Genomic DNA, 56,027 nt, shown 5'->3' on the forward strand with positions numbered 1-56,027 from the left:
AGATGGAGTGCTGGGCCATGCAGGCCTACGGCGCGGCCTACACGTTGCAGGAGCTGCTGACCATCAAGTCCGACGATGTGGTCGGTCGTGTGAAGGTCTACGAGGCGATCGTCAAGGGCGAGAACATCCCCGAACCGGGCATCCCGGAATCGTTCAAGGTTCTGCTCAAGGAACTGCAGTCACTGTGCCTCAACGTCGAAGTGCTGTCCTCCGACGGCGCGGCGATCGAGATGCGCGACGGTGACGACGAGGACCTCGAGCGTGCCGCGGCGAACCTCGGCATCAACCTGTCCCGCAACGAGGCTGCGACGGTCGACGACCTCGCGCAGTAGCCGATCGGTCCCGGCGCCCGCATTGGGCGCCGGGGCATAGTTTCCCGCTCCGCGGAAGTGGTCCGCCACGGCGGACGAACTAGCGAACTTTGCTCGATACTGAACCCGAACAGGGGAAAGGAAGTTACGTGCTAGACGTCAACTTCTTCGATGAACTCCGGATCGGCCTGGCGACCGCCGAAGACATTCGCAACTGGTCCTACGGTGAGGTCAAGAAGCCGGAGACCATCAACTACCGCACGCTCAAGCCGGAGAAGGACGGCTTGTTCTGCGAGAAGATCTTCGGTCCCACCCGGGACTGGGAGTGCTACTGCGGCAAGTACAAGCGTGTCCGCTTCAAGGGCATCATCTGTGAGCGCTGTGGCGTCGAGGTGACCCGCGCCAAGGTGCGTCGTGAGCGGATGGGCCACATCGAACTGGCCGCGCCGGTCACCCACATCTGGTACTTCAAGGGTGTGCCGAGCCGTCTCGGTTACCTGCTGGACCTGGCGCCGAAGGATCTCGAGAAGATCATCTACTTCGCCGCCTACGTCATCACCGCCGTCGACGAGGATCTGCGCCACAACGAGCTGTCCACGCTCGAGGCGGAGATGGAGGTCGAGAAGAAGACGATCGCCGACCAGCGCGACGCCGACCTGGAGGCCCGCGCCCAGAAGCTCGAGGCCGACCTGGCCGAGCTCGAGGCCGAGGGTGCCAAGTCCGATGTCCGCCGCAAGGTCAAGGACGGCGGCGAGCGCGAGATGCGCCAGCTGCGCGACCGTGCCCAGCGGGAGCTGGACCGGCTCGACGAGATCTGGACCACCTTCACCAAGCTGGCTCCCAAGCAGCTGATCGTGGACGAGGTGCTCTACCGCGAGCTGCAGGACCGCTACGGCGAGTACTTCACCGGCGCGATGGGTGCCGAAGCCATCCAGAAGCTGATGGAGACCTTCGACATCGAGGCCGAGGCCGAGAACCTGCGCGAAACCATTCGCACCGGTAAGGGCCAGAAGAAGCTGCGCGCGCTCAAGCGGCTGAAGGTCGTCGCGGCCTTCCAGACCAACGGCAACTCGCCGATGGGCATGGTGCTCGACGCCGTTCCGGTGATTCCGCCGGAGCTGCGCCCGATGGTTCAGCTCGACGGTGGCCGCTTCGCCACCTCCGACCTGAACGACCTGTACCGCCGCGTGATCAACCGCAACAACCGCCTCAAGCGACTGATCGACCTCGGCGCCCCCGAGATCATCGTCAACAACGAGAAGCGGATGCTGCAGGAGTCCGTGGACGCGCTGTTCGACAACGGCCGTCGCGGTCGCCCGGTGACCGGGCCCGGTAACCGCCCGCTGAAGTCCCTGAGCGATCTGCTCAAGGGTAAGCAGGGTCGTTTCCGTCAGAACCTGCTCGGTAAGCGCGTCGACTACTCGGGCCGTTCGGTCATCGTCGTCGGTCCGCAGCTGAAGCTGCACCAGTGTGGTCTGCCCAAGCTGATGGCGCTGGAGCTGTTCAAGCCGTTCGTGATGAAGCGTCTGGTCGACCTGAACCACGCGCAGAACATCAAGTCCGCCAAGCGGATGGTCGAGCGGCAGCGCGCCCAGGTGTGGGACGTCCTCGAAGAGGTCATCGCCGAGCACCCGGTCATGCTGAACCGTGCGCCCACGCTGCACCGCCTCGGTATCCAGGCCTTCGAGCCGCTGCTGGTCGAAGGTAAGGCCATCCAGCTGCACCCGCTGGTCTGTGAGGCCTTCAACGCCGACTTCGACGGTGACCAGATGGCCGTGCACCTGCCGCTGTCCGCGGAGGCGCAGGCCGAGGCCCGCATCCTGATGCTGTCGTCGAACAACATCCTGTCCCCGGCGTCCGGCCGCCCGCTGGCCATGCCGCGTCTGGACATGGTGACCGGTCTGTACTACCTGACCCGCCTGGAAGAGGGCGCCAAGGGCGAGTACCGGCCTGCCACCGCGGATGCTCCCGAGCAGGGCGTCTACGCGTCGCCGGCCGAGGCCCAGATGGCCGTCGACCGCGGCGAGCTGACGGTTCGCTCGCTGATCAAGGTGCGTCTGACCGAGCAGCGCCCGCCGAAGGATGTCGAGGCGGAGCTGTTCCCCGAGGGCTGGCAGCGCGGCGACGCGTGGCTGTGTGAAACCACCCTGGGCCGGGTCATCTTCAACGAGCTGCTGCCCGCGGACTACGCGTTCATCAACGAGCAGATGCCGAAGAAGCGGCAGGCGACGATCATCAACGATCTCGCCGAGCGCTACCCGATGATCGTGGTCGCGCAGACCGTCGACAAGCTCAAGGACGCCGGCTTCTACTGGGCCACGCGTTCGGGTGTCACCGTCTCCATGTCGGACGTTCTCGTTCCGCCGGAGAAGGCCGAGATCATGGAGCGCTACGAGGCGCAGTCCGACCAGATCGAGAAGAAGTACCAGCGTGGTGCTCTCGACCACCAGGAGCGCAACAACGCCCTGGTCAAGATCTGGCAGGAAGCGACCGAAGAGGTCGGTAAGGCGCTGCGTGCGCACTACCCGGCCGACAACCCGATCATCACGATCGTCGATTCGGGCGCCACGGGTAACTTCACCCAGACTCGTACCCTCGCGGGCATGAAGGGTCTGGTGACCAACCCGAAGGGTGAGTTCATTCCGCGACCGATCAAGTCCTCGTTCCGTGAGGGCCTGACCGTTCTGGAGTACTTCATCAACACCCACGGTGCGCGAAAGGGTCTGGCCGACACCGCGCTTCGTACCGCCGACTCGGGTTACCTGACCCGTCGTCTGGTGGACGTGTCGCAGGACGTCATCGTGCGCGAGACCGACTGTGGCACCGAGCGCGGCATCCTCGTCGCGATCGCCGAGAAGCAGCCCGACGGTCTGCTCATCCGCGATCCGCACGTGGAGACCAGCACCTATGCCCGGACGCTGGCCGCCGACGCGGTCGACGCCGACGGCAACGTCATCGTGGAGAAGGGTCACGACCTCGGCGACCCGGCCATCGAGGCGCTGCTCGAGGCCGGCATCACCGACGTCAAGGTCCGCTCGGTGCTCACCTGCACCACCGGCACCGGCGTGTGTGCGACCTGCTACGGCCGCTCGATGGCGACCGGCAAGCTGGTCGACATCGGTGAGGCCGTCGGTATCGTCGCCGCCCAGTCCATCGGTGAGCCCGGTACCCAGCTGACCATGCGTACCTTCCACCAGGGTGGTGTCGCGGGCGACGACATCACCGGCGGTCTGCCCCGCGTGCAGGAGCTGTTCGAGGCTCGTGTGCCCAAGGGCAAGGCGCCGATCGCGGAGGTCTCGGGCCGGATCCGGCTCGAGGACGACGACCGCTTCTACAAGATCACCATCATTCCGGACGACGGTTCGGACGAGGTGGTCTACGACAAGCTGTCGAAGCGTCAGCGTCTGCGGGTGTTCAAGCACGACGACGGTTCCGAGCGTCTGCTCGCCGACGGCGACCACGTCGAGGTCGGCCAGCAGTTGCTGGAGGGCTCGGCCGATCCGCACGAGGTGCTGCGCGTGATGGGTCCGCGTCAGGTGCAGATTCACCTGGTGCACGAGGTCCAGGAGGTGTACCGGTCGCAGGGTGTGTCCATCCACGACAAGCACATCGAGGTCATCGTTCGCCAGATGCTGCGCCGCGTCACCATCATCGACTCGGGTGCGACGGAGTTCCTGCCCGGTTCACTGGTGGAGCGCTCGGAGTTCGAGGGATCCAACCGCCGCGTCGTCGCCGAGGGTGGCGAGCCCGCGTCGGGTCGCCCGGTGCTGATGGGTATCACCAAGGCGTCGCTGGCCACCGATTCGTGGCTGTCGGCGGCCTCCTTCCAGGAGACGACTCGTGTCTTGACGGACGCGGCGATCAACTGCCGCTCCGACAAGCTGATCGGCCTGAAGGAGAACGTGATCATCGGTAAGTTGATCCCGGCCGGTACCGGTATCAACCGCTACCGCAACATCCAGGTGCAGCCGACCGAAGAGGCCCGTGCCGCGGCGTACGCGGTGCCGTCCTACGACGACACCTACTACAGCCCGGAGGGCTTCGGCACCACGACCGGTGCCGCGGTCCCGCTGGACGACTACGGTTTCAGCGACTACCGGTAATCCCGCGTAGTAAGGCACTTCGCCCCGCCTCGGTCATCCGAGGCGGGGCGTTGTCGTATCGGGCCGGGTCGGCCGGTGAGCTAGGACTCGTCGGGCGAGGGCCGGTTGGGCGCGTGGTCGGGGGAATCGAGCAATCGCGTGCGAAGGTGCTCGAGAACCAGGTCGAGCGCCTGCCGGGTCGGATGGCCGGGCGTGTCGACGAGGTGTTCGGTCAGTACCGAATGCGGCGGTGTCGGCGCGTCCGGATTCGCATCCTCGGGGTCCAGCTCCACTGCCACGAAGGCCGGGCCCAATTGTCTGCGCAGCGAGGCGAATCGTTCCTCCGGGACCAGTCGATCGCCGCGGAATCGCAGGCCGAGGACGCCGAGGCCCTGCGCGCATCGTTGTTGAATGCGCGCGAGATCCGCAGTGCCGATACCGATTTCGGCACGTCGGCGGCGCGTCACCGGCACCGGCGTGGCCGGTTGCGACAGCACCGGCGCGAGCAGATGGTCGTCGGCGGCCATGGCGAGGGCGAATCCTCCGGTCAAGCACATGCCGACGGCCCCGATGCCCGGCCCGCCGCAGCGCCGGTGTTCGGCGGCGCCCAGGGCGCGCAGCCAGTTCGTGATGGGTGAGGCCCCCGGGCCGGCCAGCATGCTGAACTCTCGTCCGATGCAGAGCCGGGCCATGGCGCCGACACCGTAGGCCGCGCTGCTCAGCAGGCCGTGAGCGGCCGGATTCGGATCGCGCCCGGCCGTGCCGAACATATCCGGTAGCACTGCGGTCAGGCCGAGATCGCGTACCCGGCGGGCGAATTCGGCGACCTTCGGCGTGATGCCGGGAACCTCGGTCATCACGATCACCGCCGGGCCCGATCCCGATCGCAGAATCGGGTGGCTGATGCCCGTGTGACTGAACGATTCGCGCGTGAAGTCGATCAGGGGATCGTCGGCCATGATGTCTCCGTGGCTCGGGCCTGCGCGTCGAAGGTGCGGCGCGCGGCGATGAACAGGGTGGTGCAGACGTCGGTGAGCGCGGCGGGGGATTGCGTGCTGCCGCCCATCAGCCAGTCGACCAGGAGATGGTTGACGCCGCCGACGAGGGCGACCGCGGCCGAATGTTGTTCGAGCGACAGCGGTTCGGCGCGGGTGGCGGCCCAGGCGGCGGTGACGATCTCGGCGAATTCGCGCAGCACCTCGTGGCGGCGTTCCTCCATGGCGGGGGATACGCCGACGGCCTCGATCAGGGCCACCCTGGCAAGTCGCCGATCCTCGGTCAGATATCCGATGAACGTCCGCAATCCGGCGCGGGTCTGGGCGTCGATGTCGTCTCCCGCGGAGGTCATCGCGGCCACGGTCGCGGCGCGCACCCGCGTCACGACTTCGGAATACAGGGCGGCCAGGCAACTTTCGCGGTCGGTGAAGGATTCGTAGAAGTAGCGTTCGGTGAGCCGTGCGGCGCGGCAGATCTGTTTGACGGAACTGCCCGCATAACCGCTGGTGCCGAAAACCTCCAGTGCGGCGTCCAGGATCGCCGCGCGCCGCTGCTCCCGGCGCTCGTCCGGCATCAGTCCCTGATACTTCCGTCCTGGCATGCCCCTGTCCTCACGTCCCGGCCTATGGCACACTAGAGCATCGTTGCTGACACGCAGGCATGTCAGAATGGAGAACCATCCATGACCTCATCGATCGCCGGTCGTGTCGTCGCGGTGACCGGCGGGGCGCGGGGCATAGGCCGGGAGATCGCGCGTGTGCTCGCCGAGGCCGGCGCCCGGGTCGCCGTCGGCGACCGCGACGAACCGGCGGCCGTCGCCACCGCGGCCGAATTGTCCGCAACCGTGCGCGGATTCGCCCTCGACGTGACCGATACGGAGTCCTTCCGCACCTTCCTCGCTGCCGTGGAATCGCTGTGGGGACCGATCGACGTACTGGTCAACAATGCCGGCGTGATGTGGGTGGGCCCGTTCGACGACGAGCCCGAGGCCGCGACCGCGCGCATGCTGGAGGTCAATCTGCACGGCGTCATTCGCGGCGTGCGGCTGGTCGCACCGGGCATGCGGGCGCGCGGACAGGGCCACATCGTCACCATCGCCTCGGCCGCCGCGCGGTTGTCCCCGCCCGGCGAATCGACCTACGCCGCGACCAAACACGGGGTGCTCGGCTACCTGACCGGTGTGCGTGAGGAACTGCGCGGCAGCGGCGTGCGGATCTCGGTGATCATGCCGGGAGTGGTTGCGACCGACCTGGCCGCGGGTACCGACACCGGCGCCGCGAAACTGCTGGAGCCCGCCGATGTGGCGCGAGCGGTGCTGCGGACGATCGAACACCCTCGGTTCGAGGTCACCGTGCCGCGGTACATCGGTCCGCTCGTCCGGCTCGCCGAACTGCTTCCCCAACGCCTGCGAGACCTGACCTTGCGTCGCATGGTCCCGGATCAGGTCGCCGCGACCCGCGGTTCCACCGCCCGCGCCGCCTACGAACGTGGCCTCGCCGATCCGGCCGATCCCACCGGCGGGGACGGCTCGTGACCACGACCCGAGGTCGGCCGGCGATCATCGCGGCCGGCCCGTCGCTGCATGCCGCGCTGAACGCGACGTAGCGACCACAGACCGCGTCGGCGCAGCATTGAGCCGCCCGCGCCGACGCATCCGGCCTGCCGGTTCCGGTCGACCGGAACCGGCAGGCGCTCGGGGGGAAGCGATCGGCGTTGTCCCGGACTATCCGCCGACGTAGGCGGCGAGGTGTTCGCCGGTGAGGGTCGAGGAGTCGGCGACCAGATCGGCCGGTGTTCCCTCGAAGACGACGCGCCCGCCGTCGTGGCCGGCGCCGGGACCGAGGTCGATGATCCAGTCGGCATGTGCCATCACGGCCTGGTGGTGTTCGATGACGATCACCGATTTGCCCGAGTCCACGAGGCGGTCGAGCAGGCCGAGCAGATTCTCCACGTCGGCGAGGTGCAGGCCCGTCGTCGGCTCGTCGAGAACGTAGACCCCGCCCTTCTCGCCCATGTGGGTGGCGAGTTTGATGCGCTGGCGTTCACCGCCCGAGAGCGTGGTGAGGGGCTGGCCCAGTTTCAGATAGCCGAGTCCGACATCACCGAGGCGCTGCAGAATCTTGTGCGCCGCCGGGATTTTCGCCTCACCCGCGCCGAAGAACTCCTCGGCTTCGGCGACCGACATCTCCAGCACCTCGCTGATGTTGCGCCCGCCGAGGTGGTAGTCCAGGACGGCCGCCTGGAAGCGTTTCCCGTCGCATTCCTCGCAGGTGGTCGCGACGCCGGCCATCATCGCCAGATCGGTGTAGATCACGCCCGCGCCGTTGCAGGTGGGGCACGCGCCTTCGGAATTCGCGCTGAACAGTGCCGGCTTGACGCCGTTGGCCTTGGCGAAGGCCTTGCGGATCGGCTCGAGCAGTCCGGTGTAGGTGGCCGGATTGCTGCGCCGCGAACCGCGAATCGCGCCCTGGTCGACCACCACGACATCCTCGCGGTCGGCGACCGATCCGTGGATGAGCGAACTCTTACCGGATCCGGCCACGCCGGTGACCACGCACAGCACGCCGAGCGGGATGTCGACGTCCACATTCTTCAGGTTGTGGGTGGAGGCGCCGCGAATCTCCAACGCGCCGGACGACTTCCGCGGTGCGTCCTTGAGTTTGGCCCGGTCGTCGAGGTGGCGGCCGGTGATCGTGTCGCTGGCGCGCAGGCCCTCGAGGTCGCCCTCGAAACAGACTGTGCCGCCCTGGCTTCCGGCCCCCGGGCCCAGATCGACGATATGGTCGGCGATCGCGATCGCCTCCGGTTTGTGCTCCACCACCAGCACCGTGTTGCCCTTGTCGCGCAACTGCAGCAGCAGGTTGTTCATCCGCTCGATGTCGTGGGGGTGCAGGCCGATGGTGGGCTCGTCGAACACGTAGGTGACATCGGTCAGGGACGATCCGAGGTGGCGAATCATCTTGGTGCGCTGCGCTTCACCGCCGGAGAGCGTGCCCGCCGGCCGGTCCAGCGACAGGTAGCCGAGGCCGATCTCGGTGAACGAGTCGAGCAGGTGCTGCAAGCCCTTCAGCAGCGGCGCGACCGACGGCTCGTCGAGTTCGCGCACCCATGCGGCGAGATCGCTGATCTGCATCCGGCAGACGTCGGCGATGCTCTTGTCACCGATCTTCGAGGACCGGGCCTCGACGCTGAGCCGGGTGCCCTCACATTCCGGGCAGATCGTGAAGGTCACCGCACGCTCGACGAACGCGCGGATATGCGGCTGTAGCGAGTCGACATCCTTGGACAGCATCGACTTCTGGATCTTGGGGACCAAGCCCTCGTACGTGAGGTTGATGCCCTCGACCTTGATCTTGGTCGGCTCCTTGTAAAGCAGATCATGTAGTTCGCGCTTGTTGTACCTGCGGATCGGCTTGTCCGGGTCGAACAGTCCGCAACCGCGGTAGATGCGGCCGAACCAGCCGTCCATGCTGTAGCCGGGGATGGTGAGCGCGCCCTCGTTGAGCGACAGGCTCTCGTCGTAGAGCGCGGTCAGGTCGAAGTCGGTGACCGAGCCCATGCCCTCACAGCGCGGGCACATACCGCCGAGTCGGTGGAAGGTCGCCTTCTCGGCCTTGGTCTTACCGCCCCGCTCGACCGTGATCGCACCGCTGGCGGTCACCGAGGGCACATTGAACGAATACGCGTTCGGCGAGCCGATCTGCGGCTGGGCGAGGCGGCTGAACAGGATGCGCAACATCGCGTTGGCGTCGGTGGCGGTGCCGACCGTGGAGCGGGGGTTCGCGCCCATCCGCTCCTGGTCGACCGAGATCGCGGTGGTGAGGCCGTCCAGGAAATCGACCTCCGGCCGCGACAGCGTCGGCATGAAGCCCTGGACGAAGGCGCTGTAGGTCTCGTTGATCATCCGCTGCGATTCCGCGGCGATGGTGCCGAAGACCAGCGAACTCTTCCCCGATCCCGAGACGCCGGTGAAGACGGTCAGGCGCCGCTTGGGGATTTCGACGCTGATGTCCTTCAGGTTGTTGACCCGTGCACCGTGTACACGGATCAGGTCGTGGGTGTCGGCAACGTGCCGGCCCGGCGTCGCGGCCTTGCTCATGGTTTCTCCAATGTCGGGTGGGCGGCCCGGTCCGCCGACCGGCTCGGTTGTCGGGGGTCGGCTCAGGAGGCCTGCTGGATCCGCAGCAGATTGCCCGAGGGGTCGCGGAACGCGCAGTCGCGCAGTCCGTAGGGCTGATCGGTCGGCTCCTGCACGACCTCGGCACCGTTCGCCTGCAGGCGCTCGAACACCTCGTCGACGTTCTCGGCGGCCAGATTGAGGCTGGCGAAAGTGCCCTTGGCCATCATCTCGGAGATGGTGCGCTGCTCTTCCTCGGTCACGCCGGGGGTCGCGTTCGGCGGGTAGAGCACGATCGAGATGTCCGGCTGTCCGGCGGGGCCCACCGTGATCCAGTGCATGCCCTTGAAGCCGACGTCGTTGCGCACCTCGAAGCCGAGGGTGTCGCGGTAGAAGGCCAGCGCCGCCTCCGGATCGTCTTGCGGGAGGAAGGTGTCGTGAATGGTGATGTTCATGTCGCTCACGCTAATTCCTACTCCGTAACCTGCGCTTCTCGATTCCTGATCGGTCTGGTGACCTGTTTCGCGACACACGACGGCATGCCCAGGGTGGCGTCGGCGGCCTCCCGCCGGTAGACGCTCGGCGGTACTCCGACCAGTTCGGTGAAGCGGGTACTGAAGGTGCCCAGTGATTGGCAGCCGACCTCGAAGCACACCTCCGTGACGCTGAGATCGCCGCGCCGCAGCAGCGCCATCGCGCGTTCGATGCGCCGCGTCATGAGGTATCCGTACGGTGATTCCCCGTAGGCGAGGCGGAACTGCCGGCTCAGATGGCCCGCGGACATGTGCACATCGCGGGCGAGGGCCTCCACGTCCAGGGGTTTCGCATATTCCCGGTCGATGCGGTCGCGGACCTTGCGCAACCGCGCGAGATCGCGCAGGCGCGGGTCGGGGGCAGATGTGCTGCTCACAACGCGATGGTGCCACGTGGCACCGACATTGCCCAGCAACCCTCACCACGAGCGGGACGAGGGGATGCGGACGGCGAGGTCAGCGCTCTCGGACGGGTGGGCATGTCTTCCCCGCGAGATGGCATTTGTCCTCGAATCCGGCGGGCAGCCAATTTCCGGACAGCAGCAGCGGATGATTCGGGAAGTGCAGCTGGGCGGCGACGACGAATATCAGTACAGCCCAAGGTGTTCGGACCTGCCACTGGTGGAAGGTGTTGTTGCGGTCGACGTAGCGCGCGACCACGTGGTCGGCGGCGGTCAGGTCGATCGTCTCGAGCGAGGCCCAGCGGATCCGGAAGGAGTAGTCGGGATTGGTGAGGTGGATGCGGCGGTCGGAGATCATCACCGAACCGGGACGTTCGGCGATCCAGCGCGGCTGGGACGCGGCCTCCGCGCGCTGGCGCCGGGCCTGGTTCACCAGCGCATTCCCCAGTTGCGCGGCCGCGACGAAGGAGGCGCTGCCCGCGACGTAGATGTTGTTACGGGTCCAGCTGCCGTTGCCGGGCGAGCGCCAGAACGACCAGGTCGCCGGGCCCTCGGCTATACACACCTCGCCCGGATCGATCCGGATCCGGGTCGACTTGACGGGCATGCGCGCCAACTCCTCGCGGCGCAGCAGATCGAGCACCCCGCACGTGTACAGCAGGTGGTCGTCGAACCACGTCCATCCGGCCCGGTCGGCGAGGGCTCGGTCGATATCGGCCAACGGGTCGAACACTGCGATCTCACCACCTTCATCGACATCTGCGGCGCTGGATATCCACGGTATCGGAGGAGGCCGCGCCCGGCGAGGGCCGCCGAATCCGCCCGGTGAGGACGCCGGATTCGTCCGGTAAGCTGCTGACGCCTCGGTGGGCTCGACCAGAAGGGGGACCGTGGCCGCACTCGCGATCGGCGAGACGTTCGCCGATTACCTCATCGAGGGCGTGCTCGGCCGTGGCGGAATGGGAACGGTCTATCTCGCCCGCCATCCCCGGCTGCCCCGCCGGGTGGCACTGAAACTGCTCGACCGCGAGGTCTCCGCCGATCACGAGCGGCGCCGCCGGTTCGATCAGGAAGCCGATATCGTTGCCCGGCTGGAACATCCGGGCATCGTGCGGGTCTACGACCGCGGCGCCGACGACGGGCACCTGTGGATCTCGATGCAGTATGTGCACGGCACCGATGCGGCGCGGCTGGACCGGCGCGCCCTCACCACCGAACGGGTACTGCGCATCGTCACCGAAACCGCTGCGGCACTGGACTATGCGCACAGCAAGGCGGTCTTGCACCGCGACATCAAACCGGCGAACCTTCTCCTCGAAGCACCCGAGGCCGGCCGCGCCGAACGGACCGTCATCACCGATTTCGGCATCGCGCGATTGCAGGACGCCGACACCGAACTCACGGTCACCGGCACCCTCACCGCCACACTCGCCTATGCCTCTCCCGAGCAGCTCTCCGGCGAACCGCTGGACCATCGCTGCGACCAGTACTCCCTGGCCTGCACCATGTTCACGCTGTTGTGCGGGCGACCGCCCTATGCCGGAACCAATCCGGGCCAGGTGGTCGCCGGGCACGTCACCAAACCGATTCCCCGGCCGACCGCGCTGCGATCGGATCTGCCGCCCGCCCTCGATCCGGTGCTGGCGCGGGCGATGGCGAAGCAGCCGCACGAGCGATACGGCAGCTGTACGGAATTTGTGACCGAGGTGCGGGAAGCGCTGTCCGGCAACAGATTCGGCGCGGTCAGCGACGTGTATCGTGCTCCCGCTTCGGATCACGCGGCCGGTGCGGATTCGTGGGAGTCCGCCTCGGAGCCGCAGGAACACTCGGCGGCGCGGTTGGCGCAGGGATACCCGACATCGGCGACCGCACCGACGCAGTCCCGGGCACGGCCGGCGTTCGACGCACCGGGACCCGGGCATCGGCCGGCGCAGGGGCTGCCCCCGCATTCCGACGGCGCCGGTTCCGGGCAGTCTCCGGTAGTGCCCGCCCGGGCAGCGCGGCCGAAAGTGTGGATCCGGCGGGGTGCGGCTGCGGCGGGTGTCGTCATCGTGCTGGCCGGCGCCGGGGTGGCGGTCGACAGATGGTCGGGCGGGCATTCGACGGCCGACGGCGGCTGGGGGCCGAAGTACCAGCCCATCGCGGACAATTTTGCGCAGGTGGTATCCGCGCGCCCCGGAGAGACCGGATGGCTGGGTACGCGGTGCGCGGTGGATCCGACCACGGGCGACCGGGCGGCGATAGCCTGTGAGAATCCGGACCGCGACCTGCGGGTGGAACTCGTCGACCTCGAAAAGGCCGACGCCGCAGTGGAATTCGCTGCGGATGTGAGTAAGCACAGTGGCGATCTGCTGGCGAGGCATCCGGGCTTCACCGATCCGCTGGATGTCGTCCTGCCCACGCCGGATACGACCGGGCCGCAGGACCTCTACACGCTGTTCCCGCAGGATGTGCACCGGTCCCGATTCGTCGTCGGCCTGCGCTGGACCAAGCACGCGGCGCTGGAGGTCTACGATCGCTGGTGGCGGCAGCTGCCGTTGGGTATCGCCCCGCCGGATGCGGCACCCCCGGCGGATGCGAAAGCCGAAGCGCCGGACAGTGTTCCGTGGTGCTACGCGGCCAGGACCGCGACCGACGTCAACGACGATACGCCCGGCGGCACCGGATCCGGTCCGGACGCCGTGCTGGGCTACGAGTACGCGCAGTACGCCACCCGAAGCGGTTCGGCGGCAAGGCAATACGTCGTGCCCGAAGCGACGGCGGTGCCCGCTGCCGAAACCCTGCAGGCTCGGATCGCCCAGGTGCCGGTCGGCACCCAGCACTGCGTGCACGTGACCGGTGGCGATGTCCCGGACCGCTTTCAGGTGCAGGTTTTCGAACGCCGTCCCGACCGAGGGTTCCTCTACCACGCCTACACCGCCATCACGACCGACCGCGACGGCCGCGTGCTGATCCGGGAGATCCGGACCTGATCCGGCACCGGTCGGAAGAGGTACTACGACCATATATCGCTGGTCCTGGGGCACTTCACAGATCGCCGGACGCTGTCCTAGCGTTGTCGGATGGCTGCACCCGAGCCGTCCGGTGACGAGCATCGCCGCAGCAGGGGCCTGTTCGCGCGGGCACGTGTCGCCGATGCGCTGAGCTACGGCGGGCTGGTTGCCGTGCGGATGTGGTGGCGAGAACCCGCCGACTATCGCTGGCTGCTGAGCACGCTGCGCAACCAGGCGGCACTCGGCTTGCTGAAATTCTCGATCGGCACATCCGGATTGGGCCTGAGTTTCGTCGCCCTCATGCTCCTGCTGTCGTCCGAAGGCCCGCAGAACGCGGCCGGCCGGGCGGTGATCGGCCTGTTCGCCGTTCTGGCGTTGGTGGTGGGCGTGCGCTGGTACCTGCTGCCGTGGCCGAGAGCCTGGGCATCATTGGCGTTGATCGCGCTCGCAGACCTCGGCATCACGATCAACGGTCTGCTGGTCTCCAGCCGTGTGGCGATGATCAACAACACCGCCCTCATCCTGACCGGCGGCTATCTGGCGCTGTTCCACAGCGCCAAGGCGCTCGCCGTGCATGCGGGTTGGTCGCTGTTCTCGGTGCTGCTGGTCACGGTACGAATGGGCACCCCCTCCAGCTCGGATCGCGACATCCCGCTCGCGATCGCCACCACGCTGATCATGGTGCTTGCCGTGGTCCTCGTACTGCCTACGCTGCAGTTCTTCTATTGGGTGCTCCGCACGAATGCGTTGTCGGATCCACTGACCACCCTGTTGAACCGGCGTGGACTCGACTACCACCTACCCGGATTGTTCGCCGCCGGTTCGCCGATCTGCGCGATGATCATCGACCTGGATCGATTCAAGGACGTCAACGACACCTTCGGTCATCAGGAGGGCGACAGGGTGCTGGCCAGAATCGCGGCGCGGTTGCGCGATACCACCGATCCCGCTGCCACCATCGCGCGCACCGGTGGGGAGGAGTTCACGATCGTCGGACGTCTGGACGCCGGAGCCGCTCGGGCACTGGCCGAGCGGCTCCGGCGCGCGATCGAGAGTTCGGGCGACGGCGCCCTGGTCACCGCCAGCATCGGCGTGGCGGTCCTCGGCGAGAGCGAAGTAACCGATGACCGTCTCTCGCCCGAGTTGCTACTCCGTTTCGCGGACACCGCCATGTATCGGGCGAAAGAACGAGGTGGCAACGGCATCGTCGTCCGGGAACTACGCGAACCTCTCACTTGATCGGGAAACCGGGCCACGGGTGCCGCGTCCCGGAAATGGGCTCGTCGCAGTGACATCGATGCGGCAGCATGGGTGATCATGCGCTACTCACTGGCCGACGTCCTGCCGTCGGTGGCCGCCGCCCTGGGGATGGATGTGCACAATCCGCTGGGGCTGAGGCCGAACCGCGACGTCGTGGTGCTGCTGATCGACGGGCTGGGCGCCGAACTGCTCGCCCGGCATCGAGATATCGCACCGACCCTGTCCGCGCACGTCACCACCACGCTCGACGCCGGTTTCCCGGCCACCACCGCGGTCAGCATCACCAGCCTGGCCCTCGGCGCGCCCTGCGCGACGCACGGAATCATCGGCTACAGCTTCGCCGTACCGCACGCCGGGACGTCGCGAGTGTTCAACGCGCTGCGCTGGCGGCTCGACTCCGCGACCGGACCCGACGCCCTCGCCGAGTTACCACCGGAAGACGTGCAGCGCAGAACGAGCCGGATCCAGGACCTCGCCGCCCACGGTGTCGACGTGCACTACGTGATCCCCGGCTATCAGCGCGATTCGGGACTGACCCGGGCGGCCTTCCGCGCCGCGGGCACCGTGCATCCGGCCACCGATCTCGATCAGGTGCGGGCCGGAATCCGCGCCGTCGCACGCCATTGCGGCACCGGCCGGCGCTTCGCGTACGCCTACTTCGCCGACCTGGACGTCGCCGGCCACCTGCACGGCCCGGAGTCTCGGGAGTGGCTGCGGATACTGGCCGATATCGACAGCGCGGTGGCGGATCTGCTGACCGACCTCCCAGCCGAATGCACCCTCCTGATCACCGGCGATCACGGGATGATCCACGCCGATACCGTCGTCGACCTCGACGCCCGCCCGCATCTGCATCGCGGCGTGCGGACGATCGCCGGCGAGGCCCGGGTGCGCCACATCTACCTCGAGAATGCGTCGGCACGGTCCGATGTGCTCGCCGCCTGGACCGAGGAATTGTCCACGGCCGCAACGGTTGTCACTCGCGAACAGGCCGTGGACGAGCACTGGTTCGGCCCGACGCCACCCGACCCGGTCGTCACCGCGCGGATCGGAGACGTCATCGCGGTGGCGGAGCATCACGCCGTGCTGGTCTGCCCGGCCCGCGAACCGCTGGAATCGACGATGCTCGGCCATCACGGTGCCCGGACCGCCGACGAACAGTTCGTCCCGCTCATCGCGTCGCGATGACCCGTCTCCGTGCGCGAGTGTCCGATCACGCCCCGGACGTGCCGGGTGCCGAGTCCCGCCGCCGGGTCGATCGGTGCTCGATCGCCGCGGCGACCTCTTCGATCGCCCTTCGAATGAGCCGTCCGTAACCATCGTCCGCGAGTGCGCCGGTATGCCGTCGCGCCACCGCGATGTGCTCCGCGGCGGCCGCGAACGACCCGAGCAGCCGGTAGTTGTCGGCGAGGTTCAGATGCAGTGAGGGATAGAAGCCGGCGATGTGCAGACTCGCGTGATGGCTCTGCACGCGCGCCTCGGTGAGGGTGTCGGCCGCGTCCAGCGCTCGCACATCCCACACCAGTGCCTGGGCCGGATCGGTGTGGAGGTCGGCCAGGTAGTGGGCGAGGGTGCATCGGTGCAGCGGATCGCCCGCCGGTCCGATGTCCTGCCACAGCGCGACGAGTTGCGTTCGAGCGGAGTCGGTTTCGCCGTTGCGGCCGCGTTCCACGGCCGCGCCGATGGCCGCCATGGTGGGGTCGTGGGCAACGGTGTCGGTCATGATTCCTCGATGTGGCCAGGGGCGACGGGCATCGCCACGGTGGTGAGGTCGCCGTCGTCCGCGGATCGGATGACGACGGGCTGCTTCGGACCGGCGATGTCGATCATCACGTCGGGCCCGATGGCCGCGCCGATCGCCGGATAGAGGGTGGTGATGTCGAAGGTGAGCTCGACGTCCGGCCCGGTGACCGCGGCCGAAACCGCTTCGCTCGTACCGGAACCGACACTCGCGAGTGCCACGGCCCCGGCGCGGACGCACAGCCGGATATGCCGCGCGCGCAGCGATTCCATCGCCCGGACGAGGGTGTCCCTCGGCGTCACGATGCGCGTGCGGGCGGTCTCGATGGACCCCAGCAGCATCCGATGGTCGGGAAACGGCCCCGGCAGGATGCGGCACGTCCCGGCCGGCGACTTGCCCGCCCGGAACCGGACGGAATGCGGTCCGGCATCCAGCCGGACCTGGTGATGGCGGCGGATCCGCGGCACGGCCAGCCGCAGATCGTCACCGTCGACGGTGGCGGCCCACTCGGTCGAACTCGGCCGCTCCGGCACCAGGGTGCGGGTGGCGAGCCGGTAGCGGTCGGTGGCCGTGAGTGTCAGCGCCTCGGCCGACACCTCGACGTGGACGCCGCTCAGGACGGGATGCTCCGGTTCGTGCACGGTCGCGGCGAGTATCTGCTCGACGGCCGTCGCGAAGACCGGACCGCTGACGGTCGCGACCGCCCACCCGCGCCCGGTGCCCAGGGCCGCCTTGATCTCGGCCGCCCGTCCCCGAGCCTGCCGCACGTGCTGTTCCAGTCCGGCGACGTGCTCGTCGATGAGCTGTCCCGCGTTCTCGCCCTCGGCCGCCAGCACGGCCGCGATCGTGTCCAGCGGCATGCCGATCTCGCGCAGACCGCGAATCGCCACCGCCCGTTCCAGTTGGTCGTCGGCGTAATACCGATATCCCGACATCGGATCCACGATCGCGGGCGGCAGCAACCCGGAATCGGCGTAGAACCGCAGTGCGCTCGCCGTGAGCCCGCTGGCCCGCGCGAACGCTCCGATCGTCACCATTCCGGATTCCGTCACCGCCCCATCATGAAGCTTCAGCCGACCTGAAGGTCAAGGGCGGTGACGGCCGAGGGCGGTGCCCGGTCTCAGCGGCGCAAGGTCCGCGAATGCGCCGAGACCAGTGCGTGCGGGCAGTGCGGCCGGGCGCGGGGCGGTGGTGCGAACCCGTCGAACCGCGCCGGCGGTGCCGGTGCGCGCAGCGTCACCGTCGACGTCCACGGCCGCGCCGGCATCTCCATCCGGCACGCGACGTTCCAGCCGAACGGAATCGCATGGGCGCGTTCGCCGTGTTCCTCCAGGCGATCGGTGAATTCCGCGAGGACGTCCAGGGTGTCGGCGAGATGGGTCAGTACATCGGCCTGATCGGAGCCGAGGGTGAAACGGCTGCCGCTCGCCACGCAGAACGGGCTGCCGGCGAGTACGACGAAGGATGCGTCGCTGTCGGCGCACAGCCGCCGGACCGTGCGCACGGCGTCACCGCTGATGGGGCAGTCGCCGGGTTCGACGACGATCCGCACCAGCAGGCAATCGAAGAATCGCCGCGGTACGCCCACGGCGGCGGTGGGCAGTTCCACCGCACAGGGACCGGCATCGACGGGCGTGTATTCGAAACTGCGCCAACGACTTCCGGAAATTCTCATCGCCGCGCCCGCCTCACGGTGCGGCCGGCGCGTTCCGCTCGACGCCGCAGAGGGTGTAGCAGAACACGAACGGTTCGGTGCCGTCGTTGAACCAGGCGTGCGGTGCGCCGTGCTGCACGACGCAATCGCCCGGTCGCAGTGCCACATCCACATCGTCGCCGATCCGCAGCCGGCCCTCGCCGCTGAGCACCACCACGAAGTCGACGCTCTCGGTGGCGTGCACGCCGGGACGAGCCGGGTCGAAGGCCGCCATCATGCCCGGCAACTTCTGCTCCGCCTCGGCCGCCACCACCGCCATCTCCGCCTCGGACAACTCGGCATCGGGCTCGTAACTCAGGCCCGGCGGGACGGAGATGAAGCCGAAGCGCACTCCGCCGGGTCCGGGAAAGTAGCTGGTGTCGACGTCGGACGGCATGCGGTCGACCGGAAGTGCGGGCAGTCCGTCGACCTCCCACATCCGATGAAGTTGCGCGCCCGGCAGCAGCGCCAGCGTCAGCGGCTCGACGTTCTCGTCGGAAAGTACTCGACCCTGTCCGGAACCGTCGTCCCCGACCACGATCCTGCGCATGGAAACCTCCTGATCCTCATCCATTCCGCGCCGATCCGGACCCGTATTCCGCCGTTGTACAGCCCGTTTCCGGATATCAGCTCTCCGGCACGGTAGCGAGCGCCGGGGCATGCCCACATGTCCTGGAACGCACGGACATTGTTCAGGTGCGCAGAATCGGAAAACCGGCGATGATATCCGCGATGACCACTGCCGAATCGGAGACGACGAGTGCGATCGAGCCGCACGAGCGGGTCGATTACTGGGCTCATCTGATCAGCTCGTACCAGTGCACCCTGGGCTACCGGTTTCCGACTTCCGCGGATTTTCGCGGACGCACCTCGCTGCGGCGTACCGAGTCGTATCAACTGGTCGGCTGGGAATCCGATGCCGTCACCTACTTCCGGAGTCCGCGGCTCATCCGCGCCGACCCCGACTCCGACTATCGGTTGCTCGTGCCGATCACCGGCACCCTGACCTTCCGCCACGGTGACGACACCGGTGCGTTGCCGCCCGGCAGTGCGTGCCTGGTCTCCACCGACGAACCCTTCGAGATGTCGATGTGCGAGGGCTCGCACGGGCTCATCGTCACCATTGCGCGCGAGGACATCCGGCACCGTCTCAACCGCCGGGAGCCGCCACCGCGGCCGTTGAACCTCAGCACCGGAATCGGCGGGGTCGCGGGAGCGGTCGCCGGCACCCTGTACACCGAGCGTGCCGCGCTCACCGACCACCAATTCGACACCGTCGCAGAGCAATTGGTGGATCTGCTGTGCATGCAGATTCTCGGGGAGGCGCCGAGTGCGCCAGCCCAGCTGGCGCAGGTGGAGGCGAGCGCCCGGCGGTACATCCGCACGCATGCGGGCGATCCGGAGCTCACCGGCGCGCGCGTCGCGGCGGCCCTCGGCTGGTCGCTGCGCCAGCTGCAACTGGCCTTCAGTCAGGCCGGTACCACGCCGAGTGAGGTCATTCGGGAGCAGCGCCTGCAGATCGCCCGCGATCGCCTGCGCAATCCCGCCTATCGGCAGCGCAGCGTCGCCGATATCGGCGCGGATCTGGGATTCGGTTCGGCCAGTAGTTTCACCAAGGCGTTCCGCCGCCGCTTCGACACCACCCCCGGACAGCTGCGCGGCTGAACGTCCCGGCCGTCGGCCGGAATGCGAACGGCCCGCCTCCGTGCATGGGGTCGGGGGCGGGCCGGCGGTTGCGGAGCGCGGCTCAGTTGAAGATGCCGCCGCCTTGGGTGGCGGACCCGGCCGACCCCGTCACGAACAGGTTCATGATGTTGGTGAAGACGCTGCTCGAGTTCACTGTGCCGGCGGAGTTGGAGTCGATCAGGGCGATAAAGGCGTTCATGAACTGCTTCCTCGTGCATCATGGGTCCGCGGACCCGGTTGGGTGTCCTGCCGTGCTCAGCGCAGTGGAATGAAGCTTAACCAAAATCCGGCAAATCTGAACCATCTTCTTTTCGGATTTTTCGGACACCCCGCCGGACCGGTGGGGCGGTGTGCTGTGGACAGCTTTCCTCGTACAGAGTAAAAAAGTGGAACACGTTTCAATTCTGTGCGCGACGGGAGACGCAATGGACCACGCTGCCATGGGCGAGCTGGTGATGGCCGGATTTCAGAAGCTGGGATTCATCCAGTTCGCGGGGGTGGAAGGGGTGGAATATCTGCCCGGCCGCAACGTGGTGAGCATGGCGCCGAAGCCGGAACACCTCAATCACAACGGCGACGTGCATGCCGCCATTCTGTTCGGCCTGGCCGAAACGGCCGCGATGGGCGCCTCCATCTCCGGCATCGTGGACCTGATGGGCGAGACGTTCATCGTCGCGCGCGACGGCCGGATCGAATATCTGGCCCGGGCCAAAGGCGCGGCGGGCCCGTTCCGTGCCACCTCGGAATTGACCGCGGCGGAACTGGAACAGGCCCGCGCCGATATCGCCGCGCAGCAGCCGGTGGAACTGGCGATGCCGGTCGACATCACCGACAGCACCGGAAAGTCGGTCGCCGCGGCCACGTTCACCGCGGTGATCCGGCCGCGGCGCAAATAAGCGGGCGGCGAACGGGTTTCAGCGCTCGCTGTCCAACATGGCCATCTGCGGGGCGGCGTAGCGGTCACCGGCGACCGCCTCGGCGGGCGCCGCCGCCTCGATCGCGGCGAGCTCCGACTCGGAGAGCCGAATCTCCAGTGCGGCAACGGCTTCGGTCCAGCGATCCATCCGGCGCGCGCCGATCAGCGGAACGATGTCGGCGCCCCGGGTCAGCACCCAGGCGATCGCCAGTTGTGCCACGCTCACGCCGTGCCGGTCGCCGATCTCCGCCAGTGCCGAGACCAGCCGGAGATTGGCGGTGAGATTCTCACCCTGGAATCGCGGGCTGTGCGCGCGGAAATCGTCGGGGGCGAAGGTCTGGTTCGCGCGCAGGGAGTCGCTCAGCAATCCGCGCGAGAGCACCCCGTAGGCGGTGATCCCGATGCCGAGTTCCCGTGCCGTCGGCAGGATCTCGCGTTCGATGCCCCGGGTGATGAGCGCGTACTCGATCTGCAGATCGACGATCGGCGCCACCGCCGCCGCACGCCGCAGGGTCTGCGCGCCGACCTCGGACAATCCGATGTGGCGCACATAGCCGGCCTGCACCATCTCCGCGATCGCCCCCACGGTGTCCTCGATCGGCACCGCCGGATCCAGCCGGGCGGGACGGTAGATGTCGACGTAGTCGACTCCCAGCCGCTGCAGCGAATAGTGCAGGAAGTTGCGCATCGCCTCCGGTCGCGTGTCGACGCCGCCGAAGCTGCCGTCCGGACCGCGCAGCGCACCGAATTTCACGCTCAGCTGGTAGTCCTCGCGGGGGCGCTGAGCGAGGGCACGGTGGATCAGCATTTCGTTGTGGCCGGCGCCGTAGAAGTCGCCGGTGTCGACGAGGGTGGCGCCGGAGTCGAGGGCGGCGTGGATGGTGGCGATCGATTCGGTCTCGTCGGATGCCCCGTAGGCGCCCGACATCCCCATCGCGCCCAGACCGATGCGTCCGACCTTCGGACCCGTCTTGCCCAGTTGTGTCTGCTCGATAGTCATGATCGAATCCTGCGCCTCGATGCGTCGCCACGGCAGAGATCGTTTATCGGGGGATCGGCGATCCCTGGCTGCGGCCGCTCGCGCGGGGCACAGTGGAGTAATGAATCGCGAGGAACTGGCCGATTTCCTGCGGCGGCGGCGCGAGCAACTCCAGCCCGCCGATGTGGGCCTGCTGCCCGGCACCCGCCGTCGGACTCCCGGCCTGCGTCGCGACGAGGTCGCCCTGCTCGCCGGGATGTCCACCGATTACTACACCCGCCTCGAACAGTCGCGGGGTCCGCGACCCTCCGTGCAGGTTCTCGGCGCGCTCGCCCGCGCGCTGCGGCTCAGCGACGACGAGCGCGACCATCTCTACCACCTGTGCGGGCATGCGGCGCCGCATCGCGGCGGCGACCGGCACGTCGGGCCCGGGCTGCTCTACCTCCTGGACAAGCTGGAGGACACGCCCGCCTGCGTGGTGTCGGACCTCGGCGAGATCCTCGCGCAGAACCGCATGCACATCAACATGATGGGGGACCACACCCGCTTCACCGGCATGGACCGCTACCTGCTGTGGCGCTGGTTCACCGATCCGATCGGCCGGGAGACGTTTCCCGACGCCGACTGGGACCGGTTGACGCGCCGGCACGTCGCCGATCTGCGCGCCACCGCGGCGCGGCGGGCGGGCGACGCCGACGTCACCGAACTGGTGACGAAGCTGCGGTCGGTCAGTCCCGAATTCGAACGGCTGTGGTCGGCGCACGAGGTCGCGGTCCGGATCAGCGATGCCAAGCGGATCCGGCACCCGCAGGTCGGGCTGCTCGACCTGGTCTGCGAAACGCTGGTCACGCCGAATGCGGCCCAGCATCTGCTGGTCTACTATCCGCGTCCCGGAACCGACGCCAAGGAGCGCCTGGAACTGTTGCGCGTCATCGGAACCCAGTCCATGACCGACGACACCGCTACGGGCAGTACGGTTTTCGACCGGAGCTGATCAGCGGGGCGGGAACGTGCGGCGGGTGCGCGGGCGCAGTCGCAGATTGGGCAGCGGTGGTGCCGGAATACGTTGCTGCGGAGTATGTCCCGCGACATCGCCGAAGCGCTCGGTGTCGTGCTTCTCCCACGCGGTGCGGGCGGCGTCGATCTCGTCGTGACTGCGGCCGACGAAATTCCACCACATCACCAGATCCTCGCCGAAGGGCTCGCCACCGATCAGCACCACCCGCGCGCCGGATTCGCTGCGCAACCGCAGTTCGGCGCGGTCGCTGCCCAGATACAGCAGCGGACCGGGTTCGGCGAGGACCTCGTCGATGCGCACCTCGCCCGACATCACCAGCACCGCATGTTCGAATTCCGGTGCCAGCGGCAGCTGCGCGTCCGCACCCGGGCCGACGGTGATGTCCGCGCCGACGATCGGGGAGTAGGTGATCGCCGGTGAGCGCACCTCCCCGAGCGAGCCGATGAGCACGGTCGCACGCAGTCCCGGCCGGGCCAGCACCGGCAGCTCGCGATGCTGCTCGAAATGCGGTGCGATATCGCGGTGCGCATCCGGCAGCGCGATCCAGAACTGCAGTCCCTGCCCGGCGGGCGCACCGGGCACCGTGTACTCCGAATGCGCGATACCGCGCCCGGAGGTCATCAGATTCAGCTGGCCGGGCTCGATCTCCACATCGGATCCGACGCTGTCGCGATGACGGATCCGGCCGTCGAAGGGCCAGGTCACCGTCTGCAATCCGATATGCGGATGGGGATCGATATCCGGCGGCAGCCGATGCGAGGTCTCGGTCGAACCGAAGTGGTCGAGGAAACACCAGGCGCCGACCGTCGGCAGATCACGCTGCGGCAGTACCCGCATCACCGTGACGCCGCGCACGCCGCCCAGTGGCACCTCCCGCGCCGGATGGAAGTCCGCCCGCGGGCCGGGCACCGGCGACGATTCGCACAGCGCCTCGGCGGGATTCGCCTCGAGATCGCTCATCGGCCACCTCCGGTCCGGGGTCACCGCTGATGCCGGGCGCGGTTACCGCTGAATGCCTTTGCCCACTACGTGAGCATCGTAGTCGGGGTGCTTGTCGAGCCAGCTCTTGATGAACGAACAGCGGGGCACGATCGCGCGGCCGCGGTCGATCGCGTCCGTGATCGCATGCTGTGCCAGCGTGCCGGCCAGGCCCTTCCCGCTGAACTCCGAATCCACCTCGGTGTGGATGAAGGTGGTGTCCTCGCCGTTGTCGCGATATTCGGCGAATCCGGCGAGTTTGTCGCCGTACCACACCTCGTAGCGGTGCTGCGCGTCGTTGCGGACGACTGCTGCGGTCGCGGCCTGATCGATCATCGGGTTACTCCTTCCGTTCCCGCACCGGATGCCTGCTCATGATCGACACGCGATTGAACGCGCCGATGGTCGTCGCGGCCCAGACGATCACCGAAACCTGTTCGTCCGACAGCTGTTTCCGCGCATGGGCGTACACACGTTGCAGGGTGTCCTCATCGGGCAACGTGGTGGTCGTCTCGGCGAGTGCGAGGGCGGCGCATTCGGACGGGGTGAACAACTCGGTACGCCGCCAGGCCGGCAACACGTCGAGCTGCTGTCGGGTCACGCCGGCCTTCAGCGCTGCCTGGGAGTGCAAGTCCAGGCAGTACGCGCAGCCGTTGATCTGCGAGACGCGCACGTTGACCAGCTCGACCAGAGAACGGTCGAGACCGGCGGCCGCGGCCGCGGTGCGGACGGCCAGTGCGACGTTGTTGAGCGCACGGAAGGGCTCGGGACTCTGTTTGTCGATCCAGATGCGGGCATCGGCGGCGGGGGTTTGCATAGCGGAGGCATCCTAACCGTGCGCTGCGTCACCATGCGCGGGATGTATGCGACGTCACGCGGGTTCAGATTTGTTGCATGGCAGCGACTCTGCCCTCGTAGAGGCCGATCTTGCGGTCGAGCACGGCGAGTGTGCTGTGCAGGTCCTCGATCTGGGCGAGCACGCCCTCGCGGGTTTTCCGGAACATCTCCAGCCGCTCCGGGGTGGTCTCGTCACCGGCCCGCACCAGTTCGGCGTAGTGGACCATATCGGCGACCGACATCCCGGTGGTGCGCAGACAGCCGATCAGATGCAGCCAGCTCAGATCGCGATCGCTGAACCGGCGCTTACCGCTGGAATCGCGGCCGATGTAGTCCATCAGGCCGATTCGCTCGTACCAGCGCAGCGTGTCGCGGGTGAGGCCGGACTTCTCCGCGGCATCGCCGATCGAATATTTGGGGCGCTCGTAGTCCTCGGTGTGCTCGAGGGGATTCGCCGTGGTTGCCGTCATCGCCACTCGCCTTCCTGATCCGCTTCCCGACCCGCGGGCCTGCGATTCGACAGTATCGACCTGGAGTGCACTCCATGCAAGCCCGAGCGCATCGCCCGGCCGCGGCTCAGCCTCGCTGCGGCAGTTCCTGCACGGCCCACTTGTTGCCGTCCGGATCGGCGAAATAGGTGAACAGGCCCCAGCCCTCGTCCTTGACGGGCGTGGCCTCCACACCCGCGGCCACCAGCTGCCGGTAGGCCTCCTCGGCGCTGGCCACCACCATCTGCATACCGACCACGCTGCCCGGCGCGGCGTCGGTGATGCCCCGGCCGATGCAGATCGAACAGCCCGAACCCGGCGGAGTCAGCTGCACGAACCGGATGTCCTCGGTCGGGCTGGCGTCGTGATCGGCGTTGAATCCGATGCTCGTGTAGAAGGCTTTCGCCCGGTCGACGTCGGTGACCGGGATGGCGACGAGTTCGATTTTCCAATCCATGTGAGGAGCATCTCATCGACCACCGACAATCCGGGTTGCCGGACAATTCGGGCGCATCTTGCGCCGACCACCTACCCTGAGTACATGGCCAAGGAAATCGATCGGGTCCGGGCGCGGTCGGCGCTGGAGACGGTCAAGGAAAGCCCGTTCATCGCTCTCGTCGCGGCGGTCCCGGTGATCGTCGTCCTGGGCGTCGTCTGGGCGCTGACGAACTGGTTCGTCGCGTTGCTGGTGCTCGTGCTGCTCGGCGCGGTCGTCGTCGTGCGCGGCAAATTCCTACGCTGACAAGCCTTTCGCGAACAGCGCGTCAGCGCGGCACGTGGAACCGGACCAATTCACCGGTGCCGGGGTCCGCGCGCGACCACGGCCGGTCGAATTCCAGCACCGCCAGTGCGGAGGTCGGGAATTTGCGGCTGAGCTCTTCGGCCGGCAGCGACGCGCGATTGGCCGCCAGCTCCCACGCCGTCCACGGCATCCCCGGCGAGTGGCCGATCAGCAGCAGCGTCTCTATCGCGTCGTCGGTCAGCTGGATCAATTCGATCAGGGTGTGCGGCGTGGCCTCGTAGATCGAATGCTCGTAGACGACCGGCGCGTCGACGCCGGTCGCGGCCAGCGTTTCGCGGGTCCGGACCGCGTCCGAACACGACACCGCGTCGATCGCCGGCTGGGTCTCGCGCAGCCAGGTTCCGGCCAGCGCCGCCTCACGCCGCCCCCGCGGCGCCAGCGGCCGGTCGTGGTCGTCGACACCCGGCGGATATGCGGATTTACCGTGTCGCATCAGGATCAGCGTCCGCGCCATGAGCAATACCGTAGCGCCGTAGAAAGTAAACGGTGTTATCTAAATCGCTACCTGATGAGAGATGTACCTCACTCTCGAGGCACACTGAAGGTAGTGTCACAGCGGGGGCCGACCGGCAACCGGTGCGATGCACGCCCTGTCCAAACCCGGGTGGGGACGTCCCATGATGTTTCGAGGATCTGCGAGATATGGCCTACGTGATCACGCAGCGTTGTTGCAACGACGCCAGCTGCGTTCCCGAGTGCCCGGTCGATTGCATTCGTCCCACTCCGGAGCAACCCGAGTTCGCGACGACCGAGCAGCTGTACATCGACCCCGACACCTGTATCGACTGTGGTGCGTGTGTGGATGCCTGCCCGGTGGAGGCCATCTTCTCCGAGGACGATCTGACGGCGTCGCTGGCTCGTTTCCGCGATATCAACGCCGCCTACTTCCAGCGGCATCCGCTGGAGTCGAATTTCGACCCGCTGGTGACTCCGGCGCGCCCGCCCAAGGAGCTGGGCACGCTGCGGGTGGCGATCGTCGGCGCCGGGCCCGCGGCCTGCTACGCCGCCGACGAGTTGCTGCGCCGCGCCGATGTCGAGGTGGAGATGTTCGACCGGCTGCCCACCCCGTGGGGTCTGGTGCGCGCCGGGGTGGCCCCGGATCATCCGGGCACCAAGTCGGTGTCTGCCATGTTCGAGAGCGCGTTCCGTCGTGACACTCTGCAGTACCGCCTGAATGTCGAGGTGGGTAAACACATTTCGCACGAGGAGCTGCAGGCTCATCACCATGCGGTGATCTACGCCGTGGGCGCCTCGGCCGACCGCCGCCTGGACGTGCCCGGCGAGGATCTGCCCGGCAGCCACTCGGCGACCGAGTTCGTGGCCTGGTACAACGGCCACCCCGACTACGCCGAGCGCAGTTTCGACCTGTCCGGTGAGCGGGTGGTGATCGTGGGTAACGGCAACGTCGCCCTCGACGTCGCCCGCGTGCTGACGCTGCCGCCGGATGAGCTGGCCAAGACCGATATCGCCGACCACGCCCTGGACGCACTGCGCGACAGCACTATCCGTGAGGTCGTGGTGCTGGGCCGGCGTGGCCCGCTCCAAGCCGCCTACACCTCGGCGGAATTCCTGGCGCTCGGGCATCTGAAGGGCGTCGATGTGATCATCGACCCGGCCGAGCTGGAGCTGGATCCGGCGAGCCAGGCGCTGCTGGATGACCCGGATATCGAGCCGTCGCTGCGGTTGAAGTACGAACTGGCCCAGGAGTACGCGGCCACCGCGCCCAACCCGGACAACAAGCGCATCGTGTTCCGCTATCTGGCCTCACCGACCGAGATCCGCGGCGAGGGTCATGTCGAGGAGCTCGAGTTCGTGCACAACGAACTGGTTTCCGAGGACGGCCGCGTGGTGGCGCGGGCCTCGGATCGCCGCGAGACGCTGCCGGCGTCGATGGTGTTGCGGTCCATCGGCTATCGCGGTGTTCGGATCGCGGATCTGCCGTTCGACGAGCGCGCCGGGATCGTGCCCAACGAGCACGGCCGCGTGGTCGCCGACGGGGCGCATGTCACCGGCGTCTATGTGTCGGGCTGGATCAAGCGTGGTCCGCGGGGCGTGATCGGTTCCAACAGGGTCGATGCCACCGAAACCGTGGAACAGCTGCTCGAGGACTTCACCTCCGGCAAACTGGCTGCCCCGCAAGGAGATCGGGCCGCACTCGAGGCCCTGCTCGCCCAGCGTCAGCCCGACGCCGTCGGCCGCGAAGGCTGGAAGGCCATCGACGCGGCCGAGAAGAACGCCGGCAAAACCGGCGGCCGGCCGCGGGTCAAATTCACCACCATCGAGGATCTGCTCAAAGCCGCACGCGGCTGAACGCCGGCCCTTCCGGACCCTCCCCGTATGAGGGTCCGGAAGTCGGCGGGGGTCGTTCGCGAACTCTCCGCTATCCGCACTCAGGTCGGTAGCGCGCCGATCCGCACGGTGGTGGTGATGGTGCCGCCGACCATGAACCACAGCCGCAGCACCGGCTGGCCGTTGCGGTCGCCGGGCTCGTAGCGGCTGCGCACGCTGATGTGCTGACGGGCCAGCACCGGCGCGACATATTCGATCACCGCGCGATGTGGCCCGGCCACCAATTTCGGATAGTCCACCAGGAAGTGTTCCACCGCCTGCCAGTACATGGCGTTGTTGACGTGGTTGAACTGGTCGATATCGGTCGCGCGCACCGGGAACGTCAGATCGGTGTCCGATTCCGGCGGCACCGCATCGGTCAGCCACGGCCGCCAGCGCAGCCGATGTTCGTCGGTGGTGCGGGCCAGATGTGCCAATCCCTGGTCGCTGATCCGGGTCGGCATATTCGTCGACTCGTTGATATTGATCCAGAAGCCTTCGGTCTCGATCAGGCCGCCGCTGTCGCTGGTGATCCGCACCCGCATATTCGTCCACCGGGTCGACATCGCCGAACACCAGCGCCGCAACTGCACCCGGTCCGGCCAGACGATCGGACGCACCACGTCGATCACGGTGCGGCGCACGATCCACGCCGGGTCGGTGCGGTGGAAGAACGTGGTGTGCAACTCTTCCCACGCGATGTCTTGCAAATATCGAGCCACGGCGTCGAGCCGCAGCCGGCTGTAGGGATCTACATCGCCAGCCCGGATGGGCCACGCCGAGGCGAAGCCCATGCCCTCCTGGGGAAGCGGGGCGAGTGGCTGATCGAGTGACACTGGTGCTCCTCGCGCTGCACGGTGTGCCGCGTACTTCATGCGGTGCTTCTTGTGACATGACTTTACGGGGCGCAGGTCACACTGTTACGCCGAGATGGCTCTACTCACACGTAGCAAATGTCCAGTTGTGTCGCGGCGTGCGGTGTTCGCGACCGCCGATCAGTAGCCGACGTAGCCGCCACCACCGGAGACCGCGGAAACACCCGGCACATTGTCGAGCGAACCGTAGCGGTCGAGCGAGTAGCGCGTGGCGGCCACGATGTTGTCGACCGGGTTCCAGATGTCGGTGTGGCCCGGGGCCGCATGGGCGTTGAAGGTGCTGTCGATGCACTGCATCAGCCCCTTCGACGGATGACCGGCCGCCGCGTTGCTGTCCCAGTTGTTGATCGCGTTCGGATCGCCGCCGGATTCGTGCTCGATGATGAGCGCGATGGCGTTCTCGTCGATCGATTCCGGGGGATAGCCCATCTCGATCAGGACCTGTTTGGCCTGGGCGATCCACTGCTGCACATCACCGGACGGATGGGCGGTCGGCGGCGGGCCGCTGGACGGGCCGTTGGAGCTGCCGCCGCCGTAGCTGCCGCCGCTGTAGGAACTGGTGCCGCCGCCGTGGTGGGAGTTGCCCATCAGGCTGGAGGACGCCGGGCTGCCCGAATGGCTCGAGACCGGTGTGGCGGTCGGGGTGGCGGGTGGCGCCGCCGCGGCGGGTGCGGTGGGAGCAGGTGGCGCCGGAGGTGCGGCGCCCGCGCCGGTGACCGGGTCGCCGAGTCCGGCGTACGCGGCATCGACCGGGGCCTTGGCGCCGTTGAGGGCCGTGATCGCCGAATCCGCGACCGTCTGCGCGTTTTTCAGGGCGTTGACGATCGCCCACTCGTGCGCGGCGGCATCCGTCTTGATCTCGGTGGTCTTCGCCGTGTACTCGATGTCGTTGAGCTTGTCGCGGTGCTGATCGAGCCAGTCGAGCCGCTTCTGCGGATTCACCGTGCCGTCGGGATTCACTTCGAACGCCGGCATCACGCTGGGGGCGGGTACGAAGGTCGCCTGATCGCGCATCTGCAGCACCGCGAGCTTGGCGTTCTTCAGATTCTCGACCTGTTGGTTCAGCGCCGTCTGCAATCCCAGAACCGCCTGGCTCACCGTGGAAGCCCGGCTTTTCTCCACCTGCATCCGGCCGTCGGCGGCCTGTGCCGCGCCGCCGCCCCATTTCTGGTCCTGACCGAGTTTCTGCGTGCTGTTCACGGCGGCGACGACGGCCTGATCGAGGTCCCCGGAGAGTTTGCCGACGGCGGTCGCGGCGGTGCCCAGCTTGTCCGGGTCCCATTTCTCGACGTCGGGGATGGTCAATGCCGCGCCGCTCATGCGCGGATACCGATCTTGTTCAGATCGTCGCGCAGCTGCTGGTCGGTATCGATGATGACCTTGCCGGCCTGTTCGACGGTGTCGGCGATATGCGTTACGCGCGAGCCGATTCGCTTCAACGCGTTCTCGACCGAATCCTTCGCGCCGTTGCAGGCCGCGTCCCAGCCGGTGCCCGGAAGCGCCCCGGCGGCGCCGGCCAGGCCGGAGTCGAGTTTGCCGATGGCGTCGGACTCGTCGCGCAGGGTTTTCGCGAAACTTTGCAGGGCCGCGGGATCGATCTTCATCGCGTTCGCGGGTGGATCGTTGGGACCGGCCATGAGAAATCCCCCTCTTCGCTCAGTTCAGCGGGCCCAAGCGTAGCAAATCGGGGACCTGTGGACAGGGGTGTGCGAAGACCGGTTAACTTGTGGGAAAGCAGCCGCGGACAGAGAGGTCGTTTCATGCGCGCAGCCCAGGTGAGCAAGCTCGAGGGGCCCGAATCCATCGAGGTCGTGGACATCCCCGAACCGGCGGAATTCCCCGGTGGAGTGGTGATCGACGTCCATGCCGCGGGGGTGGCGTTCCCGGACGTGCTGATGACCCGGGGGCTCTATCAGATGAAACCCGAACTGCCGTTCGTGGTCGGCGGCGAGGTGGCCGGGGTCGTGCGCTCGGCGCCCGAGGATGCGCGGGTCCGGGCGGGTGACCGGGTGGTGGCGCTGACCATGCTGGGCAATGCCGTCGCCGAAACCGCGGTGACCGCCAAGGAGATGGTGTTCCGGCTGCCGGACAACATTTCCCTCGAGGCGGGTGCGGGAATCCTGTTCAACGATCTGACCGTGCACTTCTGCCTGCGCAACCGGGGCCGGTTGGCCGAGGGGGAGACCGTGCTCGTGCACGGCGCCGCCGGCGGCATCGGCACTTCCACCCTGCGCATGGCGAAGGCGCTGGGTGCGGGCCGGGTGATCGCCGTGGTGAGTACCGAGGAGAAGGCCGAGGTCGCGCGGGCCAACGGCGCCTCCGATGTGGTACTCACCGACGGCTGGCTGGCCGCGGTGAAGGAACTGACCGGTGGGCGGGGCGTCGACATCGTGCTCGATCCGGTCGGCGGCGACCGGTTCACCGACAGCATTCGCTCGCTGGCGCCGGCCGGGCGGTTGCTCGTGGTCGGCTTCACCGCGGGCGAGATCCCCACCGTGAAGGTGAATCGCTTGCTGCTCAAGAACGTCGAGGTGATCGGCGCGGCCTGGGGTGAATGGGTGATGACCCATCCGGGCTATCTGCAGGAGCAGTGGGACGAGATCGCGCCGCTGCTGGAATCGGGCGAGATCGCGGCGCCGCAGCCCGTGCTGTACCCGCTGACGGAGACGGCGGCCGCCGTCGCCGCGCTCGACAACCGTTCGGCGAAGGGCAAAGTCGTCGTCACCGTGCGCTGAGCGGCCCTCGTCCGGCAGGCGTTCGATGTCGGTGCCGGGCCGTAGGGTGAGCGCATCATGAAACTGTCCGATCGGATTCTGAATCGCACCCTGCTGGCCCGGCAGCGCCTGCTGCGCCGGTCGTCGGTGCCGGTCTCGCAGCTGTGTGAACATCTGGTCGGGCTGCAGGCCCAGGACGTGACGCCGCCGTACGTCGGATTGTGGAGCCGGATCAGCGATTTCGACCCGGCGGCGGTCTCGGCCGGACTCGAGAATCGTTCGCTGGTGCGAATCACGTTGATGCGCGCCACTATTCATCTGGTGACGGCGGCGGATGCGCTGCGCATCGCGCCGCATATCCAGCCGGAACTGGAGAAGATCCCGTTCCGCAAGGGCTTCTTCTACGGCGCGATGGTCGGGCTCGATCCCGAGGAGGTACGCGCCCGGGGTGAGAAGGTGCTGGGGGCGCAGCCGATGTCGTCGGCAGAGCTGCGCGCCCGTGCCGTCGAGGAATATCCCGACCGCGAGCCCACGGCCGTGACGCAGACCTGGCTCTATCAGCTTCCGGTGTTGCAGACCCCGCCGCGCGGCTTGTGGCGGAACAACAGCCGTCCGGTGTGGTCACGCATCGAACCGTGGCTGGACGCACCCCTCGACGAGGCATATCCGGTGCAGGAGTTGGTCGTTCGTTATCTGCGCGCCTTCGGCCCCGCGACCACGATGGATGTGCAGACCTGGTCGCGACTGCTCGGTATCAAGGAAATACTGGACGGGCTGGGCGACCGCGTGCGCACCTACACCGACGAGCGCGGCCGCGTCCTCTACGACGCCGCCGACGCCGAACTCGCCGATCCCGATCTGCCCGCACCTGTCCGGCTGCTGGGCTGGTACGACAATGTGCTGCTGTCACATCGGGATCGCGGCCGGATCATTCCCGGGAACGCCCCGCTGCCCCTGCACCATATGGCCGCGCAGGTGTGCCCGGTGCTCATCGACGGGTTTCTGGCCGGCATCTACAAAGTCTTCGCCGACAAGTCGGTGGCGCGGTTGCGCATCGCCCCGAGCCGGGAATGGTCGGCGCGGGAAGCGGCCGAGGTCGAAGCGGAAGCACGCAGCCTGCTGGATTTCCTGGAACCGAACTTGCCGCCCGAAGTCGAAATCCTCGCGCCCGGTGCGAATCTCAAAACCGGGAAGTAGCCACGCGCCGCCGGTGTGCGCTCAGGGCGTCGAATTCCGGTATGCCGGAGCTTTACTCGTCCCCGCCGGGGTGAGCGTGCGCAGCAGCGGCAGCGTGCGCTGGGCGACCACCGTGGACAGCACGATCACACTGTGCGACCGCACCACCGCGGCGCTGCGGTCGATACTCAGCAGCACCGCCTGCAGGCCCGCATGCGAATCGGCGCCGATGCGGCACAGGACATCGCTGGAACCGGTGGTCGCGTAGGCCTCGAGCACGCCGGGGATGGCCTCCAGATCGGTGGTCACCGCGTCCAGGGCGCCCTGTGCGATCTCCAGGCTCACGAAGGCCTGCACGTCGAATCCGGCGGCGGTGACGTCGACCTGCGGATCGTAGGAGGCGATGACCCCGGCCTCCTCCATGCGCGCGATGCGCGACTGTACGGTCGCCCGAGCCACCCGGGTGCGTCGCGACAGCTCGAGGACGCCGGCCTTCTGGTACTCGTGCATGGCGGTGAGGATCGCCAGATCCAGTTCGTCCAGTTTGGCGTGGGTGCGCGTCATCGTCGTCTCCTGTGTTCGGCCCGGCGGCCCGATCGGGGCGCGGCCGGGGCGCAGCTATTCAAATTGTCCAGCACTCGGCGGCCTGTGGTGACCAATTGAGCCAGGGTGTCTACTCGAAATCCTCGATATTGCCCAGAACCTCGGCTCGGAGATTATCTGGAAGCATGACAATCGAGGACCTCTCCCGCACCACCCGGCCCGCGGTGCCGGGCGATGCGGAGCTGCGCCGGCTGGTCGGCCTGGTCGACCACGATCCGGGTGCCGATCCCTTCCCCGTCCTCGGGTGGGACGCGCTGGTGTGGGTGGTCGGCAACGCGACCCAGTTCACGCACTATCTGCAGGCCTTCGGAATGGCGCTGGAGGCCTATTCCGGACCGGAGACCGGCAATCGCGACCACAAGTCCTACGTATTGCGCAGCGGCAGTGCGCGATTCGTGGTGTGCGGGGCGGTGGATCCGGCCAGTCCGCTGGTCGCCCACCACGACCGGCACGGCGACGGCATCGTCGACATCGCGCTCGAGGTGCCCGATGTGGACCGCTGCATCGCCCACGCCCGGCGCCACGGCGCGCGGATCCTGGCCGAGCCGCACGACGCGTCGGACGAATTCGGCACGGTCCGCACGGCTGCCCTGGCCACCTACGGCGAAACCCGCCACACCCTCGTCGACCGGTCGCGCTATCACGGTCCGTATCTGCCGGGATATGTCGCACGCCGGTCGGGTTATCAGCCGCGGGCGCCGCATCGGCTGTTCCAAGCCGTGGACCATGTCGTGGGCAATGTGGAGCTCGGGCGGATGGACGAGTGGGTGGAGTTCTATCGCCGCGTCATGGGCTTCACCGATATGGCGGAATTCGTCGGCGACGATATCGCGACCGAATATTCGGCGCTGATGAGCAAGGTCGTGGCCAACGGTAACCACCGCGTGAAGTTCCCGCTGAACGAACCGGCGGCCGGGCGTAAACGCTCACAGATCGACGAATATCTGGAGTTCTACGGCGGCCCCGGCGTCCAGCACATCGCCCTGGCCACCGGCGACATCCTGAGCACGGTCGACGCCCTGCGCCGCGAAGGCATCGAATTCCTCGATACCCCGGACGCCTATTACGAGGATCCCGAACTGCGCGCCCGCATCGGCCACGTCCGGGTGCCGGTGCGGCACCTGCAGTCGCGCGGCATTCTCGTCGACCGCGACGAGGACGGCTATCTGCTGCAGATCTTCTGCAAACCTCTCACCGACCGCCCGACCGTATTCTTCGAATTGATCGAGCGGCACGGCTCACTGGGCTTCGGGAAGGGGAATTTCCGGGCCCTGTTCGAGGCGATCGAGCGGGAACAGCACGCGCGCGGGAATCTGTGACGGCCGCCCTCGCTCGGCGTCGGGCAGGGCGCGCAGCCGCGCCTTGACGTCGAGGCGCCGTCGCGACCGCACCGTGTAGAACCCCAGCGCGGCGATGATCGCCCATTGCACCGGGTTCATCAGCGCGACGGATGCCGATACCGGCAGGGAGTAGATCAGCAGGAGCCGCACCACCGCGTCGACCGCGAGTCCGGCGCTCCACACCACCGTGGCGGTCGTGAACGTGCTACGGACGTCGGAGTCGTTGTGCCACAACATTTCCCAGCGTGCCGCGGAATCCGGTCCGAGTGCGTGCATGCGCCGCGAGACCGCGAACATCGCCGGCCGGCCCAGCAGGCAACTGCCCGCCAGCAGCACGCTGATCACCGCCGAGGTGATCGGATCCTTCGCCAGCATCATTCGCTCGTCGCCGCCCAGTACGGCCAGTACGAGACCCAGCGCGTTGAGCAGGAAGACGAATACGGCGACGCCGTCGGCCTTGCGGCGCGCCGCGGCGATCCCGAGCGCCCATATGCCCGCGACGACCGTCGAACACACCAGCGCGCGATAGCTGGTGCACCCGGCCGCGATCAGCAGATAGTAGGTCGCGGGCGACAGCCCGATATCGGCTGCGAGTCCCAGCACCCGCCGCGCCCGGCGTAGTCGGCTACCGGTGCTGTCGAGAGTGCGTGTGGCGGTGTCGGTCATCGGAATCTCCCCTGCGAGTACTGGACGTTACGTCGTTGCCACGCTAGGGATTTCGGGCCTGCGCGCGCCTCGGCCGGGAGATGGATCGTGGGATCTCCACCCGCGGGTGGAGCGACCGCGGCGCATCTCGGCCCGGCGGACCTTCCGGCGACGATCCGGCCGCGCCTACCGTCGTGGTACCCGGCGCGGAATGTCACCAGGAGGGTCATGCGAGAGGGGTTGCGGGAGTTCGGGCGACGGCTGATCGGCAACGATCCCGATGCCAGCCCGCTGATGCGTGTCATCGGCGCGACGTTGCTGGCCGCCAATCTAATGTTCGACCATCGCGATCCGGTGCCGGCGTGGCTGTGGGCGGTGCTGCTGGCCGCCTACGCCGGGTGGCTCGTGTTCGCGGTGGTCGAATCCCAGCATCCGCGGGCGGCCACCCTGGCGTTGACCTGGTGCGCACTATTGAGCGCGGCGGTCGTCGGACCGGCCCCCGACATCTCCGCGTTCATCATGCTGTGTGCGGCGGCCAGCGTGCTCGCCCAGCAGTTCCGGTCCGGCACACGAGTGATCCTGCTGGGCTTCGCGGCCGAGGTCGCGGTCCTGATCGCCGGTTGCGCGGTGGCCGGCAAGGACATCGGCGATACGCTCACCTATGTCGGCGTGCTCGTCATTCTGTTGCTGCTCGGGTTGTATCGGCGCCTGCACCGACTGCGCGTCCGCCAGACCCGACTGCTGCTCGAGCAGACCCGTCGCGCTCAGGACGAACACGCCCGGGCGGCCGCACTGGACGAACGCGCCCGGATCGCGCGGGAGTTGCACGACGTCCTGGCGCATTCGCTCGGTGCGCTGAGTATGCAGTTGGAGGTCGCGGAACTGCTGCTCGACGAAAGAGGTGATATACCGGGCGCATTGGCGCGTGTGCGGCGTTCGCACCGGCTCGCCCGCGACGGGTTGATCGAGGCGCGCGGTGCGGTGGCCGCGCTGCGCGGCGAGGTGCCACCGCTGCCCGATGCCGTGCGTGAACTGGTCGAGAGCTATCGCCGCGATCACCGGATGACGGTGGAGTTGCGCTGCGACGGTCCCGCCCGGCCGGTGGATTCGGGTGCCGCGGTCTCGCTGGTGCGCACGCTGCGCGAGGCGCTGACGAACGCCGCCAAGCACGCACCGGGACGGACGGTGCGGGTCGCGCTCGTCTTCACGGCCGGCGAGGTGCGACTGTCGGTGCGAAACACGGTCGCGGAAAAGCAGACTCGCGATCCGCTGCCCGGCGGGTACGGTCTGACCGGGATGCGTGAGCGGATCGCATTGGCCGGGGGCGCACTGTCGTCCGGTGTGGCCGGCGGCGAATGGGTTGTGACGGCGGAGGTTCCGATTGAGTGAGCGCCAGGCACCGCTGCGGGTGCTGGTGGTCGACGACCAGCAGGTGATGCGTGAGGGTCTGGTCGCACTGCTGGGACTGGTCGGCGAGGTGAGCGTGGTCGGCGCCGCGGCGGACGGGGAACAGGCACTGCGGGCGGTGGCGGAGACCGATCCGGACGTGGTGCTCATGGATCTGCGAATGCCCGTCCTGGACGGTGTCGAGGCGACCCGCCGGATCGCGGCCGACCATCCCGGGACCGCAGTGCTGGTGCTGACCACCTACGCCGACGACACCTCGATCGTGAGCGCGCTGCGAGCGGGCGCGCGCGGCTACCTCACCAAGGATGCCGGCCGGGAGGAGATCGTCGCCGCCCTGCGCGCCGCGGCGGCCGGGCAGTCCACCTTCGACGCCACGGTGTCCCGGCGGCTGGTGGACGCGCTGATCGGTGAAGCTCCCCGATCCGAGGCGGTGTCCGCCCCCGCTACGCCGAATCCCGACGGCCTCACCGCTCGCGAGGCGGAGGTCGTCGCGCTGATCACGCGCGGACTGAGCAACGCCGAGATAGCCGCCCACCTGTTCGTCTCGCCGGCGACGGTGAAGACCCACATCAACAACGCCTTCGCCAAGATCGGCGCCCGCAACCGCGCCGACGCCGTCCGCTACGGCTACCGCCACGGCCTGGCCGACCCGACCGCCGAGTAGCGCGAATAGGCGCCGGCCTCGAACCGCCCCTGTCGTGGCCAAGATGTCCCGAAGGGCCGCTACCCCCTGGCGTCAGGGGTTTGTCGGGCTCAGTCCGGTCCGACCGTCGGTCAACGGTACACACGTGAAGTGATCGTTCGGGTCGCCCGGGCGGTTGTAATGCGACCGCCCATATGCCACACATTGATCCCATCTCTCAAAGGTGGCCACGATGGTGCCTATCGCGGAAGCTGTTCCGGTAGAGGTGAGAAATACTCCGAAAGCGATTGCGGCAGTAGCTATCGACGAAAGTACTTTGTTCATGGTTTCCCCCAAGTCCCGAATGGGACACTGTCTGTGCGAACGAAATCGCGATCTCCCCCCGATTGACGTGGCGATATTACAGCGGCGAGGAAGGCGATGTAAAGGGCCGGTCGACGCCAAGCGTCGGGGTGACGACGTCTGTGGAATCCTGGCCCGATCGGTAGAGTCACCGGCATGCGGATCTGCTCGGCCCTCATTGCTGCGATGGCCTTGATGCTGGCGCTGTCGGCGTGTTCGAGCGACAAGTCCGACGACAGTGCGCCCGTGGCCCGTCCACCCGCGAAGGTCGCGGCCCTGGGCCCTTTTGTGGGCGAGTGTGGGCACGTCACCGACGACGAGGTACGTGCTCTCGGTGGCCTGACGCAGGTCAGCCAGGCTTTCAAGAACTCGGTCGGCTGCAACTGGCAAGGCGGCGGAATCGGAGGGCCGTCGGTGACTTTCGCGTCGTACCGCGGCAGTCCGATCGAGCGGGAGCGAGCGTGGGTCACCGCGCAGGGGCGTAACCCGGAGACGATCGAGGTCGAGGGGAAGAAGGGCTTCCAGGCCGTGGACCCCACCTACGGAATCTGTGACCTGGCGGTTCAGTTGGGCGACGACTTCTTCGAATGGTCCACCGCGCCAGGCGCGTTCGGGCAGGTGTCGGCGACGCCGTGCGACAAGAACCGCAAACTGGCCGAACTGACCGTGCAGCGTCTGAAGTGAGGACGGCTGATATGAGCAACGGCATGCGTTATCGGGGCCGCGTCCGGCGCGGTGTGCGGGCGGGCGGGATCGCGGTCCTCGCGCTCACGGTCGGGGTGGCGGTCGGCGGCTGCGGCCGCACGGTCTCCGGGACCGCGTTGCCGGCGGGTAGCGGCGGCGGGGTCAACATGAACTTCGACAAGTTGCTGCGCGAATGCGAGGTCGTCAAGCAGGACGACATCGCCAAGGCGACCGGTGCCCAGGACGCACAGGGCTCGTTCAACGGCGCGGTGTGCATGTGGGATCTGTCGGGTACGCCCGGCGGCGACGGTATGGCCACGCTGAACTGGTACGAGATGGGTTCGCTGCCGAACGAGAAGGCCAACAACGACCGCCTCGGCTACATCACCACCGATGTGAACGTGCAGGGCCGGCGCTCCCTGCAGGTGCAGCGGCCGGGCGATCCGGATTCGTGCGGCGTGATGGCGCCGGCCGCGGACACCGGAATCATCGGCTGGTGGGTGAACTACCGGCCGGGTGGCCATCCGGATCCGTGTGCCGGGGCGAAGAAGCTGGCCGAGTTGACCCTGAATCTGGCGCGCTGAGGCGAGCCCACCCTGGATGCGCCGGTCGGTGGACCTCGAGAGATAGTGAAATCGCATAGTCGGTGGTGGGCCGGGGCCTGCGGACCCCACTTTTGCCCCCCGCCGCGCCGACGGGTATCGTGGATCGCTGTGCCCGGAAGCGTGCGGGCAAGTCTGTGCGTAGAACGTAAGCCAGCGAGAGCGGCCGACCGTTTCAGCGTGCCCGGAAAAGTAGGCATGTACTGCGCGCGACACGCCCGACCTCGGGACGCGTGCGAACGCGATCCGGGCAAGTGGTGACAGCTCTATGACCGCGGCGTGAACTCCGGGGAATCGGGGAGCGCCGCCGACAAACAGACATCGAAGAGTTCCAGACACCTGGTTACTGAATAAGGAAAGCCGGTATATGCCAACCATCAACCAGCTGGTCCGCAAGGGTCGTCGCGACAAGGTCGCCAAGACCAAGACTGCGGCCCTGAAGGGGAGCCCGCAGCGTCGTGGCGTGTGCACCCGCGTGTACACCACGACCCCGAAGAAGCCGAACTCCGCGCTGCGTAAGGTCGCGCGTGTTCGCCTGACCAGCGCGGTCGAGGTCACGGCTTACATCCCGGGCGAGGGTCACAACCTGCAGGAGCACTCGATGGTGCTCGTTCGCGGTGGTCGTGTGAAGGACCTCCCCGGTGTGCGCTACAAGATCATCCGCGGCTCGCTCGACACCCAGGGTGTGAAGAACCGCAAGCAGGCCCGCAGCCGCTACGGCGCCAAGAAGGAGAAGAGCTGATATGCCACGCAAGGGCCCCGCACCCAAGCGTCCGCTGATCAACGATCCGGTCTACGGATCGCCGCTGGTCACTCAGCTGGTCAACAAGATCCTGCTGGACGGCAAGAAGTCGACCGCCGAGCGCATCGTCTACGGTGCCCTCGAGCAGGCGCGCGAGAAGACCGGCACCGATCCGGTCGTGACCCTCAAGCGTGCGCTCGACAACGTCAAGCCCGCCCTCGAGGTGAAGCCGCGTCGTGTCGGTGGCGCCACCTACCAGGTCCCGGTCGAGGTTCGTCCGGGTCGCGCCAACACCCTGGCGCTGCGCTGGCTGGTCAACTACTCGCGCGCGCGTCGCGAGAAGACCATGATCGAGCGTCTGGCCAACGAGCTGCTGGATGCGAGCAACGGTCTGGGCGCTTCGGTGAAGCGTCGCGAGGACACCCACAAGATGGCCGAGTCCAACCGGGCGTTCGCGCACTACCGCTGGTGATTGGTCACCCGGTCCGCCGGTGAAGGAACGGCGCCGGGAGGCGAGTCACAGTCGGGTGCGGCACGTGCTCTCAGCAGGGCACTTATCAGCCGCACCCGACGTTGACATAGTGAAGGCCAGGGGCCCGCATCGCGGCGGAACCGCCCGGGCCGTTCCCGAAAATACCGACTAGCTGATCGCTAACAGAGCAGAGCGGGGAAGATTTCCGTGGCACAGGACGTGCTCACCGACCTCAACAAGGTCCGCAACATCGGCATCATGGCGCACATCGATGCCGGCAAGACGACCACGACCGAACGAATCCTGTTCTACACCGGTGTGAACTACAAGATCGGTGAGACCCACGACGGTGCGTCGACCACCGACTGGATGGAGCAGGAGCAGGAACGCGGCATCACCATCACCTCGGCGGCGGTGACGTGTTTCTGGAACCAGAACCAGATCAACATCATCGACACCCCCGGCCACGTCGACTTCACCGTCGAGGTGGAGCGTTCGCTGCGTGTGCTCGACGGCGCCGTCGCGGTGTTCGACGGTAAAGAGGGCGTCGAGCCGCAGTCGGAGCAGGTCTGGCGTCAGGCCGACAAGTACGACGTGCCGCGCATCTGCTTCGTCAACAAGATGGACAAGCTGGGCGCCGACTTCTACTTCACCGTGCAGACCATCAAGGACCGTCTCGGTGCGAAGCCGCTGGTCATCCAGCTGCCGATCGGCGCGGAGGACACCTTCGAGGGCATCGTCGACCTGGTCGAGATGAACGCCAAGGTGTGGACCGGCGAGACCAAGCTCGGTGAGAAGTACGAGGTCCAGGAAATCCCGGCCGATCTCAAGGAGAAGGCCGAGCAGTACCGCCAGGAGCTGCTCGAGACCGTCGCCGAGTCGGACGAGGCGCTGCTGGAGAAGTTCTTCGGTGGCGAGGAGCTCTCGATCGACGAGATCAAGGGCGCCATCCGGAAGCTGACCGTCGCCTCGGAGCTGTACCCGGTGCTGTGTGGTTCGGCGTTCAAGAACAAGGGCGTGCAGCCCATGCTCGACGCCGTCGTGGACTACCTGCCTTCGCCGCTGGACGTCGAGAACGTGGAAGGCCACGTCCCCGGCAAGGAAGACGAGGTCATCACTCGTAAGCCGAGTGCCGACGAACCCTTCGCCGCGCTGGCGTTCAAGATCGCCGTGCACCCGTTCTTCGGCAAGCTGACCTACGTCCGCGTGTATTCGGGCAAGGTCGACTCCGGCGCTCAGGTCATCAACTCGACCAAGAGCAAGAAGGAGCGTCTGGGCAAGCTGTTCCAGATGCACTCCAACAAGGAGAACCCGGTTCCGTCGGCGTCGGCCGGCCACATCTACGCGGTCATCGGCCTGAAGGACACCACCACGGGTGACACCCTGTGCGATCCGCAGAACCAGATCGTGCTGGAGTCCATGACCTTCCCGGACCCGGTCATCGAGGTCTCGATCGAGCCCAAGACCAAGTCCGACCAGGAGAAGCTGGGCACCGCGATCCAGAAGCTGGCCGAAGAGGACCCGACCTTCTCCGTGAAGCTGGATCAGGAGACCGGCCAGACCGTCATCGGCGGTATGGGCGAGCTCCACCTCGACATCCTCGTCGACCGGATGAAGCGCGAGTTCAAGGTCGAGGCGAACGTCGGTAAGCCGCAGGTCGCGTACCGCGAGACGATCACCAAGCCGGTCGAGAAGCTTGAGTACACGCACAAGAAGCAGACCGGTGGTTCGGGTCAGTTCGCCCGCGTCATCATCGGCCTGGAGCCCTTCACCGGCGAGGACGGCGCGACCTACGAGTTCGAGAACAAGGTCACCGGTGGTCGCGTTCCGCGCGAGTACATCCCGTCGGTGGACGCCGGCATCCAGGACTCCATGCAGTACGGTGTCCTCGCCGGTTACCCGCTGGTCAACCTGAAGGCCACCCTGCTCGACGGCGCCTACCACGAGGTCGACTCCTCGGAAATGGCGTTCAAGATCGCGGGTTCGATGGCGCTGAAGGAAGCGGCCCGTAAGGCCGGTCCGGTGATCCTCGAGCCGCTCATGGCTGTCGAGGTCATCACGCCCGAGGACTACATGGGCGATGTGATCGGCGACCTGAACTCCCGCCGTGGCCAGATCCAGGCCATGGAGGAACGCAGTGGTGCCCGTGTCGTCAAGGCGCTGGTTCCGCTCTCGGAGATGTTCGGTTACATCGGTGACCTGCGGTCGAAGACCCAGGGCCGGGCGAACTACTCCATGGTGTTCGATTCGTACGCGGAGGTTCCGGCCAACGTGGCGAAGGAGATCATCGCCAAGGCGACCGGCGAGTAATCGCAGTCGGGGCGGATTTGCGAGAATTCGCCCCGTTCGGTCGCGCACGACCCCCTGTAAGTACAAACCGCACTGCTGCACAAAAGCACGCACTAACTAGTCCAGGAGGACAACAGTGGCGAAGGCGAAGTTCGAGCGGACGAAGCCCCACGTCAACATCGGCACCATCGGTCACGTCGACCACGGCAAGACCACGCTGACCGCGGCGATCACCAAGGTGCTGGCTGACAAGTACCCGGACCTGAACCAGAGCTTTGCGTTCGACCAGATCGACAAGGCTCCGGAGGAGAAGGCTCGTGGTATCACGATCAACATCTCCCACGTCGAGTACCAGACCGAGAAGCGTCACTACGCGCACGTCGACGCCCCCGGCCACGCCGACTACATCAAGAACATGATCACCGGTGCGGCCCAGATGGACGGCGCGATCCTCGTGGTCGCCGCCACCGACGGCCCGATGCCGCAGACCCGTGAGCACGTGCTGCTCGCCCGTCAGGTCGGCGTGCCCTACATCCTGGTCGCGCTGAACAAGTCGGACATGGTCGACGACGAGGAAATCCTCGAGCTCGTCGAGATGGAGGTCCGCGAGCTGCTGGCCGCCCAGGAGTTCGACGAGGACGCCCCCGTCGTCCGCGTCTCCGGCCTGAAGGCCCTCGAGGGTGACGAGAAGTGGGTCGAGTCGGTCGTCGAGCTGATGAACGCTGTCGACGAGTCCATCCCGGACCCGGTTCGTGAGACCGACAAGCCGTTCCTGATGCCGATCGAGGATGTTTTCACCATCACCGGTCGTGGCACCGTGGTCACCGGTCGTGTCGAGCGTGGCGTGATCAACGTCAACGAAGAGGTCGAGATCGTGGGTATCCGCGAGAAGACCCAGAAGACCACCATCACCGGCATCGAGATGTTCCGCAAGCTGCTGGACCAGGGCCAGGCGGGCGACAACGTCGGTCTGCTGGTTCGTGGTCTGAAGCGTGACGACGTCGAGCGTGGTCAGGTCGTCGTCAAGCCGGGCACCACCACCCCGCACACCGAGTTCGAGGGCCAGGCGTACATCCTGTCGAAGGACGAGGGTGGCCGTCACACCCCGTTCTTCAACAACTACCGCCCGCAGTTCTACTTCCGCACCACCGACGTGACCGGCGTCGTGACCCTCCCCGAGGGCACCGAGATGGTCATGCCGGGCGACAACACCGAGATGAGCGTCAAGCTGATCCAGCCGGTCGCCATGGAAGAGGGCCTGCGCTTCGCGATCCGCGAGGGTGGCCGCACCGTCGGCGCCGGCCGCGTCACCAAGGTCATCAAGTGACCCGGTGAGACAACGCCGTCACGACACGTGACAGCATGAAAAGGGCCGTTCCCCTTGGGGAGCGGCCCTTTTCGCGTTCTCAGTTCTCGGTGGCGGCCAGGAGGGCTTCGGCGAATTCGCGCATCTGGTCGGCGCCGCCGAACCAGGTGGTGACGAGTTCGACTGCGGCGGTGCGGGTTCGGTGGGCGGCGGTGATGAGCCCGTTGAGGTCGACGTCGCCGGCTTCGGCGTTGCGAGCCACATTCTCCAGGGTGTGGCTGGCCAGCAGTAACTGCATCACCAGGCTGACGTCGATGGCCGGGGGTTCGCCGGTGGTTTCGGCTCGGCGGCGGGCCGCGCGCCGGGAGGTCGGGGGCACGCCGGTGCGGGACGCGATGTCGGTCGGTGTGTCGCCGGAGTGGTGATCGCTGGTGGCGCGGCGGTTTCGGCGGCCACCGGTACCCGCTGCCTGTTCGGCGCGAGCGGCGTCGATCGCCGAATCGTATGATGTGGCAACTGCTTCCGCCGACGCCGTCGCCGGATGGTCGTCGGCTCTGGTTTCCTCTGCAGGCGACCGGTGCCGGCTGGTCGGAACGTATTCCGCCGCAGGAGCTTCCGCTGCGCGTCGTCGGAGGATGTCGGTATCGGACTGTTCGAGGAGGGTGCTCGGGGCGGAGCGCAGTCCCACCGTCGCCCCGTTGCGGGTGGGGAACGGGCGCGCGGTGGCATCGGCGCTCTCCACTCGGCTGCGAAGGGCCGGCAGCGTGTCGGTGTTCTGCCAGGATTGCGGGTCTGCTGAGTCGGCTGGGTCCGTACCGTCTGCCGGGCCGGAATGGGCCGGGCCGGTTGTTTCGGCGTGGTCGGACCGGCGCTGCTCGTTCGAATGCCGATGCGGAAGCCGAGCCGCGGGGCGCGACTTCTCGTCCTCCGAAGTGGTGGCGTCCGTCGACGGATTCGCCTCGACGACGTGTTCGGCGGCAATTCGCGCGCTGTCGGCGACCGATGCGGCGCGCGTGCTGTGTGTGGTGTGGTCGCCGTCGGCCGGCGAGTCCGTAGCGGTGGTGGGCCGACGGGCGTCGTCGCCCGGCTGTCCGGCCGGCGGTGTCGTTGCGGACGGCGCGGGCGCGGCCTCGCCGCTGGGTGATGTCGCCCGTGCGGGCGCCGATTCCTCATCGCTCGCCGTCGTGCTGCGGGGCTCGGCTTCGTCGGCCGGCGCGGCTGTGGTGGCCGGCGGCTCCGTGCTCGCGGGGCGAGCGGTGCCGTGCTGGCCCTCGCCCGCGGGTTCGGCTGCCATGGTTGCGGGGATGTCACCGGACAGCCGGGATGCGGCGGTACCGGCGGCGGGCTCGTTGTCGCGTGCCCGCCGGGCGGCCCGGGGGATGGGGCGGCGGGTGGCTTCCGGGCGGACATCGGTGCTCGCCGACGGCGCAGCGGATTCCGTTGCGCCATCGGCCGCTTCGGTCCGGGCGATGCCGTGGGCGGGGGTGGGGAGCCGCGTCGGCAGTTTCGGCGGAGCCGGGACGGATGCGGTGGACGAGGCATCCGATTCGGCCGAATCGGCCCGCCGCGGCTCCGGCGGCTCGGCAGCAGACGCCTCGGCAGGAGACGCCTCGGCGGGCTGGGGCTCGGCGCTACGGGAGCGACTCTGCCGCCCGGGGTCGATGCCCAGGCTCTCCGCGATGCGGCGAACCGTGTCCTCCGGATCCTGAGATCCGGCGTCGAGTCGGTCTGCCCAGCTTGCCTTTTCCGGCGTCTCGCTCTCCCCGGGAGCCGTGGACGATCCCAGGGCCCCCGATCTCGGATCCACCGGAGGCGTCTCCGCTGCGCTCACCGCGAAACTGGAGGTAGGAGCGGATTCGTCGCCGGGCGCGGTGGGATGGCCCTGCGGCTGCCCCGCACCCCGCTCGTAGTCCGCATCGAACGGCGAGGCGAACATACTGCGCTGCGCCGGTTCTCGGGTGGGCAGCGGCGGAATGGCGGTGCGGGCCGACGTGTCGCGGACCGGCAGCGGCGGTGCGGCCGCAGGTGTGGGAACCGCGCTGCCGCTGAGGTAGTCGGGTGAATAGGACGGGACATCGGTCGGCGAGGCGCCCGGTGGCGGGCCGAAAACGCTCTCGCCCTTTCCGGACTCACCGAATTCGGCACCGTCCCAGCGCAGTCCGAACTTCTCGGCGCCGCCGTGTGCGGGTCCGCTGCTGCCCGCCTGCTGACCCGGCTCCTGCTCGGAGCGGGTCAGTCGGTGCCCCTCTCGTGCGGTATGGGGTTCTCCGAAACGGGCATTGGCGGGATCCGTCATACACCCCATTCTTATCGCTCGCCTTTCCGGGTGCGAGTTCGCGGGGTGTGCGACGGGTCCCGCCACCGTTGCGCCGCAGCTCAATCCGTCCGTTTCTCGAGTTCGGTGCCGCGGCGCAGGGTGAGCGACATCAGTTCGCTCGGCTCGTCCACTTCGATTCGATGCCAGCGCCCGCGCGGCACGATGAACGCCTGTCCGGCGCGCAGGGATACCGATGCCGCCGGGTCGCCGCTCTCGCGCAGATATATGCGTATCCCGCCCGAGAGCGCCGCCACCAGTTCCTCTCCGCTCGGATGCATCTCCCAGTGATCACCGTGGACGTCGGCGTCGGTGGCCACCCGGAAGGCCGCCAGGGTCCATCCCTCCACCTCTCCGGACATGCGGCGTTGTTCATCGAAAACCCGGCCGTCGGGCAGCATTCGGATACCGCGTGCGAACAGGTCGACAGGTGCGAGTGACATGGTGTTTCCTTTCATTCGGCCACGGCCGGAGCCGGGGCGGGCAGGGGTGTGGAGGTAGATCGGCCGGTGGTCCGCGGCATGACCACCGCAGCGACGACCCCGGCCCCGAGGAGCAGGACCGCGCCGATCGCCAGCCCGGTCGCATATCCCGCGGTGACGGCCTGGGGCGTCTGCGCCGATCCGGCGCGCTGGGCGGCGACCGAGGCCAGGGCGGCCAATCCGATCGCGCCGCCGATCTGGCGGGCACTGTTCATCAACCCGGATGCCATGCCGGCCTCGGCGGGGGCGACGCCGGTGGTCGCCGCGGCCGCGAGCGGCGCCAGGCACAGGCCGAAACCGATACTGGTGACGAGCGAGGGGCCCAGTACCGCGGTGGCGAAGTCGCCACCGGCGTCCAGCAGTGCGAACCATCCGAGGCCCGCGGCGGCGAGCAGCGATCCGGAGATCAGCAGGGTGCGCGGCGAACGCCGGTGGCCGAGCCGAGTCGCGACCACGGTCCCGGCGACGACCCCGGCGGAGAACGGAACGAAGGCCAGACCCGTTGCCGCCGCGGACATTCCGAGCGACTGCTGCATATAGAGCGAGACGAAGTAGAAGGCCGAGAACTGTCCCGCCGCGGCCAGAGCGACGAATAGATCCGCCCCGGCGACCCACCGGTTGCGCAGCAGCGACAGCCGTATCAGCGGCACCGAGGCCCGCCGTTCGAACCATACGAAGGCCGCAAGGAGGAACAGTGCGGCCACGACCGTCCCGACGGTCGCGGGCGAGAACCACCCGTAGTGATCGGTACGGACGACGGCGAGAACGAGCAATCCGGCGCCGCCGGTCGCGGTGAGCGCCCCGGCGATGTCGAGCGGCGGGCGCATCCCGTCGCGGCGGTCGGCCGGGATGCCGAAGAGGCCGAGTCCCAGCACGATCGCGGCGATCGGCAGATTGACGAGCATCACCCACCGCCATCCGGCGTATTCGGTGAGGATGCCGCCCAGCAATACGCCCAGCGCGCCACCGGCGCCGTTCGCCGCACTCCACAGTCCGAAGGCGCGCACCCGCGCCGGGCCGTGCGGGAACAGGACGGTCAGCATCGCGAGGGTGGCCGGTGCGACGGCCGCGGCCGCCACGCCCTGGACAGCGCGCGCGGCGATCAGTTGCCACGGTTGCTGGGCCAGCCCACCGGCCAGCGAGGCGAGGGCGAATCCGCACAGCCCGAGCGCGAACAGTCGCCGGCGGCCGAACAGATCGCCGGCTCGCCCGCCCAGGAGGAGGAATCCGCCGAAGGTCAGGGCGTAGACGTGCACCACCCACGACAGATCGATCGGTGCGAATCCCAGCTCCCGGCGAACGGCGGGCAGCGCCACGTTCACCACCGCCATATCCAGCGCAATCATCAACTGCGCCACCGTGATCGCCGCCAGAGCGAGTCCCGGCGAGTACTTTCTATACATGTATAAAAAGTAACCGACCGCACTGCTCGTTGTCGAGACCTCGTGTCAAGATGGCCGGGTGAGCACCCGAACCGGACGTCCGCCGCGGCTGTCGCGCGCGCAGATCGTGGCCGCCGCGCGCGAGCTGATCGAGACCCACGGCGTGCAGGCGCTGACCATGCGGCGCCTGGCCACCGAACTCGGCGCGACGCCGATGGCGCTCTATCACCACGTACCGGACAAGGACGCGCTGCTGCTGCTCCTGCTCGACGAGGTGGCCACGGGTGCGGGGCGTCCGCAACTGCCGCAGGACCCGCGGGAACGCCTGATCGTCGCGGCCCGCGCGATGCACGACGTCCTGGCCCCGGTTCCGTGGATCACTGAGGTGCTGACCGCCGACGACCTGCTCTCACCGGCCGCGCTCTGGTATCCCGAGGCGATTCTGGACGCGGCGATGGACGCCGGGCTCGATGCCGATCGGGCGGTGCACGCCTACCGGAGCGTCTGGTACTACACAGCCGGAGAAATTCTGATTCGCGCCGCGGCTCGCCGGCGTCGCGACGACGATCGGCCAGTGTTCCGGGAGCGCGTCTTCGCCGATATCGATGCCGAGGAGCTTCCACGCTTGGCGGCCGTGGCCGACCGGTGGGGCGCGCTCACCGCGGCGGATACCTACGAACAGGGACTGCGCGCGCTGGTCGACGGCCTGCTGCCGGATCGCTGAACGGGCGACGCCGACTCAGCCCAGGCTGCTCATACCGGCCGCGACGACCCGGGAGAGGTTCGTGATCTCCTCGGCGCCGGCGAGTGTCAATCCGTCGAGTGCGTGCAACCGGTCGGTGCTCGCGATGGTGAGCATGGCCGACACCCATGCGGCCGCGCAGGCGCGCAGAGTTCCGGGCTGGACCTGGCCGGGTGCGCTCGCCTGCAGTACCCGGGCGGTGATGTCGAGGAGTTGATCGCGCATGCGGCGCACCTGTTTTCGCACATCCGGATGCGTATCGGCCTCGCGCCACATGATCACGCGCAGTACCGAGGAGTGGTGGTCGCGCAGATTCAGCGCCGCGTCGAGGTTCACCAGGCTGGTCGCCGGATCGCCGGGGCTGACCACCGTGGCGATGTCGTCGATCGGATGCGCGGGAACCCGCTCGGCCATCAGCGCCGAGAGGATCGAGTCCTTGGTGGGGAAGTAGTAGAAGACCAGCCCCTTCGGAACGCCGGCCGCGGCGGCTATGGCAGCCGTCGCGGTCGCGTCGAATCCGTGTGCCGCGAACAGGCTTTCGGCGGCATCCAGAATCAGAGCACGGGCGTCGCCGTCGACCTTCCGGCTGCGGCGACGCCCCGCTCGATGGGGTGTGGGCCTCTGCATCAGTGAGCAGTATGCATCCGCGCCGATACCTGCGGAAGGGCGGCGAGGGCCACCACGACGGTCAGTACGCCCACGATCCACGCCGTCCACGACGCCGCGCTGAAGGAGCTGTAGTTCATCACCCACGGGGAAATGAACAGCAGGACGCCGAACAGGCCCATGGCGTAATCGGTTGTGGCGATTCCGGGGCGAGTGAACTGGAGCAGGCCGGTCAGGGCGATCAGCACGCCGAGCACGATCAGGGTCCACATGGCGCGGTTGCTGTGGTCGGTCCAGATGGGGGACAGGGCGGTGTAGACGCCCAGTGCCACGGCCACGAAACTCAGGGTGCGGTTTTCGGTGAGCATTGGGGGCCTCCTCAGGGGCGGAATTGTGTTCTGATCTCGGTATAACTCTGATTGACCGCCCGATCAACACTCTGCGCGGAAAATTCCTACACTTGTGTCGGATATGGCGCCCGTCACGACAATCTAGAACGTGTTCTAGTTTATGGTGGATTGGTGCAGCAATACGTGCCGGCAATGGGAACCGAGCCAGGAGGGCGGCGATGACAGCCCCGATCGTGATCGTCGGCGCCGGTCTGGCGGGCCTGCGCACCGCGGAGGAATTGCGCCGCGCCGGATACGAGGGCGGACTGATCCTCGTCGGTGACGAACAGCGCCTGCCCTACGATCGGCCGCCGCTGTCCAAGCAGTTCGTGCGCGGCGAGACCGAGGACACGACACTGCGCCCGGCCGAATTCTTCGCCGAGAAGAACATCGAGCTGCGACTGGGACTGGCCGCGACCGGAGTCGACACCGCGGCGCGCACCGTGACCTTCGACGACGGTTCCGTGCTCGAGTACGGACAGTTGATCATCGCAACAGGACTGCGTCCCAAGCGAATTCCGGGTTTGCCCGAGGCCTCGGGTGTCCACGTCCTGCGCCGGCACGAGGATGCGGCGGCACTGCGCGACGGTCTGGCCACCGCGCGGCGGGCGCTGGTGGTCGGCGCGGGCTTCATCGGCTGCGAGCTGGCGGCGAGCTTCCGTTCCCGCGGCGTCGACGTCGTGCTGGTGGAACCGCAGCCCACTCCGCTGGCCGCCGCCCTGGGTGAGACGGTCGGACGCCTGGTGGGTCGGATGCACCGCGACGAGGGCGTGGACCTGCGCTGCGGTGTCGGACTGAGCTCACTGCAGGTCGAAGACGGCGCGGTTACCGGGGCCACGCTCGCCGACGGCAGTACGGTCGCCGCCGATCTGGTCGTCATCGGCGTCGGCTCCGCGCCGATCACGGAGTGGCTGGCCGGATCCGGCATCCCGCTGGCGGAACCGCAGGCCGGTGGGGGTGTCCTCGCCGACGAGGTGGGGCGTACCTCGGTCGAGGGTGTGTGGGCGGTCGGCGACGTCGCGGCATGGCGCCACGACAACGGCCGGCACAAGCGTGTGGAGCACTGGACCAACGCCGGTGAACAGGCCAGACTCCTGACGACCGCCCTGCTCGGCGGTGACGTGCCCGCGGCCGCCCGGGTGCCGTACGTGTGGAGTGACCAGTACGACCTGAAGATCCAGGTGCTCGGCACTCCCGCGGGCGCCGACGAGATCCGGGTGATCGAAGACGACGGCCGCAAATTCCTGGCGCACTACTTCGACGGCGGGGTCCTGACCGCCGTGGTCGGTGGCGGACGCACCGCACAGGTGATGAAGATGCGCGCCGAACTCGCCGCCAACGCCCGGTCCGCCGCACCCCTGAGCTGAACGCTCAGGCCCCGGGCGGGCCGAAGGGCGCGGAACACCACTCGGCTGATACCCCGGTCGGGCGCAAGGGTTCGTGGCGACGCTAATACAGTGGCTGCGTGATCGTTGCGCTCATCGATTCGGGACTGGGGTTGTTGCCGACCGGGGCGTGGCTGCGCAAGTTGCGTCCCGACCTCGATCTACTGCTGCAACTGGATCCGGATGGTGCGCCGTGGGGTCCGAAACCCGAGCAGTGGGTGATCGATCGGGTGCTGGATGCGGCCCGCCGCTCGTTGCGGCTCGGCGCGGAGGCCATTGTGCTGCCGTGCAATACCGCCAGCGTCACCGCACTCGAGCAGGTGCGGGCCGAGGTCGGGCCCGAGGTGCCGGTAATCGGCACCGTCCCCGCGATCAAACCCGCCGCCGCGGCCTGCGCGTCGGTCGCCGTGTGGGCGACCGCGGCCACCACCGCGAGCCGCTACCAGGCCGATCTCATCGCCCGCTTCGGCGGTGAGGCCGATGTGACGGGTGTGGCGTGCCACGGCCTCGCGGACGCCATCGACCGCGGGGATCTCCCGGCCGTCGAACACGCCATCGCCCGCGCCGCCGAGCAGACCCCCGCGGGAACCGAGGCGGTCGTACTGGGCTGCACCCACTACCCCTTGGTCCTCGATTCCATCGTGGCCGCACTGCCCCCCGGCGTCCGGCTGTTCGACAGCGCGGAAGCCGTTGCGGGCCAGACACTTCGGCGCATCGACGCGCTGGGCCGGCCGACCGCCGGGACCAGCACGGTGACCGTCTACAACAGCGGCCGCGCCGGTGAACTGCCCGCGAGTGCGGCGGCCTTCGAATCGGGCCGCGTGCTCGGGGCGGTCGATAGCGCCTGCCCCATCTAGTCTCGCGAGGGCACCGGGCGGACCGTGTTGAACCGGTCACGATTGCGCCCGTGTCTCCCGTCGGCCGCGCCGTGCCGAAGCCGGTGGCGCTGAACGAATCCTGTTCCGGGACATGTTCTTTCGACCGCTCCGCGCTGCTGTGGCGCAGCATCGGAGGCGGTGCTGTGACCTGCGCCCCAGCCACTCGTGGGAGGTCTGGTGGTCCGTGACCGGGCGCGGTTCTACCGTCGTTCTCGCAGACGTACAGCGCGGTCGTCGACGCATTTCCGCACCCACCCCTACCGGGCCGGCCGCCACGGCGCCGGCGCATCGGTAACAGACAGACCCGGAGTTATGGCTACCCGAACGCCTTGGAGCGATGTTCATCCCGGAACCGGCGAAACCGCATCGTCGTACCGCCCACTACCGACGCAGCCGAGTGATCGCCGTCCGGTGTGGGGATACCTGTGCGGTGCCGGGTTGAGTGCCACGACTCTCGTTCTGATGTTCCAGCCCTGGTTGTCTGCCTCCGGGCCGGGTGGCGCGATCCGGTCGGATGCCTTCGGCCGGCTGGCCGGCACCGAATCCCAGCAGGACTGGGGAGGCGTAGGTCTGCACAACACCGATATCAGCGGCACCTGGGCGGTGCTGACCTGTGTCGCTATCCTCGCGACGATCTTCGCCGCGGCGGCATATCTGCGGACCCGCGCCGCGATCTTCTCCACCGCCGCCGTGGTCGCGGGGAGCGGCGTGGCGCTGTTCGTTCTCGCGGACGTGCTGTACCTCGACAACAAGGAAGCCGAGCTGCGGGCGGCGGTCGCGGACGACAGCAGTTTCTCCGGCATCCTCCGCGGTCTCTTCGGTGGTGCCCACGCCGCGCACCAGCTGGCGGGCGCCCACCTCGACATCGCCGCGATGCTCGCCGGAATCACCGCATTCGGCGCGGCGGCATGCCTGCTGACCACCCATCTGCGCGAAACCCCGGTTGCCCGCACCGTCTCCCGGCCGATGACCACGCTCGTCGAAGCCGCACGCTTCTCGGCGCCGACCGCACGGACCCAGCAACGGACGTACACACCGCCCGCGGCACCCGTTGCGCCCCACCCGATACCGGCAGCACCGCAACTGGAGCCGACGGCACCCGACCTGGCACCGGCCGCATCTCATCTGGCACCGACCGCAGGGCAACTCGCGCCGAGTGCTGCCCACGCGGCGCCGATCGAAGCGGCACCACCGGCACCCGTCGTCGAATTCGGGGATATCACCGCCGAGCGGCACGAGCCCGCACCGAGCGCCGCCGAACTCCCGCCGTTCCCGGTGCGCAAACAACCGAGCTGGCGCATCGTCATCCCCGCGGGAGCGGTGTCCGCACACGCCCCGGCACGGGCGGAGCGCACCTTCGCCAAGTGATCCCGGGCGCGTGCCGGCCGGACGCGTTGTCATCGGGAATCGGGGGCGCGGTGAGTGATACTGCCGTACATGACCGTTGCGCATTTTCCCGGTGAGCAGCTCGCGGCGCCCGGCCGTTTCGGCGGAGTTCGGGCATGACCTCCGCGCCGACCGCCGCCGATGTCGCGCGTGCCATGGATGAATTGGGTGATCCCGAGCGCGCCGTCGAGTTACGGCGGTTCTTCAAAACCGGACCCGGGGACTACGGTGAGGGCGACGTCTTCATCGGAGTCCCCGTGCCGCAGACCCGCAAGGTCGCGAAAGCATTTTCCGCCCTGCCGATTTCGGAGATAGCTGAACTTTTGCGGAGTGTGGTGCACGAGCATCGGCTCGCGGCCCTGGTGATCGCGAACAATGCGATGGCGAAGGCGGGGAAACCGCGAACGTACGACGGTGCCGCACAACAGGAAATCGTCGACATGTATCTGGCGGCGGTGCGCGGCGGACGCGTGAACAATTGGGATCTGGTCGACGTATCGGCCGAGAACATCCTGGGCCCGTGGTTACTGGGACGGCCGCGGGATCTGCTCGACGAATTGGCCCGGTCGGATTCGCTGTGGGAACGCCGGGTCGCGCTGCTGACGACCTTCGCGTTCATCAAGGCCGGCGACGCCTCGACCACGTTCGCCCTGTGTGAACGGCTGCTCGACGATCGGCGCGACCTGATTCAGAAGGCGGTCGGCTGGATGCTGCGGGAAGTCGGCAAACGGGTGGACCGCGCGCTGCTCACCGATTTCCTGGACCGACGTGCCCACGATATGGGCCGCACGGCGTTGAGTTACGCCACCGAACATCTGGAACCCGAGGCGCGCGCGGCCTATCGGGCGCAACGGCAGTCGCCGTAGATCCGCCCGCCGTGCCCGGTCCGCAGGTCGGCCACGGCGGCGACGGTCCTCAGAACTGGATCTTCAGATGATCGGTGACCGGATGCGCCTGGCAGCCGAGGATGTATCCGGCTTCGATGTCCTCCGGATCGAGAATCTCCGAATTGTCCATCTCCACTTTGCCTTCCAGCACCGTGCAGGCGCAGGAGCCGCATTCGCCCTCCTGGCAGGAGTACGGCACGTCCAGACCCTTGGCGAGCATGATGTCGACCAGGGTCTGGCGGCGCGGCCACTGCATGGAATGGGTTTCGCCGTCGAGTTCGACCTCCACGGTGGCCGCGTCGGCGGCGTCCTCCTCGCTGACCTCGACCGGGGCGCCGGCGGCGAACGGATCGCCGGACAGCGAATTGAAGACCTCGGCGTGGGTGCGGTTGCGCGGCACCTCCAGCTGGGCCAGTGCGTCGTGCACCCGGTCCATGAACGCCTTCGGCCCGCACATGAAGGCGCGGAAACCGGTGTACGGGGTGCACAGCGCGGCCAGTCCGTCGGCGGTCGGCAGCCCCTGCAGCGTCTCCAGCCAGTGCACCACCACGAGCCGCTGCGGATTCTTGTCGGTGAGTTCGCGCAGTTCGTCGGCGAAGATGACCGATTCCGGATCGCGGTTGGCGTAGACCAGCACGATCCGGCCGTTGCCGCGGGCCAGAGCCGATTTCAGGATCGACATCACCGGGGTGACACCGCTGCCGGCCGCGAACAGCAGCAGATCCTCGTCCAGATCCTTCGGTGTGAAGACGCCGGAGGGCGGCAGCACCTCGATCTCGTCACCGGCTTTGACGTTGTCGCACACCCAGTTCGACGCGTATCCGTCGATCGTGCGCTTCACGGTGACCTTCGGCTGGACATCGGTGTGCGGCGAGCTGGCCAGCGAATAGCAGCGCGCGACCGAACCGGTGCGCTCGCTCGGGATGCGCAGCGTCAGGAACTGGCCGGGTTGATAGGCGAAGCGCTCGCGCAGATCTTCGGGCACGTCGAAGACCAGCGAACAGGCGTCGGCCGTCTCGTTGACGACAGCGGCGACCCGCAGCACGGCCGAACGTGAGCTGTGCGGTACGACGGGATCGGCGGTGGTCATGGTGTCCTCTCGGGGCCGGGCACTGGAGCAGGTAAACTAGAACGTGTTCTAATTTATGATACGTGGCCGTCCCGCTGCCGGACAAGCTGGGCCTCGAGCCCCGCGATCAGCACATCCATGCCGAAGTCGTAGGAGTATTTGCCGCGCAGATCGCCCATGTGCTTGACGGCCCGCTCGACGGCTTCGGGAAGCGGCATGTCGACCAGCGCGGATCGGTCCCGCGGATTGACCCGGGCGCGGCCGAACAGATACGTGTGAATGGTGGCATAGGCGGCGAGCACATTGCGATCCTCGAACCCCGCATCGGACAGGATTTCCATCACAGCGGCGATCAGATCGAGCTGTTTGCCCAGCGTCTGTTCGATCAGCACATCGCCAAGGCCCGGGTGTTTACGCAGCTTCTCGTCGATCTGATCGATGAGTTCGCGCAGGCGCTGCTGCCAGGTGCCGAATTCCGGCGGTGGAGTCCGCACTCCGGTGAGGGCCG

57 protein-coding genes (1 of these 57 running past the window's edge) are annotated in these 56,027 nt (G+C 67.7%); 27 read left to right on the top strand and 30 right to left on the bottom strand.

The window, feature by feature from the left end:
- Together C8258_RS26615 and C8258_RS26620 are read left to right on the top strand one after the other, a co-directional pair.
- Positions 1-332, top strand: a 332-nt coding sequence (locus C8258_RS26615) for a hypothetical protein (protein ID WP_146161342.1), incomplete at its 5' end; no start/stop codon positions are given.
- A gap of 128 nt (positions 333-460) precedes the next feature.
- A complete protein-coding gene (locus C8258_RS26620) occupies positions 461-4,414 on the top strand; it encodes a DNA-directed RNA polymerase subunit beta' (protein WP_063066570.1) in 3,954 nt (1,317 codons plus the stop codon).
- 80 nt (positions 4,415-4,494) lie between these two features.
- On the opposite strand, the gene C8258_RS26625 is transcribed toward C8258_RS26620, so the two are convergent.
- Together C8258_RS26625 and C8258_RS26630 are read right to left on the bottom strand one after the other, a co-directional pair.
- Positions 4,495-5,352, bottom strand: a complete 858-nt coding sequence (locus tag C8258_RS26625; protein ID WP_106957513.1) for a dienelactone hydrolase family protein — start codon at positions 5,350-5,352, stop codon at positions 4,495-4,497.
- Positions 5,334-5,990: a TetR/AcrR family transcriptional regulator gene (locus C8258_RS26630; protein ID WP_106957514.1), complete on the bottom strand. Its 657-nt coding sequence runs from the start codon at positions 5,988-5,990 to the stop codon at positions 5,334-5,336. Before C8258_RS26630 ends, C8258_RS26625 begins: the two co-directional genes overlap by 19 nt.
- Before the next feature lie 81 nt (positions 5,991-6,071).
- On the opposite strand from C8258_RS26630, the gene C8258_RS26635 reads away from it, so the two are divergent.
- Positions 6,072-6,923 (top strand): SDR family oxidoreductase, encoded by an 852-nt coding sequence (locus tag C8258_RS26635; RefSeq protein ID WP_106957515.1) that lies wholly within the window; start codon positions 6,072-6,074, stop codon positions 6,921-6,923.
- 189 nt (positions 6,924-7,112) lie between these two features.
- On the opposite strand, the gene C8258_RS26640 is transcribed toward C8258_RS26635, so the two are convergent.
- The 4 genes from C8258_RS26640 to C8258_RS26655 all read right to left on the bottom strand — a co-directional run bounded on the left by C8258_RS26640 (position 7,113) and on the right by C8258_RS26655 (position 11,173).
- Positions 7,113-9,488: an excinuclease ABC subunit UvrA gene (locus tag C8258_RS26640; RefSeq protein WP_106957516.1), complete on the bottom strand. Its 2,376-nt coding sequence runs from the start codon at positions 9,486-9,488 to the stop codon at positions 7,113-7,115.
- A 62-nt stretch (positions 9,489-9,550) separates the two neighbouring features.
- The gene (locus C8258_RS26645; protein ID WP_036505867.1) at positions 9,551-9,961 is read right to left on the bottom strand and encodes a VOC family protein; all 411 of its coding nucleotides are present in this window, start codon (positions 9,959-9,961) and stop codon (positions 9,551-9,553) included.
- Positions 9,962-9,978: 17 nt separating this feature from the next.
- Positions 9,979-10,416 (bottom strand): helix-turn-helix transcriptional regulator, encoded by a 438-nt coding sequence (locus tag C8258_RS26650; protein WP_036505854.1) that lies wholly within the window; start codon positions 10,414-10,416, stop codon positions 9,979-9,981.
- Positions 10,417-10,495: 79 nt separating this feature from the next.
- Positions 10,496-11,173 (bottom strand): hypothetical protein, encoded by a 678-nt coding sequence (locus C8258_RS26655; protein ID WP_106957517.1) that lies wholly within the window; start codon positions 11,171-11,173, stop codon positions 10,496-10,498.
- Between the two features lie 157 nt (positions 11,174-11,330).
- Here C8258_RS26655 and C8258_RS33385 point away from each other — a divergent pair, with 157 nt between their 5' ends.
- From C8258_RS33385 to C8258_RS26670, 3 genes are all read left to right on the top strand, one after another.
- A complete protein-coding gene (locus tag C8258_RS33385) occupies positions 11,331-13,412 on the top strand; it encodes a serine/threonine-protein kinase (protein WP_233225360.1) in 2,082 nt (693 codons plus the stop codon).
- 90 nt (positions 13,413-13,502) lie between these two features.
- Entirely contained in the window at positions 13,503-14,672 is a 1,170-nt protein-coding gene (locus C8258_RS26665; RefSeq protein WP_106957518.1) for a diguanylate cyclase, read from the top strand.
- A 78-nt stretch (positions 14,673-14,750) separates the two neighbouring features.
- Positions 14,751-15,881 (top strand): alkaline phosphatase family protein, encoded by a 1,131-nt coding sequence (locus C8258_RS26670; protein WP_106957552.1) that lies wholly within the window; start codon positions 14,751-14,753, stop codon positions 15,879-15,881.
- A gap of 25 nt (positions 15,882-15,906) precedes the next feature.
- Here C8258_RS26670 and C8258_RS26675 read toward each other — a convergent pair whose 3' ends face one another.
- The 4 genes from C8258_RS26675 to C8258_RS26690 all read right to left on the bottom strand — a co-directional run bounded on the left by C8258_RS26675 (position 15,907) and on the right by C8258_RS26690 (position 18,677).
- Positions 15,907-16,416 carry a hypothetical protein gene (locus tag C8258_RS26675; protein WP_106957519.1) on the bottom strand — a complete coding sequence of 170 codons (510 nt, stop codon included), beginning with the start codon at positions 16,414-16,416 and terminating at the stop codon, positions 15,907-15,909.
- On the bottom strand, positions 16,413-17,486 hold the full coding sequence (locus C8258_RS26680; protein WP_106957520.1) for a MerR family transcriptional regulator: 1,074 nt from the start codon (positions 17,484-17,486) through the stop codon (positions 16,413-16,415). Before C8258_RS26680 ends, C8258_RS26675 begins: the two co-directional genes overlap by 4 nt.
- Before the next feature lie 68 nt (positions 17,487-17,554).
- Positions 17,555-18,109, bottom strand: a complete 555-nt coding sequence (locus C8258_RS26685; protein WP_146161343.1) for a hypothetical protein — start codon at positions 18,107-18,109, stop codon at positions 17,555-17,557.
- A 13-nt stretch (positions 18,110-18,122) separates the two neighbouring features.
- Entirely contained in the window at positions 18,123-18,677 is a 555-nt protein-coding gene (locus C8258_RS26690; protein WP_158271317.1) for a cupin domain-containing protein, read from the bottom strand.
- Between the two features lie 182 nt (positions 18,678-18,859).
- On the opposite strand from C8258_RS26690, the gene C8258_RS26695 reads away from it, so the two are divergent.
- The gene (locus tag C8258_RS26695) at positions 18,860-19,792 is read left to right on the top strand and encodes an AraC family transcriptional regulator (protein ID WP_158271318.1); all 933 of its coding nucleotides are present in this window, start codon (positions 18,860-18,862) and stop codon (positions 19,790-19,792) included.
- An 82-nt stretch (positions 19,793-19,874) separates the two neighbouring features.
- On the opposite strand, the gene C8258_RS32685 is transcribed toward C8258_RS26695, so the two are convergent.
- Positions 19,875-20,012, bottom strand: a complete 138-nt coding sequence (locus tag C8258_RS32685; RefSeq protein ID WP_157104447.1) for a hypothetical protein — start codon at positions 20,010-20,012, stop codon at positions 19,875-19,877.
- Positions 20,013-20,238: 226 nt separating this feature from the next.
- Here C8258_RS32685 and C8258_RS26705 point away from each other — a divergent pair, with 226 nt between their 5' ends.
- Positions 20,239-20,709 (top strand): PaaI family thioesterase, encoded by a 471-nt coding sequence (locus tag C8258_RS26705; protein WP_106957523.1) that lies wholly within the window; start codon positions 20,239-20,241, stop codon positions 20,707-20,709.
- Positions 20,710-20,727: 18 nt separating this feature from the next.
- On the opposite strand, the gene C8258_RS26710 is transcribed toward C8258_RS26705, so the two are convergent.
- Positions 20,728-21,729 carry an aldo/keto reductase gene (locus C8258_RS26710; protein WP_106957524.1) on the bottom strand — a complete coding sequence of 334 codons (1,002 nt, stop codon included), beginning with the start codon at positions 21,727-21,729 and terminating at the stop codon, positions 20,728-20,730.
- 100 nt (positions 21,730-21,829) lie between these two features.
- Between C8258_RS26710 and C8258_RS26715 the strand changes: the two genes are divergently transcribed.
- Entirely contained in the window at positions 21,830-22,702 is an 873-nt protein-coding gene (locus tag C8258_RS26715; protein ID WP_106957525.1) for a helix-turn-helix transcriptional regulator, read from the top strand.
- Here the strand turns inward: C8258_RS26715 and C8258_RS26720 are convergent, their stop codons facing one another.
- The 5 genes from C8258_RS26720 to C8258_RS26740 all read right to left on the bottom strand — a co-directional run bounded on the left by C8258_RS26720 (position 22,703) and on the right by C8258_RS26740 (position 25,486).
- Positions 22,703-23,686: a pirin family protein gene (locus C8258_RS26720; protein ID WP_106957526.1), complete on the bottom strand. Its 984-nt coding sequence runs from the start codon at positions 23,684-23,686 to the stop codon at positions 22,703-22,705. It abuts the gene before it with no gap.
- Between the two features lie 42 nt (positions 23,687-23,728).
- Positions 23,729-24,040 carry a GNAT family N-acetyltransferase gene (locus C8258_RS26725; RefSeq protein ID WP_062995998.1) on the bottom strand — a complete coding sequence of 104 codons (312 nt, stop codon included), beginning with the start codon at positions 24,038-24,040 and terminating at the stop codon, positions 23,729-23,731.
- Between the two features lie 4 nt (positions 24,041-24,044).
- The gene (locus C8258_RS26730) at positions 24,045-24,521 is read right to left on the bottom strand and encodes a carboxymuconolactone decarboxylase family protein (protein WP_106957527.1); all 477 of its coding nucleotides are present in this window, start codon (positions 24,519-24,521) and stop codon (positions 24,045-24,047) included.
- 64 nt (positions 24,522-24,585) lie between these two features.
- On the bottom strand, positions 24,586-25,011 hold the full coding sequence (locus C8258_RS26735) for a MerR family transcriptional regulator (RefSeq protein WP_036505835.1): 426 nt from the start codon (positions 25,009-25,011) through the stop codon (positions 24,586-24,588).
- A 106-nt stretch (positions 25,012-25,117) separates the two neighbouring features.
- A complete protein-coding gene (locus C8258_RS26740) occupies positions 25,118-25,486 on the bottom strand; it encodes a VOC family protein (RefSeq protein ID WP_106957528.1) in 369 nt (122 codons plus the stop codon).
- A gap of 84 nt (positions 25,487-25,570) precedes the next feature.
- On the opposite strand from C8258_RS26740, the gene C8258_RS26745 reads away from it, so the two are divergent.
- The gene (locus tag C8258_RS26745; protein ID WP_030517105.1) at positions 25,571-25,771 is read left to right on the top strand and encodes a hypothetical protein; all 201 of its coding nucleotides are present in this window, start codon (positions 25,571-25,573) and stop codon (positions 25,769-25,771) included.
- A gap of 22 nt (positions 25,772-25,793) precedes the next feature.
- Here C8258_RS26745 and C8258_RS26750 read toward each other — a convergent pair whose 3' ends face one another.
- Entirely contained in the window at positions 25,794-26,285 is a 492-nt protein-coding gene (locus tag C8258_RS26750; protein WP_106957529.1) for a histidine phosphatase family protein, read from the bottom strand.
- 188 nt (positions 26,286-26,473) lie between these two features.
- Between C8258_RS26750 and C8258_RS26755 the strand changes: the two genes are divergently transcribed.
- The gene (locus C8258_RS26755) at positions 26,474-28,141 is read left to right on the top strand and encodes an FAD-dependent oxidoreductase (protein WP_106957530.1); all 1,668 of its coding nucleotides are present in this window, start codon (positions 26,474-26,476) and stop codon (positions 28,139-28,141) included.
- An 80-nt stretch (positions 28,142-28,221) separates the two neighbouring features.
- Here the strand turns inward: C8258_RS26755 and C8258_RS26760 are convergent, their stop codons facing one another.
- The 3 genes from C8258_RS26760 to C8258_RS26770 form a co-directional block, all read right to left on the bottom strand.
- On the bottom strand, positions 28,222-28,995 hold the full coding sequence (locus tag C8258_RS26760) for an acyl-[acyl-carrier-protein] thioesterase (RefSeq protein ID WP_036505825.1): 774 nt from the start codon (positions 28,993-28,995) through the stop codon (positions 28,222-28,224).
- Positions 28,996-29,154: 159 nt separating this feature from the next.
- Positions 29,155-30,354, bottom strand: coding sequence for a transglycosylase SLT domain-containing protein (locus C8258_RS26765; RefSeq protein WP_106957531.1), 1,200 nt, complete (start codon positions 30,352-30,354; stop codon positions 29,155-29,157).
- The gene (locus C8258_RS26770; protein WP_051025181.1) at positions 30,351-30,671 is read right to left on the bottom strand and encodes a hypothetical protein; all 321 of its coding nucleotides are present in this window, start codon (positions 30,669-30,671) and stop codon (positions 30,351-30,353) included. Before C8258_RS26770 ends, C8258_RS26765 begins: the two co-directional genes overlap by 4 nt.
- Before the next feature lie 123 nt (positions 30,672-30,794).
- On the opposite strand from C8258_RS26770, the gene C8258_RS26775 reads away from it, so the two are divergent.
- Together C8258_RS26775 and C8258_RS26780 are read left to right on the top strand one after the other, a co-directional pair.
- The gene (locus C8258_RS26775) at positions 30,795-31,769 is read left to right on the top strand and encodes an NADPH:quinone oxidoreductase family protein (protein ID WP_106957532.1); all 975 of its coding nucleotides are present in this window, start codon (positions 30,795-30,797) and stop codon (positions 31,767-31,769) included.
- A gap of 57 nt (positions 31,770-31,826) precedes the next feature.
- Complete coding sequence (locus tag C8258_RS26780; protein WP_106957533.1) at positions 31,827-32,945, top strand: winged helix DNA-binding domain-containing protein; 1,119 nt, start codon at positions 31,827-31,829, stop codon at positions 32,943-32,945.
- Positions 32,946-32,966: 21 nt separating this feature from the next.
- Here C8258_RS26780 and C8258_RS26785 read toward each other — a convergent pair whose 3' ends face one another.
- On the bottom strand, positions 32,967-33,488 hold the full coding sequence (locus C8258_RS26785) for an Lrp/AsnC family transcriptional regulator (RefSeq protein ID WP_036505821.1): 522 nt from the start codon (positions 33,486-33,488) through the stop codon (positions 32,967-32,969).
- Positions 33,489-33,652: 164 nt separating this feature from the next.
- On the opposite strand from C8258_RS26785, the gene hppD reads away from it, so the two are divergent.
- Positions 33,653-34,846 carry a 4-hydroxyphenylpyruvate dioxygenase gene (gene hppD, locus C8258_RS26790; RefSeq protein ID WP_106957534.1) on the top strand — a complete coding sequence of 398 codons (1,194 nt, stop codon included), beginning with the start codon at positions 33,653-33,655 and terminating at the stop codon, positions 34,844-34,846.
- Here the strand turns inward: hppD and C8258_RS26795 are convergent.
- Positions 34,766-35,533 carry a VC0807 family protein gene (locus tag C8258_RS26795; protein ID WP_106957535.1) on the bottom strand — a complete coding sequence of 256 codons (768 nt, stop codon included), beginning with the start codon at positions 35,531-35,533 and terminating at the stop codon, positions 34,766-34,768. The genes hppD and C8258_RS26795 overlap by 81 nt on opposite strands.
- Positions 35,534-35,740: 207 nt before the next feature.
- On the opposite strand from C8258_RS26795, the gene C8258_RS26800 reads away from it, so the two are divergent.
- From C8258_RS26800 to tuf, 8 genes are all read left to right on the top strand, one after another.
- The gene (locus C8258_RS26800; RefSeq protein WP_106957536.1) at positions 35,741-36,901 is read left to right on the top strand and encodes a sensor histidine kinase; all 1,161 of its coding nucleotides are present in this window, start codon (positions 35,741-35,743) and stop codon (positions 36,899-36,901) included.
- Positions 36,894-37,583, top strand: coding sequence for a response regulator transcription factor (locus C8258_RS26805; protein ID WP_106957537.1), 690 nt, complete (start codon positions 36,894-36,896; stop codon positions 37,581-37,583). Before C8258_RS26800 ends, C8258_RS26805 begins: the two co-directional genes overlap by 8 nt.
- 477 nt (positions 37,584-38,060) lie before the next feature.
- Positions 38,061-38,588 carry a DUF3558 domain-containing protein gene (locus C8258_RS26810; protein WP_106957538.1) on the top strand — a complete coding sequence of 176 codons (528 nt, stop codon included), beginning with the start codon at positions 38,061-38,063 and terminating at the stop codon, positions 38,586-38,588.
- A gap of 11 nt (positions 38,589-38,599) precedes the next feature.
- Positions 38,600-39,172 carry a DUF3558 domain-containing protein gene (locus C8258_RS26815; RefSeq protein WP_233225361.1) on the top strand — a complete coding sequence of 191 codons (573 nt, stop codon included), beginning with the start codon at positions 38,600-38,602 and terminating at the stop codon, positions 39,170-39,172.
- A 385-nt stretch (positions 39,173-39,557) separates the two neighbouring features.
- The gene (gene rpsL, locus C8258_RS26820; protein WP_014353064.1) at positions 39,558-39,932 is read left to right on the top strand and encodes a 30S ribosomal protein S12; all 375 of its coding nucleotides are present in this window, start codon (positions 39,558-39,560) and stop codon (positions 39,930-39,932) included.
- Position 39,933: 1 nt separating this feature from the next.
- The gene (rpsG, locus tag C8258_RS26825) at positions 39,934-40,404 is read left to right on the top strand and encodes a 30S ribosomal protein S7 (RefSeq protein WP_030517120.1); all 471 of its coding nucleotides are present in this window, start codon (positions 39,934-39,936) and stop codon (positions 40,402-40,404) included.
- A gap of 207 nt (positions 40,405-40,611) precedes the next feature.
- Positions 40,612-42,714, top strand: a complete 2,103-nt coding sequence (gene fusA, locus C8258_RS26830; protein WP_106957539.1) for an elongation factor G — start codon at positions 40,612-40,614, stop codon at positions 42,712-42,714.
- Between the two features lie 115 nt (positions 42,715-42,829).
- Positions 42,830-44,020: an elongation factor Tu gene (gene tuf / locus C8258_RS26835; RefSeq protein ID WP_036505815.1), complete on the top strand. Its 1,191-nt coding sequence runs from the start codon at positions 42,830-42,832 to the stop codon at positions 44,018-44,020.
- A 79-nt stretch (positions 44,021-44,099) separates the two neighbouring features.
- Here tuf and C8258_RS26840 read toward each other — a convergent pair whose 3' ends face one another.
- The 3 genes from C8258_RS26840 to C8258_RS26850 all read right to left on the bottom strand — a co-directional run bounded on the left by C8258_RS26840 (position 44,100) and on the right by C8258_RS26850 (position 48,198).
- The gene (locus C8258_RS26840) at positions 44,100-46,295 is read right to left on the bottom strand and encodes a hypothetical protein (protein ID WP_106957540.1); all 2,196 of its coding nucleotides are present in this window, start codon (positions 46,293-46,295) and stop codon (positions 44,100-44,102) included.
- Between the two features lie 80 nt (positions 46,296-46,375).
- A complete protein-coding gene (locus C8258_RS26845) occupies positions 46,376-46,756 on the bottom strand; it encodes a cupin domain-containing protein (RefSeq protein WP_106957541.1) in 381 nt (126 codons plus the stop codon).
- An 11-nt stretch (positions 46,757-46,767) separates the two neighbouring features.
- Complete coding sequence (locus C8258_RS26850) at positions 46,768-48,198, bottom strand: MFS transporter (RefSeq protein ID WP_106957542.1); 1,431 nt, start codon at positions 48,196-48,198, stop codon at positions 46,768-46,770.
- A 58-nt stretch (positions 48,199-48,256) separates the two neighbouring features.
- On the opposite strand from C8258_RS26850, the gene C8258_RS26855 reads away from it, so the two are divergent.
- Positions 48,257-48,901: a TetR/AcrR family transcriptional regulator gene (locus C8258_RS26855; RefSeq protein ID WP_106957543.1), complete on the top strand. Its 645-nt coding sequence runs from the start codon at positions 48,257-48,259 to the stop codon at positions 48,899-48,901.
- 15 nt (positions 48,902-48,916) lie between these two features.
- On the opposite strand, the gene C8258_RS26860 is transcribed toward C8258_RS26855, so the two are convergent.
- Positions 48,917-49,546, bottom strand: coding sequence for a TetR/AcrR family transcriptional regulator (locus C8258_RS26860; RefSeq protein ID WP_106957544.1), 630 nt, complete (start codon positions 49,544-49,546; stop codon positions 48,917-48,919).
- Positions 49,546-49,893 (bottom strand): SPW repeat protein, encoded by a 348-nt coding sequence (locus tag C8258_RS26865; protein WP_106957545.1) that lies wholly within the window; start codon positions 49,891-49,893, stop codon positions 49,546-49,548. The genes C8258_RS26860 and C8258_RS26865 overlap by 1 nt, the downstream gene beginning before the upstream one ends.
- Before the next feature lie 200 nt (positions 49,894-50,093).
- Between C8258_RS26865 and C8258_RS26870 the strand changes: the two genes are divergently transcribed.
- The 4 genes from C8258_RS26870 to C8258_RS26885 all read left to right on the top strand — a co-directional run bounded on the left by C8258_RS26870 (position 50,094) and on the right by C8258_RS26885 (position 54,429).
- Positions 50,094-51,281, top strand: a complete 1,188-nt coding sequence (locus tag C8258_RS26870) for an NAD(P)/FAD-dependent oxidoreductase (RefSeq protein ID WP_106957546.1) — start codon at positions 50,094-50,096, stop codon at positions 51,279-51,281.
- Between the two features lie 98 nt (positions 51,282-51,379).
- Positions 51,380-52,156 carry a glutamate racemase gene (locus C8258_RS26875; protein WP_106957547.1) on the top strand — a complete coding sequence of 259 codons (777 nt, stop codon included), beginning with the start codon at positions 51,380-51,382 and terminating at the stop codon, positions 52,154-52,156.
- Between the two features lie 459 nt (positions 52,157-52,615).
- On the top strand, positions 52,616-53,545 hold the full coding sequence (locus C8258_RS26880) for a hypothetical protein (RefSeq protein WP_146161345.1): 930 nt from the start codon (positions 52,616-52,618) through the stop codon (positions 53,543-53,545).
- 134 nt (positions 53,546-53,679) lie between these two features.
- Positions 53,680-54,429, top strand: a complete 750-nt coding sequence (locus C8258_RS26885; protein WP_106957549.1) for a DNA alkylation repair protein — start codon at positions 53,680-53,682, stop codon at positions 54,427-54,429.
- Between the two features lie 49 nt (positions 54,430-54,478).
- Here the strand turns inward: C8258_RS26885 and C8258_RS26890 are convergent, their stop codons facing one another.
- Positions 54,479-55,540, bottom strand: a complete 1,062-nt coding sequence (locus C8258_RS26890; protein ID WP_106957550.1) for a ferredoxin--NADP reductase — start codon at positions 55,538-55,540, stop codon at positions 54,479-54,481.
- A 53-nt stretch (positions 55,541-55,593) separates the two neighbouring features.
- On the bottom strand, positions 55,594-56,027 hold the 3' portion of the coding sequence (mftR2, locus tag C8258_RS26895) for a mycofactocin system transcriptional regulator MftR2 (RefSeq protein ID WP_051043258.1). The gene runs 190 nt beyond the window's last position; only the last 434 of its 624 coding nucleotides appear in the window; the start codon falls outside the window, past its right edge; it ends in the stop codon at positions 55,594-55,596.

Source organism: Nocardia sp. MDA0666 (genome assembly GCF_003023875.1).
GTDB lineage: Bacteria > Actinomycetota > Actinomycetes > Mycobacteriales > Mycobacteriaceae > Nocardia > Nocardia aobensis.

Coding starts and splice junctions, on each gene's coding strand:
- C8258_RS26625 (WP_106957513.1), bottom strand. CDS start 5,352: ATGGCCGACGATCCCCTGATCGACTTCACGCGCGAATCGTTCAGTCAC.
- C8258_RS26630 (WP_106957514.1), bottom strand. CDS start 5,990: ATGCCAGGACGGAAGTATCAGGGACTGATGCCGGACGAGCGCCGGGAG.
- C8258_RS26635 (WP_106957515.1), top strand. CDS start 6,072: ATGACCTCATCGATCGCCGGTCGTGTCGTCGCGGTGACCGGCGGGGCG.
- C8258_RS26640 (WP_106957516.1), bottom strand. CDS start 9,488: ATGAGCAAGGCCGCGACGCCGGGCCGGCACGTTGCCGACACCCACGAC.
- C8258_RS26645 (WP_036505867.1), bottom strand. CDS start 9,961: ATGAACATCACCATTCACGACACCTTCCTCCCGCAAGACGATCCGGAG.
- C8258_RS26665 (WP_106957518.1), top strand. CDS start 13,503: ATGGCTGCACCCGAGCCGTCCGGTGACGAGCATCGCCGCAGCAGGGGC.
- C8258_RS26670 (WP_106957552.1), top strand. CDS start 14,751: ATGCGCTACTCACTGGCCGACGTCCTGCCGTCGGTGGCCGCCGCCCTG.
- C8258_RS26675 (WP_106957519.1), bottom strand. CDS start 16,416: ATGACCGACACCGTTGCCCACGACCCCACCATGGCGGCCATCGGCGCG.
- C8258_RS26685 (WP_146161343.1), bottom strand. CDS start 18,109: ATGAGAATTTCCGGAAGTCGTTGGCGCAGTTTCGAATACACGCCCGTC.
- C8258_RS26690 (WP_158271317.1), bottom strand. CDS start 18,677: ATGCGCAGGATCGTGGTCGGGGACGACGGTTCCGGACAGGGTCGAGTA.
- C8258_RS26695 (WP_158271318.1), top strand. CDS start 18,860: ATGACCACTGCCGAATCGGAGACGACGAGTGCGATCGAGCCGCACGAG.
- C8258_RS32685 (WP_157104447.1), bottom strand. CDS start 20,012: ATGAACGCCTTTATCGCCCTGATCGACTCCAACTCCGCCGGCACAGTG.
- C8258_RS26705 (WP_106957523.1), top strand. CDS start 20,239: ATGGACCACGCTGCCATGGGCGAGCTGGTGATGGCCGGATTTCAGAAG.
- C8258_RS26710 (WP_106957524.1), bottom strand. CDS start 21,729: ATGACTATCGAGCAGACACAACTGGGCAAGACGGGTCCGAAGGTCGGA.
- C8258_RS26715 (WP_106957525.1), top strand. CDS start 21,830: ATGAATCGCGAGGAACTGGCCGATTTCCTGCGGCGGCGGCGCGAGCAA.
- C8258_RS26720 (WP_106957526.1), bottom strand. CDS start 23,686: ATGAGCGATCTCGAGGCGAATCCCGCCGAGGCGCTGTGCGAATCGTCG.
- C8258_RS26725 (WP_062995998.1), bottom strand. CDS start 24,040: ATGATCGATCAGGCCGCGACCGCAGCAGTCGTCCGCAACGACGCGCAG.
- C8258_RS26730 (WP_106957527.1), bottom strand. CDS start 24,521: ATGCAAACCCCCGCCGCCGATGCCCGCATCTGGATCGACAAACAGAGT.
- C8258_RS26735 (WP_036505835.1), bottom strand. CDS start 25,011: ATGACGGCAACCACGGCGAATCCCCTCGAGCACACCGAGGACTACGAG.
- C8258_RS26740 (WP_106957528.1), bottom strand. CDS start 25,486: ATGGATTGGAAAATCGAACTCGTCGCCATCCCGGTCACCGACGTCGAC.
- C8258_RS26745 (WP_030517105.1), top strand. CDS start 25,571: ATGGCCAAGGAAATCGATCGGGTCCGGGCGCGGTCGGCGCTGGAGACG.
- C8258_RS26750 (WP_106957529.1), bottom strand. CDS start 26,285: ATGGCGCGGACGCTGATCCTGATGCGACACGGTAAATCCGCATATCCG.
- C8258_RS26755 (WP_106957530.1), top strand. CDS start 26,474: ATGGCCTACGTGATCACGCAGCGTTGTTGCAACGACGCCAGCTGCGTT.
- C8258_RS26765 (WP_106957531.1), bottom strand. CDS start 30,354: ATGAGCGGCGCGGCATTGACCATCCCCGACGTCGAGAAATGGGACCCG.
- C8258_RS26770 (WP_051025181.1), bottom strand. CDS start 30,671: ATGGCCGGTCCCAACGATCCACCCGCGAACGCGATGAAGATCGATCCC.
- C8258_RS26775 (WP_106957532.1), top strand. CDS start 30,795: ATGCGCGCAGCCCAGGTGAGCAAGCTCGAGGGGCCCGAATCCATCGAG.
- C8258_RS26780 (WP_106957533.1), top strand. CDS start 31,827: ATGAAACTGTCCGATCGGATTCTGAATCGCACCCTGCTGGCCCGGCAG.
- C8258_RS26785 (WP_036505821.1), bottom strand. CDS start 33,488: ATGACGCGCACCCACGCCAAACTGGACGAACTGGATCTGGCGATCCTC.
- hppD (WP_106957534.1), top strand. CDS start 33,653: ATGACAATCGAGGACCTCTCCCGCACCACCCGGCCCGCGGTGCCGGGC.
- C8258_RS26795 (WP_106957535.1), bottom strand. CDS start 35,533: ATGACCGACACCGCCACACGCACTCTCGACAGCACCGGTAGCCGACTA.
- C8258_RS26800 (WP_106957536.1), top strand. CDS start 35,741: ATGCGAGAGGGGTTGCGGGAGTTCGGGCGACGGCTGATCGGCAACGAT.
- C8258_RS26810 (WP_106957538.1), top strand. CDS start 38,061: ATGCGGATCTGCTCGGCCCTCATTGCTGCGATGGCCTTGATGCTGGCG.
- C8258_RS26815 (WP_233225361.1), top strand. CDS start 38,600: ATGAGCAACGGCATGCGTTATCGGGGCCGCGTCCGGCGCGGTGTGCGG.
- rpsL (WP_014353064.1), top strand. CDS start 39,558: ATGCCAACCATCAACCAGCTGGTCCGCAAGGGTCGTCGCGACAAGGTC.
- rpsG (WP_030517120.1), top strand. CDS start 39,934: ATGCCACGCAAGGGCCCCGCACCCAAGCGTCCGCTGATCAACGATCCG.
- C8258_RS26840 (WP_106957540.1), bottom strand. CDS start 46,295: ATGACGGATCCCGCCAATGCCCGTTTCGGAGAACCCCATACCGCACGA.
- C8258_RS26845 (WP_106957541.1), bottom strand. CDS start 46,756: ATGTCACTCGCACCTGTCGACCTGTTCGCACGCGGTATCCGAATGCTG.
- C8258_RS26850 (WP_106957542.1), bottom strand. CDS start 48,198: ATGTATAGAAAGTACTCGCCGGGACTCGCTCTGGCGGCGATCACGGTG.
- C8258_RS26860 (WP_106957544.1), bottom strand. CDS start 49,546: ATGCAGAGGCCCACACCCCATCGAGCGGGGCGTCGCCGCAGCCGGAAG.
- C8258_RS26865 (WP_106957545.1), bottom strand. CDS start 49,893: ATGCTCACCGAAAACCGCACCCTGAGTTTCGTGGCCGTGGCACTGGGC.
- C8258_RS26870 (WP_106957546.1), top strand. CDS start 50,094: ATGACAGCCCCGATCGTGATCGTCGGCGCCGGTCTGGCGGGCCTGCGC.
- C8258_RS26885 (WP_106957549.1), top strand. CDS start 53,680: ATGACCTCCGCGCCGACCGCCGCCGATGTCGCGCGTGCCATGGATGAA.
- C8258_RS26890 (WP_106957550.1), bottom strand. CDS start 55,540: ATGACCACCGCCGATCCCGTCGTACCGCACAGCTCACGTTCGGCCGTG.